Annotated in this window: 55 protein-coding genes, 1 tRNA gene and 1 pseudogene (2 of these 57 only partly in view); 33 read left to right on the plus strand and 24 right to left on the minus strand. The window is 69.4% G+C overall.

The window, feature by feature from the left end; genetic code table 11:
* Positions 1-563: the 3' portion of an NAD-dependent epimerase gene (locus BMZ47_RS12290; protein ID WP_091862463.1), read on the plus strand. The gene continues 454 nt to the left of window position 1, outside the view; 563 of the gene's 1,017 nt are visible here — the last part of the coding sequence; the start codon falls outside the window, past its left edge; its stop codon occupies positions 561-563.
* On the opposite strand, the gene BMZ47_RS12295 is transcribed toward BMZ47_RS12290, so the two are convergent.
* Positions 551-745 (minus strand): hypothetical protein, encoded by a 195-nt coding sequence (locus tag BMZ47_RS12295; RefSeq protein WP_091862465.1) that lies wholly within the window; start codon positions 743-745, stop codon positions 551-553. The genes BMZ47_RS12290 and BMZ47_RS12295 overlap by 13 nt on opposite strands.
* 313 nt (positions 746-1,058) lie before the next feature.
* Between BMZ47_RS12295 and BMZ47_RS12300 the strand changes: the two genes are divergently transcribed.
* Positions 1,059-1,424: a c-type cytochrome gene (locus tag BMZ47_RS12300; RefSeq protein WP_007566702.1), complete on the plus strand. Its 366-nt coding sequence runs from the start codon at positions 1,059-1,061 to the stop codon at positions 1,422-1,424.
* Between the two features lie 89 nt (positions 1,425-1,513).
* On the opposite strand, the gene BMZ47_RS12305 is transcribed toward BMZ47_RS12300, so the two are convergent.
* The 3 genes from BMZ47_RS12305 to BMZ47_RS12315 form a co-directional block, all read right to left on the minus strand.
* The gene (locus BMZ47_RS12305) at positions 1,514-2,032 is read right to left on the minus strand and encodes a MarR family winged helix-turn-helix transcriptional regulator (protein WP_007566704.1); all 519 of its coding nucleotides are present in this window, start codon (positions 2,030-2,032) and stop codon (positions 1,514-1,516) included.
* A 125-nt stretch (positions 2,033-2,157) separates the two neighbouring features.
* Complete coding sequence (locus tag BMZ47_RS12310; RefSeq protein ID WP_091862468.1) at positions 2,158-3,096, minus strand: site-specific tyrosine recombinase XerD; 939 nt, start codon at positions 3,094-3,096, stop codon at positions 2,158-2,160.
* Positions 3,093-3,245, minus strand: a complete 153-nt coding sequence (locus tag BMZ47_RS12315; RefSeq protein WP_007566707.1) for a hypothetical protein — start codon at positions 3,243-3,245, stop codon at positions 3,093-3,095. Before BMZ47_RS12315 ends, BMZ47_RS12310 begins: the two co-directional genes overlap by 4 nt.
* A 255-nt stretch (positions 3,246-3,500) precedes the next feature.
* Between BMZ47_RS12315 and BMZ47_RS12320 the strand changes: the two genes are divergently transcribed.
* The 8 genes and pseudogenes from BMZ47_RS12320 to BMZ47_RS12350 all read left to right on the plus strand — a co-directional run bounded on the left by BMZ47_RS12320 (position 3,501) and on the right by BMZ47_RS12350 (position 10,480).
* The gene (locus BMZ47_RS12320; RefSeq protein WP_039903768.1) at positions 3,501-4,100 is read left to right on the plus strand and encodes a shikimate kinase; all 600 of its coding nucleotides are present in this window, start codon (positions 3,501-3,503) and stop codon (positions 4,098-4,100) included.
* Between the two features lie 22 nt (positions 4,101-4,122).
* The gene (gene aroB / locus BMZ47_RS12325) at positions 4,123-5,268 is read left to right on the plus strand and encodes a 3-dehydroquinate synthase (protein ID WP_091862471.1); all 1,146 of its coding nucleotides are present in this window, start codon (positions 4,123-4,125) and stop codon (positions 5,266-5,268) included.
* A gap of 139 nt (positions 5,269-5,407) precedes the next feature.
* Positions 5,408-5,482: transfer RNA gene (locus BMZ47_RS12330), tRNA-Thr, on the plus strand.
* A gap of 247 nt (positions 5,483-5,729) precedes the next feature.
* Entirely contained in the window at positions 5,730-6,170 is a 441-nt protein-coding gene (locus tag BMZ47_RS27950) for a hypothetical protein (RefSeq protein ID WP_139220973.1), read from the plus strand.
* A complete protein-coding gene (locus BMZ47_RS12335) occupies positions 6,137-6,649 on the plus strand; it encodes a hypothetical protein (RefSeq protein WP_139220974.1) in 513 nt (170 codons plus the stop codon). The genes BMZ47_RS27950 and BMZ47_RS12335 overlap by 34 nt, the downstream gene beginning before the upstream one ends.
* A 191-nt stretch (positions 6,650-6,840) precedes the next feature.
* Positions 6,841-7,409, plus strand: a pseudogene (locus BMZ47_RS12340) (NUDIX domain-containing protein).
* Between the two features lie 114 nt (positions 7,410-7,523).
* Positions 7,524-9,242 carry an IlvD/Edd family dehydratase gene (locus tag BMZ47_RS12345; protein WP_091862477.1) on the plus strand — a complete coding sequence of 573 codons (1,719 nt, stop codon included), beginning with the start codon at positions 7,524-7,526 and terminating at the stop codon, positions 9,240-9,242.
* A 68-nt stretch (positions 9,243-9,310) separates the two neighbouring features.
* A complete protein-coding gene (locus BMZ47_RS12350; protein ID WP_091862480.1) occupies positions 9,311-10,480 on the plus strand; it encodes an acetyl-CoA acetyltransferase in 1,170 nt (389 codons plus the stop codon).
* 45 nt (positions 10,481-10,525) lie between these two features.
* Here BMZ47_RS12350 and BMZ47_RS12355 read toward each other — a convergent pair whose 3' ends face one another.
* The 3 genes from BMZ47_RS12355 to BMZ47_RS12365 all read right to left on the minus strand — a co-directional run bounded on the left by BMZ47_RS12355 (position 10,526) and on the right by BMZ47_RS12365 (position 13,018).
* A complete protein-coding gene (locus BMZ47_RS12355; RefSeq protein WP_091862483.1) occupies positions 10,526-11,818 on the minus strand; it encodes an O-acetylhomoserine aminocarboxypropyltransferase/cysteine synthase family protein in 1,293 nt (430 codons plus the stop codon).
* Positions 11,819-11,876: 58 nt separating this feature from the next.
* Positions 11,877-12,263, minus strand: coding sequence for a response regulator (locus BMZ47_RS12360; protein WP_007566721.1), 387 nt, complete (start codon positions 12,261-12,263; stop codon positions 11,877-11,879).
* A gap of 98 nt (positions 12,264-12,361) precedes the next feature.
* Complete coding sequence (locus BMZ47_RS12365) at positions 12,362-13,018, minus strand: alpha/beta hydrolase (protein ID WP_007566723.1); 657 nt, start codon at positions 13,016-13,018, stop codon at positions 12,362-12,364.
* Positions 13,019-13,292: 274 nt separating this feature from the next.
* Here BMZ47_RS12365 and BMZ47_RS12370 point away from each other — a divergent pair, with 274 nt between their 5' ends.
* The 11 genes from BMZ47_RS12370 (at position 13,293) to BMZ47_RS12420 (ending at position 24,092) form a co-directional block, all read left to right on the plus strand.
* Complete coding sequence (locus tag BMZ47_RS12370; protein ID WP_091862486.1) at positions 13,293-14,462, plus strand: cysteine desulfurase family protein; 1,170 nt, start codon at positions 13,293-13,295, stop codon at positions 14,460-14,462.
* A gap of 69 nt (positions 14,463-14,531) precedes the next feature.
* Positions 14,532-16,001, plus strand: coding sequence for a Fe-S cluster assembly protein SufB (gene sufB / locus BMZ47_RS12375; RefSeq protein WP_007566727.1), 1,470 nt, complete (start codon positions 14,532-14,534; stop codon positions 15,999-16,001).
* A 194-nt stretch (positions 16,002-16,195) separates the two neighbouring features.
* A complete protein-coding gene (gene sufC, locus BMZ47_RS12380; RefSeq protein WP_007566729.1) occupies positions 16,196-16,948 on the plus strand; it encodes a Fe-S cluster assembly ATPase SufC in 753 nt (250 codons plus the stop codon).
* Between the two features lie 4 nt (positions 16,949-16,952).
* Positions 16,953-18,275, plus strand: a complete 1,323-nt coding sequence (locus tag BMZ47_RS12385; RefSeq protein WP_091862488.1) for a SufB/SufD family protein — start codon at positions 16,953-16,955, stop codon at positions 18,273-18,275.
* Between the two features lie 194 nt (positions 18,276-18,469).
* A complete protein-coding gene (locus tag BMZ47_RS12390) occupies positions 18,470-19,714 on the plus strand; it encodes a cysteine desulfurase (protein ID WP_091862491.1) in 1,245 nt (414 codons plus the stop codon).
* A 92-nt stretch (positions 19,715-19,806) separates the two neighbouring features.
* Positions 19,807-20,190 carry an SUF system Fe-S cluster assembly protein gene (locus BMZ47_RS12395; RefSeq protein WP_007566736.1) on the plus strand — a complete coding sequence of 128 codons (384 nt, stop codon included), beginning with the start codon at positions 19,807-19,809 and terminating at the stop codon, positions 20,188-20,190.
* A 416-nt stretch (positions 20,191-20,606) separates the two neighbouring features.
* Positions 20,607-20,945, plus strand: coding sequence for a hypothetical protein (locus BMZ47_RS12400; protein ID WP_091862493.1), 339 nt, complete (start codon positions 20,607-20,609; stop codon positions 20,943-20,945).
* Between the two features lie 313 nt (positions 20,946-21,258).
* Complete coding sequence (locus BMZ47_RS12405) at positions 21,259-21,570, plus strand: hypothetical protein (RefSeq protein WP_091862495.1); 312 nt, start codon at positions 21,259-21,261, stop codon at positions 21,568-21,570.
* A gap of 255 nt (positions 21,571-21,825) precedes the next feature.
* The gene (locus tag BMZ47_RS12410; RefSeq protein ID WP_244536807.1) at positions 21,826-22,167 is read left to right on the plus strand and encodes a hypothetical protein; all 342 of its coding nucleotides are present in this window, start codon (positions 21,826-21,828) and stop codon (positions 22,165-22,167) included.
* Positions 22,168-22,371: 204 nt separating this feature from the next.
* The gene (locus BMZ47_RS12415; protein ID WP_425285062.1) at positions 22,372-23,304 is read left to right on the plus strand and encodes an ABC transporter ATP-binding protein; all 933 of its coding nucleotides are present in this window, start codon (positions 22,372-22,374) and stop codon (positions 23,302-23,304) included.
* A gap of 26 nt (positions 23,305-23,330) precedes the next feature.
* Positions 23,331-24,092 carry an ABC transporter permease gene (locus BMZ47_RS12420; protein ID WP_039903772.1) on the plus strand — a complete coding sequence of 254 codons (762 nt, stop codon included), beginning with the start codon at positions 23,331-23,333 and terminating at the stop codon, positions 24,090-24,092.
* 2 nt (positions 24,093-24,094) lie between these two features.
* Here BMZ47_RS12420 and BMZ47_RS12425 read toward each other — a convergent pair whose 3' ends face one another.
* Positions 24,095-24,859, minus strand: a complete 765-nt coding sequence (locus BMZ47_RS12425) for an alpha/beta fold hydrolase (RefSeq protein WP_091862501.1) — start codon at positions 24,857-24,859, stop codon at positions 24,095-24,097.
* Positions 24,860-24,984: 125 nt separating this feature from the next.
* Here BMZ47_RS12425 and BMZ47_RS12430 point away from each other — a divergent pair, with 125 nt between their 5' ends.
* A complete protein-coding gene (locus tag BMZ47_RS12430) occupies positions 24,985-25,830 on the plus strand; it encodes an FkbM family methyltransferase (RefSeq protein ID WP_091862504.1) in 846 nt (281 codons plus the stop codon).
* Here the strand turns inward: BMZ47_RS12430 and sfsA are convergent.
* Positions 25,817-26,530 (minus strand): DNA/RNA nuclease SfsA, encoded by a 714-nt coding sequence (gene sfsA, locus BMZ47_RS12435; protein WP_091862508.1) that lies wholly within the window; start codon positions 26,528-26,530, stop codon positions 25,817-25,819. The two genes, BMZ47_RS12430 and sfsA, sit on opposite strands and share 14 nt — an antisense overlap.
* 160 nt (positions 26,531-26,690) lie before the next feature.
* Between sfsA and BMZ47_RS12440 the strand changes: the two genes are divergently transcribed.
* Positions 26,691-27,431, plus strand: a complete 741-nt coding sequence (locus BMZ47_RS12440; RefSeq protein ID WP_091862511.1) for a competence/damage-inducible protein A — start codon at positions 26,691-26,693, stop codon at positions 27,429-27,431.
* A gap of 41 nt (positions 27,432-27,472) precedes the next feature.
* Entirely contained in the window at positions 27,473-28,342 is an 870-nt protein-coding gene (locus BMZ47_RS12445; protein WP_007566759.1) for a formate/nitrite transporter family protein, read from the plus strand.
* A 9-nt stretch (positions 28,343-28,351) separates the two neighbouring features.
* Here BMZ47_RS12445 and BMZ47_RS12450 read toward each other — a convergent pair whose 3' ends face one another.
* Positions 28,352-29,632 (minus strand): NAD(P)/FAD-dependent oxidoreductase, encoded by a 1,281-nt coding sequence (locus BMZ47_RS12450; protein ID WP_091862514.1) that lies wholly within the window; start codon positions 29,630-29,632, stop codon positions 28,352-28,354.
* 366 nt (positions 29,633-29,998) lie between these two features.
* On the opposite strand from BMZ47_RS12450, the gene BMZ47_RS12455 reads away from it, so the two are divergent.
* Positions 29,999-31,948 (plus strand): Hint domain-containing protein, encoded by a 1,950-nt coding sequence (locus BMZ47_RS12455; RefSeq protein ID WP_091862517.1) that lies wholly within the window; start codon positions 29,999-30,001, stop codon positions 31,946-31,948.
* 17 nt (positions 31,949-31,965) lie between these two features.
* Positions 31,966-32,295, plus strand: a complete 330-nt coding sequence (locus BMZ47_RS12460; RefSeq protein ID WP_139220975.1) for a hypothetical protein — start codon at positions 31,966-31,968, stop codon at positions 32,293-32,295.
* Positions 32,296-32,386: 91 nt separating this feature from the next.
* On the opposite strand, the gene BMZ47_RS12465 is transcribed toward BMZ47_RS12460, so the two are convergent.
* From BMZ47_RS12465 to BMZ47_RS12495, 7 genes are all read right to left on the minus strand, one after another.
* Entirely contained in the window at positions 32,387-32,872 is a 486-nt protein-coding gene (locus tag BMZ47_RS12465; RefSeq protein ID WP_193375362.1) for a F0F1 ATP synthase subunit B family protein, read from the minus strand.
* Between the two features lie 15 nt (positions 32,873-32,887).
* Positions 32,888-33,466 carry a F0F1 ATP synthase subunit B family protein gene (locus tag BMZ47_RS12470; protein WP_007566768.1) on the minus strand — a complete coding sequence of 193 codons (579 nt, stop codon included), beginning with the start codon at positions 33,464-33,466 and terminating at the stop codon, positions 32,888-32,890.
* A gap of 150 nt (positions 33,467-33,616) precedes the next feature.
* Positions 33,617-33,844, minus strand: coding sequence for a F0F1 ATP synthase subunit C (locus BMZ47_RS12475; RefSeq protein ID WP_007566773.1), 228 nt, complete (start codon positions 33,842-33,844; stop codon positions 33,617-33,619).
* Between the two features lie 107 nt (positions 33,845-33,951).
* A complete protein-coding gene (locus BMZ47_RS12480; protein ID WP_007566775.1) occupies positions 33,952-34,707 on the minus strand; it encodes a F0F1 ATP synthase subunit A in 756 nt (251 codons plus the stop codon).
* Positions 34,708-34,780: 73 nt separating this feature from the next.
* Positions 34,781-35,155 carry an AtpZ/AtpI family protein gene (locus BMZ47_RS12485; protein ID WP_039903734.1) on the minus strand — a complete coding sequence of 125 codons (375 nt, stop codon included), beginning with the start codon at positions 35,153-35,155 and terminating at the stop codon, positions 34,781-34,783.
* A gap of 188 nt (positions 35,156-35,343) precedes the next feature.
* Positions 35,344-35,988 (minus strand): DsbA family protein, encoded by a 645-nt coding sequence (locus BMZ47_RS12490; protein ID WP_007566782.1) that lies wholly within the window; start codon positions 35,986-35,988, stop codon positions 35,344-35,346.
* Positions 35,989-36,102: 114 nt separating this feature from the next.
* Positions 36,103-36,585 carry a DUF721 domain-containing protein gene (locus BMZ47_RS12495; protein WP_091862523.1) on the minus strand — a complete coding sequence of 161 codons (483 nt, stop codon included), beginning with the start codon at positions 36,583-36,585 and terminating at the stop codon, positions 36,103-36,105.
* Between the two features lie 131 nt (positions 36,586-36,716).
* Between BMZ47_RS12495 and mutY the strand changes: the two genes are divergently transcribed.
* Positions 36,717-38,057, plus strand: coding sequence for an A/G-specific adenine glycosylase (mutY, locus tag BMZ47_RS12500; protein WP_007566786.1), 1,341 nt, complete (start codon positions 36,717-36,719; stop codon positions 38,055-38,057).
* 79 nt (positions 38,058-38,136) lie between these two features.
* Here the strand turns inward: mutY and BMZ47_RS12505 are convergent, their stop codons facing one another.
* Positions 38,137-39,327: a site-specific DNA-methyltransferase gene (locus tag BMZ47_RS12505; RefSeq protein WP_280142725.1), complete on the minus strand. Its 1,191-nt coding sequence runs from the start codon at positions 39,325-39,327 to the stop codon at positions 38,137-38,139.
* A 571-nt stretch (positions 39,328-39,898) separates the two neighbouring features.
* Here BMZ47_RS12505 and BMZ47_RS12510 point away from each other — a divergent pair.
* From BMZ47_RS12510 to BMZ47_RS12530, 5 genes are all read left to right on the plus strand, one after another.
* Positions 39,899-40,249, plus strand: coding sequence for a septal ring lytic transglycosylase RlpA family protein (locus BMZ47_RS12510; protein ID WP_007566791.1), 351 nt, complete (start codon positions 39,899-39,901; stop codon positions 40,247-40,249).
* Between the two features lie 174 nt (positions 40,250-40,423).
* Positions 40,424-40,738, plus strand: a complete 315-nt coding sequence (locus BMZ47_RS12515; protein WP_039903737.1) for a polyhydroxyalkanoic acid system family protein — start codon at positions 40,424-40,426, stop codon at positions 40,736-40,738.
* Between the two features lie 79 nt (positions 40,739-40,817).
* Positions 40,818-41,054, plus strand: a complete 237-nt coding sequence (locus BMZ47_RS12520; protein ID WP_007566795.1) for a hypothetical protein — start codon at positions 40,818-40,820, stop codon at positions 41,052-41,054.
* 54 nt (positions 41,055-41,108) lie between these two features.
* Positions 41,109-42,908: an ATP-binding cassette domain-containing protein gene (locus BMZ47_RS12525; RefSeq protein WP_091862529.1), complete on the plus strand. Its 1,800-nt coding sequence runs from the start codon at positions 41,109-41,111 to the stop codon at positions 42,906-42,908.
* Between the two features lie 103 nt (positions 42,909-43,011).
* On the plus strand, positions 43,012-44,502 hold the full coding sequence (locus tag BMZ47_RS12530) for a carboxypeptidase M32 (RefSeq protein ID WP_091862532.1): 1,491 nt from the start codon (positions 43,012-43,014) through the stop codon (positions 44,500-44,502).
* 186 nt (positions 44,503-44,688) lie between these two features.
* On the opposite strand, the gene BMZ47_RS29150 is transcribed toward BMZ47_RS12530, so the two are convergent.
* The 3 genes from BMZ47_RS29150 to BMZ47_RS12545 all read right to left on the minus strand — a co-directional run bounded on the left by BMZ47_RS29150 (position 44,689) and on the right by BMZ47_RS12545 (position 51,688).
* A complete protein-coding gene (locus tag BMZ47_RS29150; RefSeq protein ID WP_091862535.1) occupies positions 44,689-48,165 on the minus strand; it encodes a YhaN family protein in 3,477 nt (1,158 codons plus the stop codon).
* Positions 48,166-48,175: 10 nt separating this feature from the next.
* A complete protein-coding gene (locus BMZ47_RS12540; RefSeq protein WP_091862538.1) occupies positions 48,176-49,414 on the minus strand; it encodes a metallophosphoesterase family protein in 1,239 nt (412 codons plus the stop codon).
* Between the two features lie 234 nt (positions 49,415-49,648).
* Entirely contained in the window at positions 49,649-51,688 is a 2,040-nt protein-coding gene (locus BMZ47_RS12545; protein WP_091862541.1) for a YgiQ family radical SAM protein, read from the minus strand.
* A 354-nt stretch (positions 51,689-52,042) separates the two neighbouring features.
* Here BMZ47_RS12545 and BMZ47_RS12550 point away from each other — a divergent pair, with 354 nt between their 5' ends.
* The gene (locus tag BMZ47_RS12550; RefSeq protein ID WP_205836206.1) at positions 52,043-52,822 is read left to right on the plus strand and encodes an endonuclease/exonuclease/phosphatase family protein; all 780 of its coding nucleotides are present in this window, start codon (positions 52,043-52,045) and stop codon (positions 52,820-52,822) included.
* Here BMZ47_RS12550 and BMZ47_RS12555 read toward each other — a convergent pair.
* The 3 genes from BMZ47_RS12555 to BMZ47_RS12565 form a co-directional block, all read right to left on the minus strand.
* Positions 52,740-54,176, minus strand: coding sequence for a phospholipase D-like domain-containing protein (locus BMZ47_RS12555; RefSeq protein ID WP_091862544.1), 1,437 nt, complete (start codon positions 54,174-54,176; stop codon positions 52,740-52,742). The two genes, BMZ47_RS12550 and BMZ47_RS12555, sit on opposite strands and share 83 nt — an antisense overlap.
* Positions 54,177-54,242: 66 nt before the next feature.
* On the minus strand, positions 54,243-54,557 hold the full coding sequence (locus BMZ47_RS12560) for a hypothetical protein (RefSeq protein WP_091862547.1): 315 nt from the start codon (positions 54,555-54,557) through the stop codon (positions 54,243-54,245).
* Between the two features lie 120 nt (positions 54,558-54,677).
* A protein-coding gene (locus BMZ47_RS12565) for an enoyl-CoA hydratase (RefSeq protein WP_091862549.1) crosses the window boundary here: on the minus strand, positions 54,678-55,448 show its 3' portion. The gene runs 36 nt beyond the window's last position; the window shows 771 of its 807 coding nt (coding positions 37-807); its start codon lies off the right edge, out of view; its stop codon occupies positions 54,678-54,680.

The raw sequence follows: 55,448 nt of genomic DNA on the forward strand, positions 1-55,448 counted from the left end.
TGAGCCTCTACGCGGCGACCAAGAAGGCCAACGAGCTGATGGCCCACAGCTACAGCCACCTCTACGGGCTGCCGACCACGGGCCTGCGCTTCTTCACCGTGTACGGGCCCTGGGGCCGGCCCGACATGGCGATGTATCTGTTCACCCGCGCCATCCTGGCCGGCGAGCCGATCCAGGTCTTCAACGAAGGCCAGATGCGCCGGGACTTCACCTATATCGACGACATCGTCGAAGGGATCGTCGCGCTCTCCGAGAAGCCAGCCACCCCGAACCCGGCCTGGAGCGGCGACACCCCCGATCCCGGCACGAGTGCGGCGCCCTACCGGGTCTACAACATCGGCAACAACGAGCCTGTGGAGCTGATGCGAATGATCGCGCTCCTCGAGGAGGCGCTCGGACGCAAGGCGGAGACGATCCTGCTGCCGATGCAGCCCGGCGACGTGCCGGCCACCTACGCGGATATCGAGGATCTGAGCCGCGCTACCGGCTTTCGTCCGGCGACCCCGCTGAAGCTCGGCATCGAGCGCTTCGTGGCGTGGTACCGGAGCTATCACGGCCTCTGAGCGCGCCGCCGATAGCCGAGCAGGGCCGCGATCCCGACGAAGATCGCCAGAGCCGTCCACATCCCGCCTTCGCCGAGCTTGCCGACGACGACCCACAGGCGGCCCGGCTCCTCGGCGACTGTGAGCACGACCACGCCGAGCGTGCAGAGCGTGACCAGGATCGCCAGGGCGCGAAAACTCATGGCGGCGCTCCGCTGCCGGCGCCGCCGATTGCGCGCGATCCGGCTCGATCAGCTTACGGCGCCACCGATCGCCCGTGCAATCCGATGCGGCTCCGAGCCCGCGCCGGAACGCGCCGCTTTCCAGCTTCCATCCGTCGCAGGCGGTGAAGCGCGCGGCCGGGTGTTGAGGGTCTGGCCGGCCGACTCATCCACCGGGACGACGGCTTCGCACGGCTAGGCCGTTGCACCACGGGTGTGTATTATTTAGAGCTGTTCCAGGCAGGCAAGCTCTGCTCTAAACGCTGCCGCGTCAGCGGCCATAAGGAGGAAATCCATGCGTTCTTTCGTTCTCGGCGCCGTCCTTGCCGCCCTGATCCCTCTCTCGGCGCAGGCCCAGGAGGCCGGTGATGCGGCCGCCGGCGAGAAGGCTTTCGCCCCCTGCAAGGCGTGCCACAATTTCCAGAAGAACGGCGTGGGTCCGGACCTCAAGGGCGTCGTGGGTCGCAAGGCCGGCGTCTACGAGGGCTACAACTTCTCGGCCGCTCTCAAGAACTCGGGCATCACCTGGGACGAGGCCAATCTGCACGAGTGGCTGAAGAACCCGAAGGCGAAGGTGCCCGGCACCAAGATGATCTTCCAGGGCTACCCCGACGACAAGAAGATCAACGACGTGATCGCCTACCTCAAGACCCAGTCCTGATCCGTCGCTCTCGCGCGTGAACTGATTCCGGGGCATCCGCGCGGACGCGCGGGTGCCCTCGTGCATTCAGGGCCGGCGCAGGCCGCAAATTAGTCCGGGATGAGGCCGTTTTGAAGGCCGAGCCGCAGCGTGACGAGATCGTTCAGCAGGTCCTTCCGGCCCTGCATGTCGAGGCCGGTCCGGTCGCCCGCCTCGTCGGGCAGGCAGGCGAGCACGTCGCGCAGCTTCGCGCCGGCCGGCGTGAGGAAGATGCTGACCTGGCGCTCGTCCGCCCGATCCCGGGCGCGCCGCACGCGACCCGACGCCTCCAGGCGCTTGAGCAGCGGGGTCAGGGTCCCGGAATCGAGGAACAGGCGGTTGCCGATCTCCTTGACCGACAGGCCATCCTCCTCCCAGAGCACCAGCAGGACGAGGTATTGCGGGTAGGTCAGCTCATGCTGCCCGAGAAGAGTGCGGTAGGCCCGGCCGAAGGCGTGGGCCGCGGCGTAGACGGCGAAGCACAGTTGGTTGTCGAGGCGCTGCCGGTCCCGCTGCGATAGCTGGTCGACGGTCGCACGACCCGCCTGGTTCGGCTCAGCGCCGCTCTGCGAGGCAGTCGGGCCTGACATCGGTTGAACTCTCTCTGGTAAAGGCGGGCTATCGTACCGGTATGCCGAAGGGCGACTCTTAGTCAGTTCGTGAAACCTGTACAATTCTCGTAGACGGACGACGTGCCATCCATCCTCTGCGGCGTTCAGCCGTCCATGAGGGGGTGCAGGTCTCGTACCATCGCCTTCAGGCGCTCATCGAGAACATGCGTGTAGATCTGCGTGGTCGAGATGTCGGCGTGCCCCAGCAATTCCTGGACGATGCGCAGATCGGCGCCGTTCTGCAGCAGATGGCTGGCGAAGGCATGCCGCAGCACGTGCGGGCTGACGCGGTCGGGGCGTAACCCGGCGGCGACCGCCACGGCCTTCAGGTCCCGGGCGAAGGCCTGCCGGGTGAGATGGCCGCTGTCGCTGTCGGCCGGGAACAGCCACGGGGATTCCTCGGGCACCGCGGCGAGGTGCGCGGTCATCGCGACCCGGGACGCCTCGGTCAGCGGGACGAGCCGCTCGCGGCCGCCCTTGCCCTTGATGAACAGGTAGCGCTCCCGGGTGGTGCCGGCGGCGCGCGGCAGGGCGACGAGCTCGGAGACGCGCAGGCCGGTGGCGTAGAGAAGCTCGAGCAGGCAGACCATCCGGCGGGCGCGCCGCCCCGGCCCCGCCTCCGTGGCGGCCGCGGCCGCATGCGCGGTGGCCAGCAGCCCGTCCACCTCGGCGATCGACAGCACCTTCGGCAGGGTCCGGCCCCGGCGCGGGCCCGAGACCGCGACGCTCGGATCGGCTTCGGCGTAGCCCTCGGCATAGAGAAACTTGTGGAAGCCGCGCACGCAGGACAGGCGGCGCGCCGCCGACGAGGCCATGAGGCCCCGCGTCTCCAGATCCGCCACGAAGGCCCGGAGGCTGTGCGTATCGGCCTCCTCGAGCGGGATGCCTGCGCGACGTAGATAGGCGAGGTAATCGTCGAGATCGCGCCGATAGGCGGCCAGGGTGTTGGCGCCGGCCCCGCGCTCGGCGGCGAGCATGTCGAGATAGGCGGCGACCTCCGGGGAGGGGAGAGGAGCCGGGGCGCCGTCCGGGACCGCGCTCAACGGCTGCCCGGTTGGAGCTTCGAGGCCGGGATGGTCACGGTCATCTCCCGGGGGGTCGGGACCACGAAATTCGCCAGCGCGAACATCGCCGCGAAGACGAGACCGGCCAGGATCGCGATGGTGGCGAAGAAACGAAACAGGGTCGGCACGTCGGTCGAACCTCGGGCAGACGGGCGCAGGCAGCGGGAGGGGAGCGCACGAAAGGCCCTCCCAAGATGTCGCGAGAGATCGGTTTCCACCACGCGATCGCGGCGCTGACAAGGCCTGGAAGGACACAGGGATGCGTTTCGCTGGCCGCTTGAATCGCGCTAAGAGCCTGGCGCAGGATTGAAAGCCCTCCGCGAGGCGCGTGCGGGGCGGCGACAGGGAGCCGGAGACGCCACGACCATGCGATGCTGCCGTCGATGAACGAAGGGGACGTCGGTGAACCGATCGAGGCGCGCCTGCGCCGGGCGCTGGGCCTGCGCTCGATCGTGCTCGTCGGCTTGATGGGGGCGGGCAAGAGCACGGTCGGCCGGCGCTTGGCCAGCCGGCTCGGGCTGATCTTCAAGGATGCCGACAGCGAGATCGAGGCGGCGGCCGGCCTGACCATCCCCGACATCTTCGCGATCTACGGCGAGCCGAGCTTCCGCGACGGCGAGGAGCGGGTGATCTCGCGTCTCCTGCGGGCCGGGCCGCTGGTGCTGGCCACCGGCGGCGGCGCCTACCTGCGCGAGGCGACCCGGGCGCGGATCCGGGAATCCGCCATCTCGGTCTGGCTCAAGGCCGATCTCGACGTGCTGATGCGGCGGGTGCGCAAGCGCGGCAACCGGCCCCTGCTCCACACCGAGGATCCCGAGGCGACGATGCGGGATCTGATGGCGGTCCGCCACCCGGTCTACGCGGCAGCCGACGTTGTGGTGATCTCCCGGGAAGTCTCCCACGACCGCGTCGTCCAGGACGTGCTGGAAGCTTTGGACGCGCACCTGAACGCCGCGGCCCCGAGCCCGATCGCGGCTCAATAACGAAGACCGAGCGAGCCCATCCGTGACCGAGCCCTCGACCCATCCGGTTCCCTTGACGGTCCACGTACCGCTCGATGCCGGGCGCGATTACGACATCCTGATCGGGCGCGGCCTGATCGAGACGGCCGGCGCTCGGGTAGCCGCCCTCGGGGGCCGGCGGGCGGCGATCGTCACGGACGCGAACGTCGCCGCTCTCTACGGTGATCGCCTGCGGACCAGCCTGGAGCGCGCCGGCCTCGGTTCCGGGATCGTCACCGTGGCGCCAGGCGAGGGCTCTAAATCCTACGCCGGCTACGCGCAGGTCTGCGACGGGTTGCTGGCGCTCAAGGTCGAGCGCGGCGATCTCGTCGTGGCGCTCGGCGGCGGCGTGGTCGGCGACCTCGCCGGGTTCGCGGCCGCGACTTTGCGCCGGGGCGTGCGCTTCGTGCAGGTCCCGACCAGCCTGCTCGCCCAGGTCGATAGCTCGGTGGGCGGCAAGACCGGGATCAACGCCCCGCTCGGCAAGAACCTGATCGGCGCCTTCCACCAGCCCCGCCTGGTGCTCGCCGATACGGCGACCCTCGACACCCTGTCCGAGCGCGAGATGCGGGCCGGCTACGCGGAAGTCGCCAAATACGGGCTGATCGCGGATGCCGGGTTCTTCGACTGGTGCGAGGCCAACTGGCGCGGGATCTTCTCCGGCGGCCCGGAGCGCGAGGAGGCGGTTGCCGCCTGCTGCCGTGCCAAGGCCGCGGTGGTCACCCGTGACGAGCGGGAGGACGGCGAGCGCGCGCTGCTCAATCTCGGCCACACCTTCGGCCACGCCCTGGAGCGGATCACCGGTTACGACTCGGCGCGGCTGGTGCACGGGGAGGGGGTCGCGATCGGCACGGCCCTGGCCTTCCGGTTCTCGGCCAGGCTCGGGCTCTGCCCCGGGCAGGATGCCGGCCGCGTCGCCAACCACCTGGCGCTCGCCGGCCTGCCGACCCGCCTCCAAGCGGTGCCGGGCGGCTGCGGCGACGCCGACGCCCTCGTCGAGGCGATGGCCCAGGACAAGAAGGTCCGCGACGGCGCCCTGACCTTCATCCTCGCCCGCGGGATCGGCCAGAGCTTCATCGCTCACGGGATCGACCGGTCCGAGGTGCGGGCGTTCCTGCAGGACGAGTTCGCCGCCGACCTGCGCCCCTGACCCTGCCATCGGCCTTGCCTTGCGCCGGTCGGACCGCTAAGAGCCTGCCACATCCGGGACGGTTCAAGCCGTCGCGAGATTCTGGCTCGGATCATACCCGGGACAGGAGGTCGAGGTCGGTTCGCCGATCTTGCCGGTTGCCGGTGTAGCTCAGTGGTAGAGCAGCGCTTTCGTAAAGCGAAGGTCGGGGGTTCAAATCCCTCCTCCGGCACCATCTTCTGAGCGGCGATGATAACGCCGCAATTGTGTTCCGGGTTTGGAAAGCGGTTCAGCGAACAAGCTCAGTCATCGATAATCTTTTCCCTACCTGCAAAATCCGCTGCCCTCGATACGATCGGGGGCAAATACTCTAAGAGGACCGCGGATTGCCCTGCTGATCGGGCAATTCAGTCCGTCCAGTCACTAAGCGGTTCGACGGCCGCATCGTTGCCCCATGCACCGGCGCATGCCACCTTGCGCCGGTGTTCGACCTGGGTGGACAGCCCGAAACGGCAAGGGACTGGTTCCGGCTTGCGGAGAAGCAGGCCGGAGTAGCGCGCACGTTGCTGGCTGCTCGGCATACGATCGACGCCTGGAGCCACGCAGGCTTTGCTACCGAATGCGCTCTGAAGGCTGCCGTCTGCCGGCACCAGCGGTTCAACCGGTGGCCGTCGCAAGTCGAGCGGCCGGATCTTTACACACACAATCTCACCGATTTGATGGCCCTGGCGGGTATCGACCGTGCACAGCTCAAGCGTGACCCTGTCGGACCGGCCTGGATGACCGTGCTTCTCTGGCGACGGACAGAGACCTATAATCCGGGAGCGATGCCGCTCAAGATGGCCGAAGATATGTGCGCGGCCGCTCTGGGGGCGAATGGGGTGTTGCAGTGGCTGGACTCACGTTACCGTCTGAGCACCTGAGAGCTGGCGCCGAGTATCGGGATACGCTGAAGCGGCTCGGTCTCGACCCGGAAGGTTTGCTTTGGGCCTATGATCGCTCGCTGGATGCGTTCGTCCTCGTCCTCGTGACGACACACCTCGACATCGCTGGTCCGTTGAAGATGTACCGGCTGCTGACGCGAGCCTATAACGCGAGCGTAACGCCTGCCCTGATTGACCCGTTCATCGTGCGCCTGCACAGCCCGAAGCAGGAGATCGCCAGAGCTCTGCGGGATGGTTATGGGCTGGACATCACCATCGGCTCATTCGTTCCCAAAGACCCGACGATTGATCCGAGCAGCGTATCCGTTGAGACGCGTATAACCCTGGATGTCGGCGATCTCTCGTTCGCGCGTGAGTGGGTTTATCAGCTTCGCGATCAGAAAATACCGCCGGCCGAACGCTCGCGGCATTGGCGTCGTTTCGAGAAGAACGTCGAAGCTTTGCAGATTGCCGCTTGAGTCGCGGAAAGCGGCGGCGATCGTCCGGTCTATCAACTGGCAACGGCACGGCCCCGTCATTCCGGATCACCCTCGATCGGACAGGGCGGCACAGTTCCGAAGCGTTCCGAGTCGTCACACGCGGAACCCGACACCCCGTCCCCGTGTAGGGCGATCGGTGCCTTTTCTCGGCGCAGCAGACGGGATACGCCATGAAAGCCGAGATCCTGGGCGTCCGGTTCGTCCACGAGGGCTGGAGCCGGTCGGGATCGCGACGGTGCGTCTCGCCGACGGCGCCGTGGTCGAGCGCGAGATCGAGGATCACGGCAATTCGGTCGGGGTCCTGCCCTATGACCCGGAGCGGAAGGTCGCCACGCTGGTGCGCGAGCTGCGGGTACCGCCCCTCTTCGCCGCCGGTGAGCAGGTGCAGCTGGAAGCGCCGGCCGGCCTGATCGACGACGGCAGCCCGGAGGAGAACGGCCGCCGGGAGGCGCTCGAGGAGGTGGGCCTGCGCCTGCACGACCTCGAATTCGTCGGCGCGACCTATTCCTGCGCCAGCCTGACAACGGAGAAACTGCACCTCTACCTCGCGCCCTACGGCCGGGCGGATCGCGCCGAGGCCGGCGGCGGCGCCGAGGGCGAGCACGAGAACATCCGGATCGTGGAGATGCCGCTCGCCGAACTCGCCGGCATGGCGGACCGGGCCGAACTCACCGACCTTAAGACGTTGACGCTGGTCCTGGCCTTGCGCGCGCGGCATCCGGAGCTTTTCGCGGCGTGAGAATCCGCTATCGCGTATTCGCACAATGGTTGATCACCGGCGCGGTGTTTCTCGCGGTCGCCTGGATCGCGTTCCACCTGCGCTGAGCAGACCCCCGTCTCAGGAAACGAAGCGATGAGCGAAGACGCCGGCACCGCCGAACCGCACGGCCTCGACCGGGGTCTCACCAATTACGGCGACCGCGATTTCGCCCGCTACCTGCGGCGGTCCTTCGCCCGGTCCATGGGCATCTCGCGCACCCTTCTGGACAAGCCGGTGGTCGGCATCGCGATGACCCCGTCGGGGTTCAACAATTGCCACCGGAGCATGCCCGAGCTGGTGGAGGCGGTCTCCCGCGGTGTGCTCGCCGCCGGTGCCCTGCCGCGTCCGTTCCCGACCGTGTCGCTCGGAGAGGTTTTCCTCAATCCGACCAGCATGATGTACCGCAACCTCATGGCCATGGACACGGAGGAGATGATCCAGGCCCAGCCGATGGATGCGGTCGTGCTAATCGGCGGCTGCGACAAGACCGTGCCGGCCCAGCTCATGGGTGCGGCCTCGGCGGGCCTTCCGGCGATCCAGGTGGTGACCGGCCCGATGTCCACCGGCCGCCATCGCGGCCAGCGGCTCGGCGCCTGCACGGATTGCCGGGGCTTCTGGGCCAAGTACCGGGCCGGGACGGTGGATGCGGAGGAGATCGCCGAGGTCGAGGGCCGGCTCTCGGTCACGGCCGGCACCTGTGCGGTGATGGGCACCGCCTCGACCATGGCCTGCATCGCCGAGGCGCTCGGCATGTCACTGCCCGGGACCGCCGCGATCCCGGCGGTGCATTCGGACCGGCTGGTCGCCGCCGAGGAGACCGGCCGCGCCGCCGTGCGGCTGATCCAGACCAAGATCACCCCGGCTGAGGTCGTCACCCGCGAATCCGTGGAGAACGCGATCCGGGTCCTGATGGCGGTGTCCGGCTCCACCAACGCCATCGTGCACCTCACGGCCATCGCCGGGCGCCTCGGCATCCGCATCCCGTCCGAGCGCTTCAACGAAATCTCGGACGAGACGCCGGTGCTGGTCGACCTGAAGCCCGTGGGCGAGGGCTACATGGAGGATTTCCACGCCGCCGGCGGCATGGGTGCGCTGCTGCGCGAACTGCGCCCGCTCCTGCATCTCGGCACCGTGGACGTGGAGGGCCGCACCCTCGCCGAGCGCCTGGACGAGCCGCCCGGCTGGGTCGACCGCTCGGTCATCCGAGCCTTCGACAATCCGGTCTCGCCGGTGGGCGGGCTTGTGGCGCTCAGCGGCAACCTCGCCCCCGACGGGGCGATCTTCAAGCGCGCCGCCGCGACGCCGGAGCTGTTCGAATCCGAGGGGCGGGCGGTGGTCTTCACCGGCCTCGAGGACCTCAGCCGGCGGATCGACGACCCGGATCTCGACGTAGCCCCGGGCGACGTGCTGGTGCTGCAGAATGCCGGGCCGCACGCCGCCGGGATGCCGGAAGCGGGCTACCTGCCCATTCCCAAAAAACTCGCCCGGGCGGGGGTGAAGGACATGGTGCGGATCTCCGACGCGCGGATGTCCGGTACGGCCTTCGGGTCGATCGTGCTGCACATCGCCCCGGAGGCGGCCATCGGGGGCCCGCTCGGCGCCGTCCGCGACGGCGACCGGATCCGCCTGTCGATCCGGGACAAGCGGATCGACCTGCTGGTGGACGAGGCCGAGATCGCCCGCCGGCTCGCCGACCATGAGCCGCCGCCGGCGCCCAAGCGCGGCTACAAGGCGCTCTACCGACGCACCGTCACCCAGGCGCCGGACGGCTGCGACTTCGACTTCCTGATTGGGGAGGGCGAGCCGCGCTGACGCGCGCGGCTTGATCCGCGGCCGCCCCGGGGCCATCGTTCGGCGAAGAATCGGGAGGAGTCGACCATATGACGCGCGCCTGCATCGTGGGCTGGGCCCACAGCCCCTTCGGCAAACTCGAGGAACCGGATGTCGAGGCGCTGGTCGCGCGCGTGTCCGGCGAAGCGCTGGCGCATGCGGGCGTCGAGGATTCTCAGGTCGACGGCATCTATGTCGGCGTCATGAATACCGGCTTCTCGAAGCAGGGTTTCGAGGGGTCGCAGGTCGCCCTGAATCGACCGGGCCTCGCCCATGCGCCGGCGACGCATCTGGAGAATGCCTGTGCCACCGGCTCGGCCGCGCTCTACGCGGCCCTCGACTTCGTCGATAGCGGCCGCGGCCGGATCGCCCTGGTGGTCGGCGCCGAGAAGATGACGGCGAAGTCCGTGGCTGAGACGGGCGACATCCTGCTCGGTGCCTCCTACCGGAAGGAGGAGGCCGACATCGAGGGCGGGTTTGCCGGCGTGTTCGGGCGGATCGCGGCGGGCTACTTCCAGCGCTACGGCGACCGCAGCGAGGAGCTGGCGCGGATCGCCGCCAAGAACCACCGCAACGGCGTCGCCAATCCCTACGCGCAGCTGCGCAAGGATCTGGGCTTCGCGTTCTGCAACACGGTCTCCGACAAGAACCCCTACGTGGCGGCGCCGCTGCGCCGGACCGACTGCTCGCTGATCTCGGACGGGGCCGCCGCCCTCGTGGTCGCGGATGCCGAGACCGCCGAGGGGCTGGCGCGAGCGATCGGCTTCCGCGCCCGGGCGCATGTCAACGACATCCTGCCCCTGTCGCGCCGGGATCCGACCGAATTCAAGGGTGCGCGGCTCGCCTGGGAGAAGGCGCGGGCGCAGGCCGGGATCGACAATGACGACCTGTCCTTCGTCGAGACGCACGATTGCTTCACCATCGCCGAACTCATCGAGTACGAGGCGATGGGTCTGGCCGAGCCGGGCCAGGGCTACCGGGTCGTGCGCGAGGGCCTGACCGAGAAGGGCGGCCGCCTGCCGGTCAATCCCTCCGGCGGCCTGAAGGCCAAGGGCCATCCGGTCGGCGCCACCGGTGTCTCGATGCACGTGATGGCCTGCCTCCAGCTCATGGGCGAGGCCGGCGAGATGCAGGTCCCCGGCGCGAACCTGGCCGGGATCTTCAACATGGGCGGCGCGGCGGTCGCCAATTACGTGTCGATTTTGGAGCGGCGGCGGTAGCGCCACTCCGTATCGGGCCAGCGGAGGAGGGGGGATGATCCCCCCTCAGCCGAGCTTGTCGAGCGCCTGTTTGAGGTCGGCGATCAGGTCGGCCTCGTTCTCCAGACCGATCGACAGCCGCACGGTCTCGGGGCCGACCTGGGCGGCTTCCTTCTCGTGCTCCGGCAATTGCCGGTGCGTGGTCGAGGACGGGTGGATCGCCAGCGACTTGATCTCGCCGATGTTCACGAGGTGCGAGATCAGCTCCAGCCCGGCGATGAAGGCCAGCGCCGCCGGCTCGCCGCCCTTCAGCGCGAAGGTGAAGATCGAGCCCGGCCCCTGCGGGGTGTAGCGCCGCGCCAGCTCCTCCCCGGTCTGGCCGGGCAGGCCGGGATAGCTCACCCAGGCCACCGCCGGATGGTCCTTGAGGAAGGCCGCCACCGCCCGGGCATTGGCGCAGTGGCGCTCCATGCGCAGCGGCAGCGTCTCGATGCCCATCAGGGTGAGGAACGCGTTCATCGGCGACAGGCCGGGGCCGAGGTCGCGCAGGCCGAAGAACCGGCAGGCCGCCGCGAAGGGGGTCTCCGGTAAGCTCTTGGTCAGGACCAGGCCGTCATAGTCCGGCCAGGGCTCGGTGATCAGGTTGTAGCCGCTGGTCCGGGTCCAGTCGAAAGCGCCGGCATCGCAGATCATGCCGCCGATGGTCTGGCCGGAGCCGCCCAGGAACTTCGAGGTCGAGTGCACGACGATGTCGGCCCCGTGCTCGATCGGCCGGATCAGGGCCGGCGAGGCCAGGGTGTTGTCGACGACGAGGGGCAGGCCGTGACGGCGCGCCACCGCGGCGAGGCCGGCGAGATCCATCACCGACGCGCAGGGGTTCACGATCGATTCGCAGATGATCGCCCGGCACTCCGGCGTGATCGCGGCCTCGAAATCCGCGGGGGTCATGCCGCGGGCGAAGCGGGGCTTCAGGTCGTAGCGGCCGTCGAGGCGGCGCATCAGGCCGAGGGAGCCGCCGAACAGGCGCGGCGAGGCCACGTAGGCGTCGCCGCTCTTCATCAGCGTCATCAGCACGAGCAGCATCGCCGATTGCCCGGACGACACCGCGACGCCCGCCTTGGCGCCTTCCAGGTCGGCGACCCGCCGCTCCAGGGCCGCCACTGTCGGGTTCGAGCCCCGCGAATAGGAGAAACCGGACCGGCGGCCGGCGAAGATGTCGGCCGCCTGTTCGGTGGAATCGAACACGAAGCCGTTGGTGAAGTAGATCGGCTGGACCCGGGCGCCTGTGGCGGGGTCTGGCGCCGCGCCGGCATGGATGGCCCGGGTCGCGAAACGGTGCTTGCGGCTCAATTCCGTCATGGCTCTCGGTCGGCTGTTCGGCGCCCGGATCGTCGCTGCACCCGAGCCGGAAGAGGCTTCACGCCGCGCGACGGATGAAGGCCTGCAGGGTTCGGACCAGGGTGGTCGGCTCGTAGGGCTTCGGAATGAACCGGGCGCCCTCCGGCATGTCGTTGGGGCCGGGCGTGCCCATGCCGGACACGACCAGCACGGGAATTGTCGGCCAGCGATGCGCCACGAGGCGGGCGAGGGCGAACCCGTCCATCGAGCCCTGCGGCATGTCGACATCCGTCATCAGGACGCCGACATCGTCGCGGTTTTCCAGGACCTTGAGCGCCTTGTCGGCGTGGCTGGCTTCCAGCACGGTAAATCCGGCATCCGCCAGGGTGTCGGACGCCTCCATGAGCAGGAGGCCGTCATCCTCCACCAGCAGCACGACGGGTTGGTCGGACGGGCTCTCTGTCATCAGACCTGCGGAGGTTCAGTCGCGACGCGCGAAGCCCGCGCCGTATTCCCCGTACCTGCCCCCGTCAAGGCGCGGGGGCCGGGCGTAGGACAGCCGTCTCAGGCCGCCTCCTCGCGCTTGCCCAGGCGCTTGTCGAGATAGGTGTCGACGGTCTGGGTCAGCTCGTCGACCTTGCCGTCGAAGAAGTGGTTGGCACCCTCGACCACCTGGTGCTCGATGATGACGCCCTTCTGGACCTTCACCTTCTCGATCACCGGCATGACCTCGCGGGCCGGCGCGACCCGGTCCTCGGAGCCGTGGACGAACAGGCCGGAAGACGGGCAGGGGGCCAGGAAGGTGAAGTCGAAGCGGTTGGCCATGGCGGCGATCGAAATGAAGCCTTCGATCTCCGGTCGGCGCATGAGCAGCTGCATCCCGATCCACGCGCCGAAGGACACGCCGGCGATCCAGCACGACTTCGCCTCCGGGTTGACCGACTGCACCCAGTCGAGCGCCGCGGCCGCGTCGGACAGCTCGCCCGAGCCGTGGTCGAACGAGCCCTGGCTGCGCCCGACCCCGCGGAAATTGAAGCGCAGGGCTGCAAAGCCGCGATTGGCGAAGGTGTAGAAAAGGTTGTACACAATTTGATTGTTCATCGTGCCCCCGAACTGGGGGTGCGGGTGCAGCACGATGGCGATCGGCGCGCCGCGCTTCTTGGGGGCCTGGTAACGGCCTTCCAGACGTCCGGCCGGGCCGGTGAAGATGACTTCAGGCATCGTTCGACTCTCGTTTCAGCGGTCGCCGGCCGCGCGATCGTGGGCAGTGAAAAGGCAGCCTTGACTCACCGCACGCACACCATACAAACGCTCTTAGAACAGTTCTAGGCGATTAGAACTATTCTAAAGTAGGTGAGCTTGCGGGAAATGCTTGCTCCCTGGACCAGCCGTTCGGTTGGCGAGACCTCATTTGTCGGCGCGCCTTAGCACGGCGGACCGGTGCGCGGGCAAGGAATTGTAACGCGCCGTACCCAGGGGACGACACGGAATCAGCATGAGCCGGGCCCGCGCCTATCTCGATCACAACGCGACTGCCCCGGTCCGCCCGGCCGTGGCGGAGGCGGTGGCGCGCGCGCTGATGCTGCCCGGGAACCCCTCGTCGATCCATCAGGAGGGCCGTGCCGCCCGCGCGGCCCTGGAATCCGCCCGCGGGCAGGTCGCCGCCCTGGTGGGTGCCAGCCCGGCGCAGGTGGTGTTCACCAGCGGCGGGACGGAGGCCGCGAATGCGGTCCTGTCCGGGGCGCTCGGGCGCCGTGGGCAGCCGAAGCCGACGCGCCTGCTGCATTCCGCGACGGAGCACCCTTGCGTGGCCGCCGGCCACCGTTTCCCCGAGGGCGCGGTCCAGCAACTGCCGGTCACCCCCGACGGCGTGATCGACCTCACTCTCCTCGAACGCCGGCTCGCCGCGCTGGCGGGCGAGAGTGTGCTGATCTCGGTCCATGCTGCCAACAACGAGACCGGGGCGGTCCAGCCCCTGGCCGACATCGTCGCCCTGGCGCGCGCGCACGGTTCAGCGCTGGTGCACAGCGATGCCGTGCAGGCTGTGGGCAAGATCGCCCTCGACATGGGCGCCCTCGGGCTCGATGCGCTCACCCTATCGGGCCACAAATTCGCGGCCCCGAAGGGCGTCGGCGCGATGATCCTCGCCGACGACGTGGCCCTGGACGACGCCTTCCTCCGCGGCGGCGGGCAGGAGCGCCGGCAGCGCTGCGGGACCGAGTGCCTGCCGGCCATCGTCGGCATGGGCGAGGCGGCGCGGCTCGCCGGCGAGGCGCTCGACCGGGAGGCCGCACGCCTCTCGGGCCTGCGCGACCGGATCGAGACCGGCCTCCTCGCCCAGGCGCCCGACGCGGTGGTATTCGCCGCCGGCGCCGTGCGCCTCCCCAACACGCTCAGCTTCGCGGTCCCGGGTCTCGATGCCCCCGCGGCGCTGATCGCCCTCGACCTCGCCGGCGTGGCGGTGTCGTCCGGCTCGGCCTGCTCCTCGGGCAAGGTCGCACGCTCGGCGACGCTGACGGCGATGGGCGTCGATCCCAAGCTTGCCGGGGGGGCGCTGCGCGTCAGCCTCGGCTGGAACACGGTGGACGAGGATGCGTCATGCTTTCTCGACGCCTTCGAACGGGTCTTGCAGCCCCTATATAAGCGGCGAGGGTGCGCGGCCTGAGCGGCCGCGTCCCACGCTTTCCGAAAGACGCTTCCCGGTCCTTGAAACCGGGCTTGCCAGGAGACGCTGATGCCTGCCGTGCAGGAAACAATCGACCGGGTCCGCTCGATCGACCTCGACCAGTACAAGTACGGGTTCGAGACCACCATCGAGATGGAGAAGTCCGCCAAGGGCATCTCCGAGGATGTCGTGCGCTTCATCTCGGCCAAGAAGAACGAGCCGGCTTGGCTGCTGGAATGGCGCCTCGACGCCTACCGCCGCTGGCTCACCATGAAGGAGCCGGACTGGGCGCGCGTCTCGTACGACAAGGTCGATTATAACGACATCTACTACTACGCCGCGCCCAAGCGCCCGGCGGCGATGTCGCTCGACGAGATCGATCCCGAGATCCTGAAGACCTACGAGAAGCTCGGCATCCCGCTGCGCGAGGTCGAGGTGCTGGAAGGCATCGCGCCGGAGCGCCGCGTCGCGGTCGACGCCGTGTTCGACTCGGTCTCGGTGGCAACCACCTTCAAGAAGGAGCTCTCGAAGGCCGGCGTGATCTTCATGCCGATCTCCGAGGCGGTTCAGGAATATCCCGAGCTGGTCCAGAAGTACCTGGGCACGGTGGTGCCCTCGACCGACAACTTTTTCGCGACGCTGAACTCGGCCGTCTTCTCCGACGGCTCGTTCGTCTACATCCCGCCGGGCGTGCGCTGCCCGATGGAGCTGTCGACCTATTTCCGCATCAACGAGCGCGACACCGGCCAGTTCGAGCGCACGCTGATCATCGCCGACAAGGGCTCCTACGTCTCGTATCTGGAGGGCTGCACCGCCCCGAAGCGCGACGACAATCAGCTCCATGCCGCGGTGGTCGAGCTGGTCGCCCTGGATGACGCCGAGATCAAGTACTCGACGGTCCAGAACTGGTACCCGGGCGACAACGAGGGCAAGGGCGGGATCTACAACTTCGTGACCAAGCGCGGCGATTGCCGTGGCGCCCGCTCGAAGATCTCCTGGACCCAGGTCGAGACCGGCTCGGCGATCACCTGGAAGTACCCGTCCTGCATCCTGCGCGGCGACGAATCCCGCGGCGAGTTCTACTCGATCGCGGTGTCGAACGGCATGCAGCAGGTCGATTCCGGCACCAAGATGATCCATCTCGGCAAGAACACCACCAGCCGGATCATCTCGAAGGGCATCTCCGCCGGGCGTTCGCAGAACACCTATCGGGGTCTCGTCTCGGCCCACAAGAAGGCCAAGAACGCCCGCAACTTCACCAATTGCGACTCGCTGCTCATCGGCGACCAGTGCGGGGCGCACACCGTGCCCTACATCGAGTCGAAGAACGCCTCGGCGGTGTTCGAGCACGAGGCGACCACCTCGAAGATCTCCGAGGACCAGAAGTTCTATTGCCTGCAGCGCGGCCTCTCCGAGGAGGAGGCGACTGCCCTCATCGTCAACGGCTTCGTCCGCGACGTGCTGCAGCAGCTGCCGATGGAGTTCGCCGTGGAGGCCCAGAAGCTGATCTCGATCAGCCTCGAAGGCTCGGTCGGCTAAGTCCAGAGCGGATCGGATACCCCAGGCGATCGCGGCACCCCCGCGATCGCCATCCGGATCGCGTGACGGCTCTCACGCGCGGCATCCGGAGCTGAAGGCCTTCGAAATGGCCGTCTCGGTGACGGCGATAAGGAACTGACGGCACGTGGTCGGCGCATGAACCCGGCTCGCCGTTCGATAGGACTTGAACTAACATGTTGGAAATCAAGAACCTCGTCGTGCAGATCGAGGACAACCGCATCCTGAACGGCCTGAACCTGACCGTGAACGACGGTGAGGTCGCGGCGATCATGGGGCCGAACGGGTCGGGCAAGTCGACCCTGTCCTACGTCATCGCCGGCAAGGAGGACTACGAGGTCCTCGACGGCGAGATCCTGCTCGACGGGCAGAACGTGCTGGAGATGGCCGCCGACGAGCGCGCCGCGGCCGGCATCTTCCTGGCCTTCCAGTATCCGCTGGAGATCCCCGGCGTCGGCACCATGACCTTCCTGAAGGCGTGCCTGAACGCGCAGCGCAAGGCGCGCGGCGAGGCGGAGATCTCGACCCCGGACTTCATCCGCAAGGTCAACGCCGCGGCGGACAAGCTCGAGATCAACAAGGAGATGCTCAAGCGCGCCCTCAATGTCGGCTTCTCCGGCGGCGAGAAGAAGCGCATGGAGATCCTCCAAATGGCGCTGCTCGAGCCGAAGTTCTGCGTGCTCGACGAGACGGATTCCGGCCTCGATATCGATGCCCTGCGCATCGTCTCCGAGGGCGTGAACGCGTTGCGCGCGCAGGGCCGCTCGTTCCTGGTGATCACCCACTACCAGCGTCTGCTCAACCACATCGTGCCCGACACCGTGCACGTCATGTCGAAGGGCCAGATCGTGAAGACCGGCGGAAAGGACCTGGCGCTCGAGCTCGAAGCGTCGGGCTATGCCGAGTACCGCACCAACGAGGCCGCGTAAGCCCATGGCCGACATCCAGAACCTGCGCACCAGCGCCGAGACCGGGCTGTCGAACCTGTTCGAAGCCGCGCGTAAGGGCTTCGCTTCGGAAGAGGCGATCGCCCGCGAGGAGGCGTTCCGCTTCTTCGAGGCCGCCGGCCTGCCGAGCCGGCGGGTCGAGGCGTTCAAGTACACCGACCTGCGCGCCGCCATGAAGGAGGCGGTCCCGCCGGCCGAGGCGCCGTCGCCCGAAGTCGCTCAGGCCGCCGTCGCGTCGGCCAAGGGGTTTGCCGGCCTCGATGCCGCGCGCCTGACCTTCGTGAACGGTCATCTGATCCGTCCGCTGTCGGACCTCGACGGCTTGCCGGCCGGCCTCACCGTCACGCCGCTCAACGACGCGATGGGCAAGGGCGATGCGCGCCTGCGTCTGCTGGCCCCGGTCGAGCAGGCGCGGGAGAACCCGGTCTTCCAGCTCAATACCGCCTTCCTGGCCGACGGCGTCCTGATCTCGGTCGCCCCCGGCACGAAGATCGAGCGGGCGCTGCATCTGCGCTTCGTCGGCACCGGGTCGGAGGGCTTCTCGACCGCCACCCGCGTGCTGGTCGATCTCGGTGCGGGTGCCGAGCTGACCCTGCTGGAAAGCCACGAGGGGCCGGACAACATCACCTACCAGCCGAACGATGCGCTCGACGTGCGCGTCGGCAAGCAGGCGGTGTTCCGTCACGCCCGGCTCAACCGTGAGGGCAAGGCCGCCATCGCGCTCTCGACGATCAGCGTACGTCTCGACGACGAGGCGCGCCTGGAGACCGTCAACCTGGTCACGGGTGCCGTCCTCTCGCGCCACCAGATCTTCATGCATGTCGCGGGCGAGAACGTGAACGCCGTCGTCAACGGCGCCGCGATGCTGGGCGACGGTCAGCTGGCGGACTCGACCCTGCTGGCCGATCATGCCGCCGTCGGCGGCGTCGGCCGGGAGATGTTCAAGACGGTGATCGACGGGGATGCCACCGGGGTGTTCCAGGGCAAGATCATCGTGCGCCAGGCGGCCCAGCAGACCGACGGCAAGATGAAGTCGGATTGCCTGCTCCTCAGCGACGAGGGGCAGATGATGAACAAGCCGGAGCTGGAGATCTTCGCCGACGACGTCGCCTGCGGCCATGGCGCCACCTGCGGCGCGCCGGACGAGGACCTGCTGTTCTACCTGATGGCCCGCGGCCTGCCCCGTGCGGTGGCCGAGAGCCTGCTGGTTCAGGCCTTCATCGGCGAGGCGGTCGAGTCGGTCTCGCACGAGGGTGCCCGCGCGGCGCTGATCGGCGAGATCGAGGCCTGGCTCGCCGCGCGCGCCTGACCCATCGGCCGATCTCGTCCCGAGGTCGGCCGGGAATGCGAACCCGAACCCCCTGAAGCCGGCAAGGCCGTCGCGTTGGGCGGTTTGTGGGTCGCCAAGAACTTCGGAGGCCTCTGCCGAGACCTCCGCTTCTCTCCGGCCCCTCGGATCGAGGTGGCCCATGGGACGGACTTAGGTCTCAGAAGGTCGCGACAATGAACGCACCCGTCCTCACCAAAGGCTACGACGTCGCGGCGGTCCGCAAGGACTTCCCGATCCTGTCGCAGACGGTCTACGGCAAGCCGCTGGTCTATCTCGATAACGCCGCCTCGGCGCAGAAGCCCCGGCAGGTGATCGACGCCATGGTCTCCTGCATGGAGACCGGCTACGCCAACGTCCATCGGGGCCTACACTTCATGGCGAACGCCGCCACGGAAGGGTTCGAGGGTGCCCGCGAGACCACGCGCCAGTTCCTCAACGCGGCCTCCACGGACGAGATCATCTTCACCCGCAACGCCACCGAGGCCTACAACCTCGTGGCCTCCAGCATGGGCTGGGCCGGGCTGATCGGCGAGGGTGACGAGATCATCCTGTCGATCATGGAGCATCACTCCAACATCGTGCCGTGGCACTTCCTGCGCGAGCGGCGCGGGGCTGTGATCAAGTGGGCGCCGGTCGACGAGGACGGCAACTTCCTGATCGACGAATACGAGAAGCTGTTCACGCCCCGCACCAAGATGGTGGCGATCACGCATATGTCGAACGTGCTGGGCACGGTGACGCCGGCCGAGGAGATCGTCCGCATCGCCCACGCCCACGGCGTGCCGGTTCTGCTCGACGGCGCACAGAGCGCCGTCCACCAGCCGGTCGACGTGCGCGCGCTGGACTGCGATTTCTTCATCTTCACCGGCCACAAGGTCTACGGCCCGACCGGCATCGGCGTCCTCTACGGCAAGAAGGAATGGCTGGAGCGGCTGCCCCCCTATCAGGGCGGCGGCGAGATGATCCGGACCGTCAGCCAGGATACGGTGACCTACAACGACCCGCCGCACCGGTTCGAGGCCGGGACCCCGGCGATCGTCGAGGCGGTGGGGCTCGGGGCGGCGCTCGAATACATGCTGGGATTGGGCCGGGAGAACATCGCCGCGCACGAGGCGATGCTGACTCGCTACGCCCACGAGCGGCTCGGTGCGATGAACGCTCTGCGGATCATCGGCACCGCCAAGGGCAAGGGCGGCGTCGTCAGCTTCGAGATGAAGGGGGCGCACGCCCACGACATCGCCACGGTGATCGACCGCCAGGGCGTGGCGGTGCGTGCCGGGACCCATTGCGCCATGCCGCTGCTCACGCGCTTCGGCGTGACATCCACCTGCCGGGCTTCGTTCGGCCTCTACACGACCACCGCCGAGATCGATGCCCTTGCCGAGGCGCTCGGCAAAGCCGAGATGATGTTCGCCTGATCGGCGCAATGTCCCGACCCTGATCGTGCGGGCGATGCGCGAGCTGCGATGAAACCGGTTCCGTCTGCGCGGGTCCGGGGGAGAAGGAAACCATGAGCACCGACGCCACAATCACCGGCGGCGCCAACGCCCCCGCGGTCGAAGCCGCCTCGGCGATCCCGCCGGCCGAGCTGGACCGGCTGACCGACGACATCGTCGCCGCCCTGAAATCCGTCTACGATCCGGAGATCCCGGCCGACATCTACGAGCTCGGCCTGATCTACAAGGTCGATATCGGCGACGACCGGAAGGTCGCGATCGACATGACGCTGACGGCACCGGGCTGTCCCGTCGCCGGCGAGATGCCGGGCTGGGTCGAGAACGCGGTCAGCGCCGTGCCGGGCGTGCAATCCTGCGCGGTGACCATGGTGTTCGATCCGCCGTGGGATCAGAGCCGGATGTCGGACGAGGCCCGCGTCGCCCTCGACATGTGGTAGGGCGCGTCAGGCTGCTTCACGCCATGGGCGCGAAGCAGTCGATCGCAGACCGCAGACACCCGTCGCACGGGCCTGCCAAGGCACGGTGGCCCATGCGTCGGCTAAACCGTCGGGATTTTGGGACGATACCGGCAAAACGCGACCGGTCCGGACGGACATGATTGCTATTCCCGTGATCGGACCCGCAGGGACTTCGGACGAGCGCGCTTCAAACACGCAGCATCCAGCGCTCCGGATGAAACGATAGATAAATCCATTACATCTCAGCTTGCTTCAAATCGGACATTCAGCGCCACCGCGCCGCCTTCGTGTATCAATCCAGGCGGGTTTTTAAGCGTTCGCTAACCACGATTGCCCACAGCAGCTCTCCGGCGGCCGGTATGCGCGGCGTCGCTTGATGCGAATGGTGGGGACGGATGGGTCCGGGTTACGTGGTCGCGGCACTCCTTGAAGGGGCCGGCCTCAGCGGTCTGGTGGTTGCCGCGTTCGTGTTGCGTACGGAGCGGATGGCACGCGTGGCCGAGTTGCGCACGGTGCTGCGAACCGGTCAGTCGGCGACCGCTGTCGTGAAGCCTGCCGTGCCACGGCGTTGGCGCATGGGCGCGCCGCGCATCGTCAGCGTACCGGTCGTCGTGCAGCCCCGCGGCGCCACGCGGCCGAGGGAATCCGCCGCCCGCTCGGCCCTGGGTCGCGCCTTCGTGCAGGCCGCACCTCTGCCCGCTTGCGGCATGGCCGCCTCGATCAGCGCAGGATGACGTCGAGGCCGCTGCCGAGCAGCGTGACGGCGCTGAGCAGCAGCATGAACTTCAGGTCTTCGAAACGGGCGCTCATGATCGATCCTGACCTCTAAGGGCGTGGGTTGCTGTCCGGGTGCTGAATTATCGTCCGATGAACGGCTTTTTCGCGAGTCGTTTCAGGAACTGTTAGGCATTGGTCCGCGCTTTCCATTCGGTAACGTTGATGACCGGTTAAGATCGCTGCGTCGTGCTGGATCCGTCTTAACTTCGGCTCGGCAGGGTCGCGGTGCGGGGCCGCACGGTCATGCAGCAACAGGAAGGGCGCAGGCCTATGACGCAGCCATCGGCCAGCCCCGTCCTGCGGGCGCGCGACTGGCTTTTCCGGGATCGGCGGACGGGCGCCATCACCGTGGCGCAGTGGCCCAACCTGCCGCTCTGGCTGTTTTTCGGCCTCATGCTCGCCGCCTGGCTCGCCCGCGGCGCCGAGCCCGCCGCCACGTGGCTGAGCCTTGCCGCCGACGTCGCGCTCGGCTGGTGGGCGATCGATGAGCTTGTCCGCGGCGTCAATCCGTGGCGGCGGCTGCTCGGTCTCGCCACGCTGATCGGTCTCGCGACCCTGATCGCCCTGCGGGGCGGCGGCTGACGCGGCTCTCGGCTGACCCGACCAGCCACCCGAGCGTGTTCCGCCTGACTGCTTCTCAGGGAGGGCTGGACCAATTGAGGCGACGAGCGATTATAGCTGCGTCGATCAACCATGCTTCAAAGACCAGTCTCTGGGTCAAAGAAATCAGATCTCACACGGCGATATAGGATGAGATTTGAAATTCAGAATGCGTTTCGTCCTCAGTAAACTACTGAGAAGCGTAACGGTGGATTGCAGCGGCGCCAAAAGTCATGAATGGTCGCGCCGGATTTCGACCCGAGTCGTGCCGGCCCCGTGGGTGCATGCTCCCACGCTCGGCTTCTTTGGGGGCTGGAAGGCAGGATGAGCGACGCAGTACGCTTCGGATCGGCCGATGCCGCACCTCGTTTCGAAGAGGAAGAGCGGCTTCTCGGCCGGATTGCCGGCATGCTCAACCTGCCCGTCGCGGTCTTTCGGCGCGGCCACGCCGCCTCTTCGCCGGACAAGGGTCCGACCGCGTCCGAATGCGCGACGATGCTGGCGGCCTTCACGCGCATCCGCGACCCGGATGCCCGCCGGGAATGCCTGGCGATGGTCGAGGGCCGCGCGGACGCGTAGCCGGGCGGGCCCTCCCGCTGTGCGCCGGCACACATCGGCCCGCTGAGAGCCGCGCCCGTCGCGTGCTATAGGGGCGCCCGCTTCCGAGAGCGGCCCGCCGATCGGCGGGTTGTGTGGACCGTCGCGATGTCCTCGGCAGCGGCATCCCTCAAGCCGGGACGATCGTCCCCGGCACACGATGCCCCGCGTTCGATTCAGGCCCTGATGCCGATTATCTCCATCTCGAAGCTGTCGAAGACCTACAAGTCGGGCTTCACCGCGCTGAGCAACATCGACCTCGCGATCGAGCGCGGCGAGATCTTCGCGTTGCTAGGCCCGAACGGGGCCGGCAAGTCGACGTTGATCAATATCGTCTGCGGTATCGTCACACCGAGTTCCGGGACGGTGATGGTTGATGGCCACGACATCGCCGCGGATTACCGCGCCGCGCGTCGGGCCATCGGCCTGGTGCCCCAGGAGCTGACCACCGACGCCTTCGAGACGGTGCTGAACACGGTGAGCTTCTCGCGCGGCCTGTTCGGGCTGCAGCCGGATCCGGGCCATATCGAGACGATTCTGCGAGCCCTGTCCCTCTGGGACAAGCGCGACAGCCGCCTCATGACCCTGTCCGGGGGGATGAAGCGCCGGGTGCTGATCGCCAAGGCGCTGTCGCACGAGCCTCGGGTGCTGTTCCTCGACGAGCCCACGGCCGGCGTCGACGTGGAGCTGCGCCAGGACATGTGGGGGCTGGTGCGCGATCTGCGCCAGCAGGGCGTCACGGTGATCCTGACGACCCATTACATCGAGGAAGCCGAGGAGATGGCCGACCGCATCGGCGTGATCCGGCGAGGCCAGATCATCCTGGTGGAGGAGAAGGCGGCGCTGATGCGCAAGCTCGGGCGCAAGCAGCTGACGCTTCAGCTCCAGGCACCGATCACCGAGGTTCCGCCGGAGCTGTCCGATTACGGGCTGGTGCTGGCCGGCGACGGCCGCGAGCTGGTCTACACCTACGACACGCGCGCCGAGCGGACCGGCATCACCGGGTTGCTCACCGGCCTGGCAGCCGCCGGCATCCGGTTCAACGACCTCCATACGGAACAGTCCTCCCTCGAGGACATCTTCGTCGGCCTCGTGCGCGAGGGCGAGGCGAGGGCATGACAACCGGCACGAGCGCGACGATGAACATGAACTGGCCGGCCGTCCGGGCGATCTACCGGTTCGAGATGGGCCGCTTCTGGCGTACCGCCGGGCAGAGCATCCTCGCCCCGGTGATCTCGACCACCCTGTATTTCGTGGTGTTCGGGGCCGCGATCGGCTCGCGGGTCTCGGCGGTGGACGACGTGCCCTACGGGCTGTTCATCGTGCCCGGGCTGATCATGCTCTCGTTGCTGACGCAGAGCATCTCGAACGCCTCGTTCGGCATCTACTTCCCGCGCTTCGCCGGCACGATCTACGAGATCCTGTCAGCCCCGATCTCACCCCTGGAGGTGGTGCTGGGATTCGTCGGCGCGGCGGCCTCGAAGTCGATCCTGATCGGCCTGATCATTCTGGCGACCTCGGCGCTGTTCGTGCCGTTGCGGATCGATCACCCGATCTGGATGATCGGCATCCTGCTGCTGACTGCGGTCACGTTCAGCCTGTTCGGCTTCGTCATCGGGCTCTGGGCGGACGGGTTCGAGAAGCTCCAGCTGGTGCCGCTCCTCGTCGTGACGCCGCTGACCTTCCTGGGCGGCAGCTTCTACGCGATCAACATGCTGCCGCCGTTCTGGCACGCGGTGAGCCTGGTCAACCCGGTCGTCTACCTGATCAGCGCCTTCCGCTGGGCGTTCTTCGGCAAGGCCGATGTCAGCATCGCGATCAGCCTCGGGATGACCGCGCTGTTCCTGGTGATCTGCCTCGGCCTCGTCACCTACATCTTCCGGACCGGCTACCGCCTGAAGAGCTGACGTCAGGGCTGCGCGGCGAGGAACGCCATGACGCCGTCCCGGTGCGGCTTGGCGCCGACCGCGGTGGAATGGTCCTTGCCCTCGATCTCCAGGGCGCGCGCGTCCGGGATCAGGGCAGCCAGCGCCGGGCCGGAGCCCGCGACCGTGTCGAGGGTGCCCACCGAGACCAGCACCGGCACCTCGATCTGCGCCAGTTCCGCCCGGCTCAGGGTCTGGCGCGAGCCGCGCATGCAGGCGGCGAGCGCCCGCAGGTCGCTGCGCGTTTGCTCGGCAAAAGTCCGGAACGCCGCGGCGGTCGGGTTCGGGGCGGGTGTGCCGGCGGGCGCTTCGAGGGCCTCGGCGATCCCGGACGGCAGGCCCTTACCCTCGACCAGATGCATGCCGAGGCCGCCGATCAGGGCGGAACGGACCCGGTCGGCATGGTCCAGGGCGACATGCGCGGTGATCCGGGCACCCATCGAGTAGCCCATCACGTGGGCGCGCTGGATCCCGAGATGGTCGAGCAGGCGCACCGCGTCCCCGGCCATGGCCTCGGAGCTGTAGGCCGCCGGATCGTACAGCTTCTCGCTCTCCCCGTGGCCGCGATTGTCCAACGCGATCGCCCGATAGCCGGCCTGGGTCAGCGCCCGCACCCACTGGGTATTGACCCAGTTGACCGCGTGGTTCGAGGCGAAACCGTGGATCAGCAGGACCGGCGTACCGGCCCCTTCCGCCGGAGGGACGTCGATATAGGCGATCCGCACGCCGTCCGAATCGAAGGAATCCATGCCGCGCAACCCGTGCCGTGTCGGTGCCTTGACGAGACCCGACGCTTAGACCACCCGGCCGCGCGGGGGCAACGCGGATCGGTCCGCTTGCGGGGGAGGGCGCCGGCTGGCACACCGCCCCGGTTATGACCGATACCAAGCCCTACGGCACCTACGAACCGGCCGGCCTCGTCGCGGCGATCACCCGGCGGACGAACCGGATCCCGGCCGAATCCTGGTACGGGCGGCGCCTCGCGCTGTTCCTGCGCCGGATCGCGATCTCCCGGCTGGGCGGAAAACCCCTCGACGTGACCCGATACGGGGCCCGGATGCGGCTGCACCCCTACAACAACAACTGCGAGAAGAAGGTGCTGTTCACGCCGCAATTCTTCGACCCGCAGGAGCGGGCCATGCTGCAGGCGCGCCTGCCGCAGGATTGCGTGTTCCTCGATATCGGCGCCAATATCGGCGCCTATGCCCTGTGCGTGGCGGCGTTCTCGGGACCGGCCGCCCGGATCGTCGCGGTCGAGCCGCAGCCCGACGTGTTCGCCCGCCTGACCTACAACATCGCCCAGAACCCGTTCCACACCGTCAAGGCGGTGGCCTGCGCGGTGGCCGACAAATCCGGCGAGTTGACCCTGTTCATCGACCCCCGCAACCGTGGGGAATCGAGCCTGCGGATCGTGGGCACCAACGAGGGCGCACGGATCACGGTGCCGGCCGTGACACTCATTGGATTGCTGCGGGCCGAGGGCCTGACCCGCGTCGACGCCATCAAGCTCGACGTGGAAGGCGCCGAGGACCTGATCCTCGAGCCGTTCCTCCGCGAGGCGCCGGAAGCGCTGCTCCCGCGCATCCTTCTGATCGAGAACGGCACCGGCCAGTGGCAGCTCGACCTGCCCCGGCACCTGGAAGGGTTCGGCTACCGCGAGATCTCGCGCTCCCGCCTGAACCTGATGTTCGAGCGCCGGGCGCCGGTCAGGGCGGGGTGATCACCGGGATCTCGTCGGTCAGGGCGACGCCCGCCGGGCTGACGGCGCAGCGATAGACGCGCACTTCCACGCCCGCCGCGCGTGCCTCCCGGAACGCCCGGTCGAAGGCCGGGTCGATGTCCCGGGCGACGTCGAACGCCTCCGCGTGCATCTGCACCACGATGACGACCAGGGCCCGGCCGCCGTCTGCGACCACCTGGGCGAGGTCGCGCATGTGCCGGGCGCTGCGGGCGGCGACGCAGTCCGGGAATTCCGCGAGGCCGGGGCGACGCATCATGTGGCAGTTCTTCACCTCGACGTGGCACGGCCCGGCCGCCGCGCCGCTCGCGAGGAAATCGACCCGGCTGGCCTGCGCGTAGCGGACCTCCGGCCGGAAGACGTCGTGGCCGGCGAGCGCACCGATCACGCCGGCGCGAAACGCCTCGGCCACGAGCGCGTTCGGGCGCAGGGTGTTGATGCCGACCCATTGCGGACCGCCTGGCAGGTCGGCTTCCACCAGCTCCCAGGTCAGAGGCAGCTTGCGGGTCGGGTTGGTCGAGCGCGACAGCAGCACCGGCCGGCCCGGCAGGTTGAGGCCGAGCATGGCGCCGGGATTGGGGCAATGGGCCGTGACGAGGCCGTCATCGGTCTCGATATCGGCCAGGAAGCGCTTGTAGCGCTGCACGAGCCGTCCCGGGATGAGCGGCGCGGCGAAGAGCATCGGATATCTCCGGGTTCGTGTGGTCCGGGCCGGCGGCCGCGCTATCTGCTGACCATCCGCCGTCGCCGGTGTCACCGCTGGAGCGGCGAGACCGATGCGCGCAGGATCGATTGGCCGGATCGCGATCCGGCCCCGACCTTCCCTCCGACCATAGAGTCCCATGGACCAGCCTTCCGATCCGATCACCGCCGCGATCCTCGTCATCGGCGACGAGATCCTGTCGGGGCGCACCAAGGACAAGAATATCGGCACCATCGCCGACTTCCTCACCGCCGCCGGGATCGACCTGCGCGAGGTGCGGGTCGTGCCGGACGAGGCCGCCATGATCATCGAGGCGGTGAACGCCCTGCGGGCGCGCTACACCTACCTGTTCACCACCGGCGGGATCGGCCCGACCCATGACGACATCACCGCCGATTGCGTGGCCGAGGCCTTCGGGGTCGGCATCGACATCGACGAGCGCGCGCGGGCGATGCTGCTGGAGCGCCACAAGCCCGAAGACCTGAACGCGGCCCGCCTGCGCATGGCGCGGATCCCGTTCGGGGCCGACCTAATCCCCAACGCGGTCTCGAAAGCGCCGGGCTTCCGCATCGGCAACGTCCATGTCATGGCCGGGGTGCCGAGCGTGATGCAGGCCATGCTGGACGCCATCGCGCCGACCCTGAAGGGCGGCGCCGCGATGATGTCCGAGACCGTCGAGGCGGGCGGGCTGCCCGAGGGGCACTACGCCAGCGATCTCGGCGAGATCGCCAAGGCCCGGCCGGCCGTGTCGATCGGCTCCTATCCGGCGATGACGCCGGACGGGTTTCGCAACCGGATCGTCGTGCGCAGCCGGGATGCGCAGGCCCTCGCGGAGGCGCGCCAGGCCGTCGAGGCGTTGTTGGCAAAGCTGGCGGCCTGAGATCTCGGCATCCGGTTGGGTTGCGTCGCGGAGCTGAGCGGATGATTCGGGACCAGAACGAACGGGCCGACAAGGAGGCCCGGCGCGACGAGCTGCTCAAGGAAGTCTCCGAGATCGGACGGCCGGACGCCTACGTCCTGCACGAGGTGATCCGGCTCGAAGGCGACGAGGAGCTGCGGCGCCACGGCCTCGCGCTGTTCCTGTCGGCCTTCGCGGCGGGCCTCAGCATCGCCCTGTCGCTGATCGTCCCCGGGGTGCTGAAGAGCCACCTGCCCGAGGCCGACTGGGTGAAGGTCGTCACCACGATGGGCTACTCGATCGGCTTCCTGGTGGTCGTCCTGGGACGCCAGCAGCTGTTCACCGAGAACACGATCACGCCGATCCTGCCGCTGCTGCACGACCGCTCGATCAAGACAGCGTTCCGCGTGGTGCGGCTCTGGCTGATCGTCCTGTGCGGCAACATCCTGGGAACGCTCGCCATCGCCACGGTGCTGGCCCATGCCGGCGCGTTCGAGCCGCCGGTGCTCAAGGCCTTCGCCGAGATCAGCCACGACGCCATCGCGCACGGATTCTGGTCCACCTTCGTGAAAGGGGTGTTCGCCGGCTGGATGATCGCCCTGATGGTCTGGTTCCTGCCCGCGACCGGCAGCGCCGCCCCCTTCGTGATCCTGCTGATGACCTGGCTGGTCTCGCTCTGCGGCCTCGCCCATATCGTCGCCGGATCGGTGGAGGCCTTCTTCCTGCTGATCACCGGCGCCGCATCGCTCGAGGATTACGGGATGCGGTTCTTCCTGCCGACGCTGCTCGGCAACACGATCGGCGGCGTCACCCTGGTGGCGGTCCTGAATTACGGCCAGGTCGCGCCCCAGGTCGAGGAGACCAAAGAGGTCGAGGGTGAGCGCACCGATTGACGGGCCGCGCTAGTCGAGGCTCACCGGCGGACTGATCAGGTGATCGAGGTCGTCGAGGATCCAGGTCATCGTCCCGCGCAAAGGACCGTACAGGCCGATCTGGTGCTGCCGGTAAAGCAGATCGTGCGTGAGCCGCGCCGAGAGACCGTTCAGGCGGCCGCCTCCGAACGTGTAGCGCCCCAGCGTGCCCCAGCCGTTGAAATCGGCCAGGGAGACGATGGCGCCCTTCTCGACGTAGTGGAACGGCGGCAGTTCCGACGCCACCGTGTCCCCCCGGGCCAGCGCCCGCCCGAGATGAGACGCGAGGTGCTGCGCCTGCTGCCGGGCCGCCTGGGCCGTGGCGGGGACCGGCTTGCCCGTCTTGGGATCGGTCTGGCTGGCACAATCCCCGAGGGCGACGATCGCGGGATCCCGGGTTGTGCGCAGGTCGGGACCGACCACGAGTTGCCCGGTCCGCGAGCGCTCCAGGCCCTCGACCGCGCCGAGCACGTCCGGCGCTTTCACGCCGGCCGCCCAGACCTTGAGCCTGGCGGCGATGCGGCTGCCGTCCTGCAACGTGAAGCCGGACGCATCCGCGCCGGTGACCATGGCGCCGGTCCGGACCTCGACGGCGAGATCCGACAAGGTCCGGGCGGCCGCCCGGGATACCCGCTCCGGGAAGGCCGGCAGGAGGCGCGGCCCGCTCTCGATCAGGGTCAGGCGCAGCCTGCGCGGCAGGTCCGGTGAGCCGTAATCCGAAGCCAGGTTGATGGCGTGCTTCAGTTCCGCCGCCAGCTCGACGCCGGTGGCGCCCCCGCCCACGATGGCGATCTCGAGCATCTCGGGGCTATCGAGCCGGGCCAGCAGATGGCGCCGCAGCTGGCGGTGGAACGACTCGGCCTCGGTGAGGTCGTCGATGGTCAGGCAATGCTCGGCCACCCCGGGGGTCCCGAAATCGTTGGCCCGGCTGCCGATGGCGAGGACCAGGAGATCGTAGGCGAGATCCGCCTCCGGCCGCCCCTGCGCCGCCTCGACCGCGAGGCGGACATGACGGGCCGGGCGGTCGATCCCGATCAGGGTTCCCGGCTGAAACCGGAAGCCGTTGCGCCGCGCCTGCGCGAAGAAGTCGACCTTCTGCCGGTCGGGCCGGGCGGTTCCCGCCGCGAAGGTGTGCAGCATCGGCTTCCAGACATGGGACAGGCTGCGATCGGCCAGAACCACCTCGGCCTTGCCGCCTCGCCCGAGGCTGGTGGCGACCTCGATGCCCGCGACGCCGCCGCCGATGATCACGATCCGTGCTTTGTCCGCCATGCCGTCTCCTGGAATTTCGTTTCCGGTGAACGCGGTGCAGGCGTCGATGTTCGGACGTGGCCCCCAGTCCCTCAGGCGGCCCGTGGCGACCGGGCGGGTAAAGGAGGTCCCAAGCCGCTTGAACGCGCATGGACGGGTCGTCGTCCGATCGCTCAGGGACATCGCGCGGCGCCCCCGTGCGAAGGCCGATCCAAACCGTCCTCGCGCCCGCCGATGGCGTCCTCCGTGACCAGCGCCTGCGTCGCGAGCCTCAAGCCGGTGCCCTTCGTAACGATCCATTAACCATTTGATCGTTGATGAAAACTGATGTTAAACGCGGCTTTCAGCCATAATTAGCGGAATATCTGCCTAGAAGGGGCGGCTTGAATGGTCGATCTCACCGGTTATCGCCTGACCTTCGACGACGAATTCAATACGCGAAGCATCTCGTCGACCGGTGCCGGAACCACGTATGCCGATACCCGTGCCGAGTGGCGGAGCGCCGACGGGACGGCCGATACCGGCTTCGGGCGGTCCTCCTTCGTGGATCCCGCCTCGGGCTACGATCCGTTCAGCGTCCGGAACGGCATATTGTCGATCACCGCCGTGCCGGACCGGACCCCGTCGGGTGTTCCCGGCAGCTGGGAATCCGGCCTGATCACCACGCAGGGGAATTTTTCGCAGACATACGGCTACTTCGAGATCCGCGCGGATTTCTCGAACGATCCGAATGCCTGGGACGCCTTTTGGCTGCTGCCGAACCAGCAGAGCGCGCAATCGAGCAGCACGAACGGCCACCAGGAGCTGGATGTCGTCGAGCATTACGGCAACGGCGACAGGAGCGTGTACAGCACGATCCACACAACCGATCCACAGAACGGCATCCGCTGGCAGGACAATCGCCAGGTCGTCACCGAGCTGAACGATCCGTCCGGGTATCACACCTACGGAATGAACTGGCAGCCGGACAAGATCAGCTTCTACGTCGACGGCCAGCTCACCGGCTCGCAGACCACACCGTCGGACCTGCACAGCCCGATGTATCTGCTGGCCAACCTCGCGGTCCGCAGCGAGGGGACCGCAACCGGAAGCCCGATCACGTCGAACATCGACTACATCCGGGTCTATTCCAACAGCGCGAACGCGGTCGCCGTGCCGCGGGGCCGGGTTTCCTCGCCGGATGGGTACGATCCGGGCCTCTACGGGGCGGTGGCCGCCCGGTCGACCTTGACCGTCGGGGCTGTTTCATCGCCCGTCCCGGGAGGGGCGGCCGCGCCATCATCCGTGTCGGGTCCCGCTGCCTCGTCGCCGGCCACCGGGGCCGCCGCGTCATCGCCAGCGACCGGTCCGGCAACAGCGTCGCCCGCAACGGGTGCCGCCGCGGCGCCGTCGGGAACGGCGGTCGCCCCCGGATCGTCGCCCTCCGCCAACCCGGCCCCGTGCTACTGCACCGGCACCCGGATCCTCACCGAACACGGCGAGATCGCGGTCGAGGATCTTCGGGTCGGCCAGAGGGTCGTGACCGCTTCGGGACAGCGGCGCCCCATCCGGTGGATCGGGACGCGCCGCTATCTGGGGCTCACCGCGCCTCCGGCGGACAGGCCGGTTCGGATCAGGGCCGGCGCCCTGGCCGACGGCGCGCCCGCCCGCGATCTCCGGGTGTCACCGGACCACGCGCTCCTGCTGGATGGCCTGCTCGTCGCCGCGGGCCATCTGGTCAACGGCCGAACCATCACCCGCGGCGAAGCGGTGATCGACCTGACCTACTGGCATGTCGAGCTCGACACCCACGACATGCTGCTGGCCGAGGCCATTCCCGCGGAGAGCTTTCTCGCAGCCGCCGGCCTGCGCGCGCAGTTCGACGGTGCGGACGCGCGGCCGGACACGGGTTCGGCGCCGAAACCCTATGCCGAGCGTGTCGCGCATGGCCCCGCGCTGACGGCCCTCAACCGCCGCCTGAACCTGCGGGCCGGCCTGTCGGTGGACGCGCCGGGCTTCGGGGCGCTTCGCGGCAACCTAGACCTGTGTGAAATCCGGGACGGCGACCTGCGCGTTGCCGGTTGGGCGCAGGATACGGCGCATCCGGCCGGACCGGTCTGCCTCGACATCGTGGTGGACGGGATCGTGGTCGCGATGACACTCGCCGAGATCGACCGGCCCGATCTCGGCGCGGCCGCGATCGGGGAGGGGCGGCACGGATTCGACCTCGGCCTGGAGAGCGGCCTGATGCCGGCAGTGCCCCACAGGGTGTCGGTGCGTCGCTCGATGGATGGCGCGATGATCGGCGCGATGGTGTTCGATGCCGCGGGCGGATGGCGCCCGGCACAGGTCGCCTGATCCCGGAAAGGGCCGCCGTGACGCTGCGGGGCAGTATCGACGTGCTCAGCCACCGCCGCATCGTCGGCTGGGCCTGGGAGATGAACGCGCCGGACGTTCCGGTGACCGTCCTGGTCGCGATCGAGCGGCGCGTCCTCGGACGGTGCCGGGCCGACCTGTTCCGCGAGGATCTCGCGATCGAGGGCATCGGGACGGGACGGTGCGGCTTCGCGTTGGACCTTCCGCCCGGCCTGCTGTCCCCCCGCCAGGATTACGCGATCAGCGTGCGGCGGGAGGGCGACGGGGTGCATGTGCCCGGATCGCCCTACGTGCTGGCCGCGACGTTCCGGATCGTCCCCGCGCCCTAGCCCGCGTCGCCGTCCCACTCGTCGGCTGGGCGCACCCATGAAAAAAGCCGCCCGAAGGCGGCTTCTGGTCGGCGGATTCGGTCCCGGACGATCAGGACCGCAGGCGGGTCCGGACCTCGCCGAGGCTGGCGCGGATCAGGCCCTGGGCCGCATCGCCTTGCAGCCGCTCGCGCAGGATCGTCTCGGAGACCTTCACGGCGGCGTCGGCAGCAGCCGCGCGAACCTGGGCCTCGGCCTGGACCTCGGCCTGGGCGATCTTGGTCTCGGCGGCCTTGGTACGGCGGGCCAGGAAGTCGTCGAGCTTGCGGTGGCCCTCCTCGGCGGCGCGCTTGGCCTCCTCGCGGGCGCTGGCGATGATCGCCTCCGCTTCCTTCTCGGCCTCGGCGCGACGGCGCTTGTAGTCGGCCAGCACGGTGGCGGCCTCCTCGCGCAGACGCTTGGCCTCGTCGAGTTCGTGACGGACGCGGTTGGCGCGGCCGTCGAGGCCCTTGGTCATCGCCGAGAAGGCACCGGCCTTCCAGGCGATACCCATGAAGATGAAGAACGCGACGGCGACCCAGAATTCGGCTTCGAGCAGCATCGTGGGTTCCCGTTAATGTGCGGTGGCGTCAAGGGCGCGGTCGAGCGTCGCCGAATCGGGCGCCTGGCCCGTCAGGCGCTCGACGATGGCCGACGCGGCCTCGCCGGCGATGCTGCGGACGTTGCCCATCGCGGCCTCGGTCCGGGCGCGGATCGTCGCCTCGGCGGTGGCGAGCTTCGCGTTCAGCTCCGTCTCGAGCGCCTTGCGCTTGGCGTCGGCCTCGGCGGCCAGCTCGTTCCGGGTGGTCTGGGCGATGTCGCGGGCCTTGCCCTGGGCATCGCGCAAGGCGGTCTCGTAGGCGATTCCGGCGGCGTCGGCCTCGGCCTTCATCGCCTGGGCCTGGTCGAGATCGGCGCGCAGGCGCTCGGCGCGGGCATGCAGGATCGCCTGGATCCGCGGCAGCGCGACCTTGTCCATCAGGTAGTAGAGGAGACCGAAGGCCAGCGCGAGCCAGATCAGCTGCGACAGGAATCCGGAGGTCTCGAAGGGCGGGAAGGCGCCGCTATGCGCTTCGGCATGCTCGACATGGCCGGGCACGAGCTGCGTGTCGGCGCCCGGGGGCGGCGTGGTGAGGGGATTCGGCTGCGCCATGAGACCGCTACACTGACACCGTTCGCTTGGGTCACCGCCGACGCGGTGACGGAAGAAGGCGGACGCCTCGTTCGCGAAGCGCCCACCTGGTGGTCGGGCGGTGAGAGCCCGGTGGAGGCCGCGTCGCCCGCGGCCCCCGGAGCGCGTCGATCAGACGGCGAAGAGCAGCAGCAGCGCGATGAGCAGCGAGAAGATGCCCAGCGCCTCGGTCAGGGCGAAGCCCAGGAGCAGGGTGGCGCGCTGGCCGTCGGCCGCGGAGGGGTTGCGAAGGGCGCCGGCGAGGAACTGACCGAACAGGTTGCCGAGGCCGATGCCCGCACCCGCCATGCCGAGGCAGGCGAGGCCGGCGCCGATGTACTTCGCAGCGACGGGATCCATGATAACTCCTGAGGTCTCTTCAGATCGAAACGTGCGGTGACGTTCGCGGCGGGTGGAGCCGGCCAAACGGGGAGGCCGGGGTGAAGCTGAGCGGCCGGGGCGTGAGCCTAGTGGCCGGGGTGGAGCGCGTCGTTGAGGTAGATCGCCGTCAGCGTCGCGAAGACGTAGGCCTGAAGCGCCGCAACGAGGAACTCGAGAGCGGTGAGCGCGATCGTCAGGAACAGCGGAAGCGGCGATAGCACGCTCCAGGCACCTGCGAGAAGAAGCTGGACCACGAAGAACGCGAAGATCTTCATCGCGATGTGGCCGGCGAGCACGTTGGCGAACAGACGCACCGACAGGCTGATCGGCCGGGAGATGAACGAGATGATCTCGATCGGCACCAGGATCGCCAGAAGCGGCTTCGGCACGCCCGACGGCACGAACAGGCCGAAGAAGTGGGTGCCGTGCTTCATCACGCCGTAGATCACCACGACCGAGATCACCAGGGCGGCCAGGCCGAAGGTGATGATCAGGTGGCTGGTCACCGCGAAGGCGTAGGGGATCATGCCGAACAGGTTCAGGATCAGCACGAACATGAACAGCGAGAAGACCAGCGGCATGAACCGCTTGCCGCCGTCGCCGGTGGCCTGGTGCAGCGTATCCGCGATGAATTCGTAGAAGATCTCGGCCAGAGACTGCATCCGCCCCGGCACAACCGAGCGCGAGGCCGTCGCCACCACGGTGATCAGCGCGATCACCCCGACGGCGGCGAACATGTACAGAGCGGATTGTGTGAAGGCGAGTTGCTGATGGCCGATATGGCCCAGCGATACGAGCGGCTTCAGCTCGAACTGATGGATCGGGTCGATCGTGACCGCCATTCCCGCTTCCGCCCCTCTTGATCCGGCGCATCGACAGCGTCGATCGCCTCAAACCTCTATCGACCGGCGTGCCTTATGGCTCTTGCCCGTCGCCTCGTCCGGGACGCGTGCCGGCAAAACCTGACACCCGCATCACGTTGTAGATCCCTGCCACGAACCCCAGCATCAGGAGGACGATCAGGCCCCAGGGTTTCGTCCCGAAGACATGATCGACGATCCAGCCGAGTATGCCCCCCGCGATCACGCCCGCGACGAACTCCGTGGAGATCGTCATGGCCTGGCCAAGCGAGGAGGGCCCGGTACCCCGAGGCCGCAAGGAAGGATCGGGAGCGGCTTGCGGACGCTTCCGTTCGATCTGCGTCTCGAGACGTCTGAGCCTCGCGGAGAGTTCGCTGTCCGTCGGCGTTCCCTCGGTCCCGTTCCCGTCCCTGGAATCGTCGCCGTTCACGGCTGAAACTCACAGGGCGGGAGGATCTGAAACCGGCTGGACGCCCCCATCAAGCGGGCGCACCATAGTTTCGCCTATCTTGGGTGTCAAGGCGACGCCGATACAGAGCAAGTCGTTGATTTCGATCTGGTTTTCCGGTTTTTGGGCCGGCGTGGCGGCGGTGCTTCGCGCAACGTGCCACAGACACATCAGGCGCCCAGGATCGGCTTGATCACCTTCTCCATGCCGTCGATCGTCATCTCGCCGGTGTAGCGCTCGCCGTTGATGAAGAAGGTCGGCGTCGAATCCACCTTGAGAACGTCGAGCCCGCGCTGCTTCACGGCGTTGACCGCGCCGTAGACCTTCTGGTCCTTCAGGCAGGCCTCGAACGTGTCCTTGGTGTAGCCGGCCTGCCGGAGCATCTGCTCCAGGGCATCGACCGGCTTCGGCGTGAAGGCCCAGGCCGGCTGCTGGTCGAACAGCAGATCGGTGATCGGGTAATACTTGGCATCGCCCTGGCACCGCGCCAGCATGAAGGCGGCGGTAGCCAGCGGGTCGAGCGGGAACTCGCGCAGGGTGAAGCGCACCTTGCCGGTATCGATGTAGCGCTCCTTGAGCACCGGCCAGGTGGTCCGGTGGAAGGCGGCGCAGTGCGAGCAGGTCATCGAGGCGTATTCGATGATCGTGCACTTCGCGTCCGCCGGACCGAGCCAGACATCCCCGAGCGGACCGGGCTGCATCAAGGCCGCCAGGTCGGCGTTCTGGGCCCAGGCCGAGCGCGCCAGGTAGGGGAGGGCGAGGCCGGCGCCGAGCGCGAGGCCGGTGAACTTGAGAGCGTCGCGTCGCGTGGTCATGGGCAGGCTCCGCCGAATTCGTCGGTCTTGGCGTCTTAGGCTTGGCGTCTCGGTTCGGGTACTCGGGCGCGGCTGTCCTGGCAAGGCGACGCAATCGCCACCGAAACCTGATGCTTAGCGCTCCGGCCGAGTCGCCACGGCCGCGATCCCGAGCCGGTCCAGGGCGGCACGCAGGCCGTCATCCTCGATCGCCGCCACCGCGCGCTTGACCTCGACGGCCCGGGACGGATCGATGCCGGTGCGCGGCGCCGGCCGGCCGCCGCGGCCGACCCGGTCCTGCTGCAGCACGATGCGCGAGACGCAGGCCCAACCGTAATGCGCGTTGATGCGCTGGATCACCACCGGCGCCAGATGCTGGAGCTCGATGGCGAAAACGCCCTCGACCCGGACCACCAGCGTCCCGGATTCCGGTGCGTCGGAATCCTTGCGGCGACGCTTGGGCCATTCGAGTTTCGAGGGCCGGCAGTAGCGGGCCAGCCGCTCGCCCACGATCTCCGGCCAGGCGGCCAGGATGTCGGTCGACGCGAAGCCCTGCGCCGCGAAGGCCGGCCCGATGCAGCTCTCGATCAGCTCGGCCAACGGTTTGACGCGCGCCATGGTGCTTCGGGCCTCGCCATCCTTCACGTGAGTCGCACGAGGTTAGCGCAGCTTCGTTGACGAAGGGAGCACGAGCCCGGCGTTTCGCGGCCCTATGATCGTCCGGCCCCGCCTTGTATGCAGCCTCGCCCATGCCGCCCTGCCCAGCCCCGGATCCCGGGTCCGCCCCCGGACCCCGCGCCGACGACCTGCTCGCCTGGTACGACCGGCACCGGCGGGTCCTGCCCTGGCGCGCGCTCGCCGGCGAAACGCCCGATCCCTATCGGGTCTGGCTCTCGGAGGTGATGCTGCAGCAGACCACGATCGCGGCGGTGCGCCCGTATTTCGAGCGTTTCCTGACCCGGTTCCCGGACGTCACCGCGCTGGCCGAGGCCCCCGAAGAGGCGGTGATGTCGGCCTGGGCCGGGCTCGGCTACTATTCCCGGGCGCGCAACCTCCATGCCTGCGCGAAGGCGGTGGCGGCTGCAGGCCGCTTTCCTGACACGGCCGAGGGCCTGCGCAAGCTTCCGGGCATCGGCGCCTACACGGCCGGGGCGATCGCCGCGATCGCGTTCGAGCGGGCGGAGGCCGCGGTCGACGGCAATGTCGAGCGGGTTCTGAGCCGAGTCTTCGCCGTGGAGGCGCCGCTGCCCGGCAGCCGCCCGGAGATCCGCCGGCTGACCCAGGCCCTGGTGCCGCATGACCGGCCGGGCGACTTCGCGCAGGCGCTCATGGATCTCGGCGCAACGATCTGCACGCCCAAACGCCCCGCCTGCGCCCTCTGCCCCTGGATGCTGCCCTGCCAGGCGCGGGCGCGCGGCACGCAGGACACGTTCCCGCGCAAGATCAAGGTCGCCAAGGGGGCGCTGCGCCGCGGGGCGGCCTTCGTGGCGATCCGCAGCGGCGACGAGGCGGTCCTCCTGCGGACCCGCCCGCCGGAGGGGCTGCTGGGGAACATGGCGGAACCGCCGGGCAGCGCCTGGGAGCCGGATTACGACGTCGCGGCGGCCCTGCTGGATGCGCCGATCGACGCCCGCTGGAAGCGCCTGCCGGGGCTCGTCCGCCACGGCTTCACGCATTTCCCGCTGGAGCTGACCGTGTTCTCGGCGCGGGTCGCGCTCTCGACCCCGACGCCGCCCGGCATGCGCTTCACCCCGCGCACCGCTTTGGACGAGGAGCCGCTGCCCGGCCTGATGCGCAAGGTGCTGGCCCACGCCTTCGATCCGAAGCCGGAGCCCGAGAAGAAGCCGCGCGGTCGCCCGAAGAAGGAGCCGCCGGCGATGCCGCTGCTCGCGGCCATGGAGGCGCCGATCTCGATGGAAGATCCGGAGCCGCGCCCGAGCGTGCGCGCGGTGCCAAAGCCCCGACCCAAGCCGGCACCCGAGCCGCCGCCGGAGATGGACGATTTTCCGGACGCCGAGCCGGAGGCGCTTATCGCGCCGCCGCGCGCCCGGCCGACGCCGCGCCGACCGGGCGCCGCGCGCCGTCGCTAGCTCCGCCTTGAGAACGGGTTTCCAAAGGGCTCAGCCCTTTGGTGGGGTTCGGGGCAAAGCCCCGAGATCTTTGCAGGGCTCAGCCGTTCGCCATCGCCTGGCGCAGTCCGGCCCGGTAGCTGTCGATGACAACCGGCTTGCCGGAGCGCTCGACGTGCCAGAAGGTCCAGCCGTTGCAGGCCGGGAGCCCCTGGACCAGGGCACCGATCTTGTGAATCGAGCCGATGACCAGGCCGTTGTCGAGCTGGCCGTCCGGACGCACCGTGGCGCGGAACCGGCGACGCTCGTCGGTGACGATCTCGCCGGGACGGATATGCCCGGCCTCGATCACCGAGAGGAACGGCACCCGCGGCTCGGCCCGCTTGGTCGGCGCCACCATGAGGGCGGCCTTCGACAGCGGCTGGACGGCGGCGATCCGCTCCATCGCGGCCTTCGCGTAGGTGGCCTCGCGCTCGATGCCGATGAACCGCCGGCCGAGGCGCTTGGCGACCGCGCCGGTGGTGCCGGTGCCGAAGAACGGATCGAGCACCACGTCGCCAGGATTGGTCGCCGCCATCAGGGTGCGGGCGAGCAGGGCCTCGGGCTTCTGGGTCGGGTGGACCTTGTGGCCCTCCGCATCCTTCAGCCGCTCCTCGCCGGTGCAGAGCGGGATGAACCAGTCCGACCGCATCTGGAGGTCTTCGTTGCCTCCCTTCAGCGCGTCGTAATGGAAGGTGTAGCCCTTCGACTCCGCCGAGCGCGAGGCCCAGATCAGGGTCTCGTGGGCGTTGGTGAAGCGCTTGCCGCGGAAGTTCGGCATCGGGTTGGCCTTGCGCCACACGATGTCGTTGAGGATCCAGTAACCGAGATCCTGCAACGCGCTCCCGACCCGGAAGATGTTGTGGTACGACCCGATCACCCAGAGGGTCGCGTTCGGCTTCATGACGCGCCGGCAGGCGGCGAGCCAGTCCCGCGTGAAGGCGTCGTAGGCCTCGAAGGTCGCGAACTTGTCCCAGTCGTCGTCGACCGCGTCGACACGGCTCTGGTCCGGGCGCAGCAGGCCGGCTTCGCCGAGCTGCAGGTTGTAGGGCGGATCGGCGAAGACGCAGTCGACGCTGGAAGCCGGCAGCGCGTTCATGGCCGAGATGCAATCCCCGACCAGCACTTGGTCGAGGGGGAGGGTACGCTGGGTGGGTACGAGACCCATCCGTGGCGCCGACGCGGGCCGCCCGGCACGCGAGACCTGTTTCCGGGCGACGGCGTCGGCAGCCACGGTACGCGGGGAAGCCATGGCAAACACCGGTTACGCGACTGACCGGCAGACCATGCGTCGGATACGGTAAAGGTCGCGTTGTCGAAATTGCCCGGCCGCCGTCCCGTTCTGGGGCTGCAGTTTTTGCCGAGCGCGTCCCGCCCAGTCCTTCCACAGATCAAGCGCCTATTGTGCGGCGCATTGAGCCCGCCCGTCTTCTGCCGCGGCGCGGCTGATCAGACCGCGCGCCGTCCGAGAGCCGCCATTCCTGTGGTCCGTGCCGGCACGACTGATTTCGGGTTTCGTCGGCGCCGGCATCCAGCTCAGTGGGACGCAGGGTCACACTCAGCGCAGGGCTTAGGAATTTAGGCAGATCCAAGGATCGCTACACATGACAGTTGTGTGACGCAGCGATTACCTAAGGGGACTGTCGGTCTTACAAATCGTAACAAAGTCAGAAATAAACTGAAATAGAACGCACTGTAATCCACATGACCAGGCAGAACCCGGCTAAAATGTGACGTCAACCGATCCGAAAACCCCGCCATATTCCGGCCCGTTTCTCGAACGACTGGCGCCGCCCCGGAAACAACAAGGGAATGCGGGAAGAATGACATCTGGTTTCGGTAAGTTCGTGGCCACCGTTGGAATGCTCTCAGCCTTCGTCGGAACGACCCTCCCGGCTGCCGCCCAGAGCGGCGCGGCCTCCTGGTACGGGAGCGGCTCTCGCACCGCGAACGGCGAGCGTTTCAACCCCAACGGACTGACCGCTGCCCATCGCAGCCTGCCGTTCGGAACCCGGGTCCGCGTCGAGAACCGCCGGACCGGTCGCTCGGTGGTGGTGCGGATCAACGACCGCGGCCCCTTCGTGCGTGGCCGCATCATCGATCTCTCGAGGGGCTCGGCCCGCGCGCTCGGCATGGGCGGCACGAGCTACGTCTCGCTTCAAGTCCTGAACTGAGGATCCGGCGCCACCTGCGCCCGATCGCCGATGGCGGATCGGCATCCGATCCGGCTGCGCGCGCCCTGACGGCGCCCGGATCGGACCGATCCTGAAGCCGAGCGGCCTCCCGACGTTGCCTGCGGCGTCGGGAGGCCCCATGTGCTGTGGGAGCAGCCCGGATCCAGCCGCCCCATGCCCAAGCCCCTGATCGTCGATATCCCGCATGACCTCGGCCGCGACGAGGCCAAGCGGCGCCTCGAACACGGCACCGACCAAGCGCGGGCCTTCCTGGCCAAGAGCGGCGTCACCATCGACCAGCTCGCCTGGACCGGCGACCGGCTCGATTTCGGCGTCTCGGCCATGACCCAGAAGATCGGCGGCACGATCGATGTCGGCCCCGAGAGCGTGCGCCTCGAAGTGAAGCTGCCGTTCCTGCTCGCCCTGTTCGCCGAGAAGATCCAGAAGGTGGCGAGCAAGGAAGGCAATCTCCTGCTCACCAAGAAGTAGCGCGCCGGAACCCCAGCCGCAGGCCTTCGTTGCCGCCCGAACGGTGCGGGACAGCACCGCGGGCCCTCTGGAGGACAAGATGCCGGACTTCACCCTCGCCGATCCGAGCCAAGTGCCGGAAGTTCCGCCCCAGCCCACGCCGGCGCCCGAGACCCCGTACGATCCGCCGCAGGCGCCGACGCAGCCGCCCGGTCCCGAGATCCCCGGCAACACCCCGGCCGAGACGCCGGGCATCCAGCCGCCGGAAATCCCGGTCAACGATCCCGGCCCGCCGGAGATCAGCCCGCCCACCGGGCCGGCCAACCCGATCGCCTGAGCGCCGGGAGCGGCCCGGTTTGAACCGGAGGCCCGGCACTGCCATAAGCCCGGCATGGCCGCTCCCCCTCTACTGACCCTCCAGGACGTCGCGCTCACCTTCGGCGGCACGCCGCTGATCAACCGCGCCGACCTGACCATCTCCCCCGGCGAGCGGACCTGCCTCGTCGGGCGGAACGGCTCGGGCAAGTCGACCCTGATGAAGATCGCCGCCGGCCTGGTCGAGCCGGACAAGGGGCGGCTGTTCGTCCAGCCCGGCACCACGATCCGTTACCTGGCGCAGGAGCCGGACTTTTCGGGGTTCTCAACCACCCTCGATTTCGTCGAGGCCGGATTGCCGCCGGGCGACTCCGCCCATCGCGCCCGATACCTGCTCGAGAGCCTCGGCATGACCGGGGCGGAGGATCCGAAACAGCTCTCCGGCGGCGAGGGGCGGCGGGCGGCGCTCGCCCAAGCGCTGGCCCCCGAGCCCGACGTGCTGCTCCTCGACGAGCCGACCAACCATCTCGACCTTCCGGCGATCGAGTGGCTCGAAGCGGAGTTGCGCGGAACCCGCGCCGCGATGGTTCTGATCAGCCACGATCGGCGGTTTCTCTCGGCGTTATCGCGGGCCACGATCTGGCTGGACCGCGGCGAAACGCGACGGATTGAACAGGGATTCGCGAACTTCGAGGCCTGGCGCGATGCCTTCTTCGAAGAGGAGGAGCGCGACCAGCACAAGCTCGACCGCAAGATCGCCGCCGAGGAGCACTGGCTGCGCTACGGCGTCACCGCTCGCCGCAAGCGAAACGTCCGCCGCCTCGGCAACTTGCACGAGCTGCGCCAGAATCGCCGCGACGTCCGCCGCCCGGTGGGCAGCGTCAGCATGAACGCCTCCGAGGCCGAATCCTCCGGGAGCCTCGTGGTCGAGGCCCGGGACATCTCCAAGGCCTACGGCGACCGGACCATCGTCGACGGCCTGTCCCTGCGGGTGATGCGCGGCGACCGGCTGGGCATCGTCGGAGCCAACGGCGCCGGCAAGTCGACCCTGATCAACCTGCTGATGGGCCGGCTCGCACCCGATTCCGGCCAGGTGGTGCTCGGCACCAACCTGATGCCGGTTGTGCTCGACCAGGCCCGGGCGACGCTGGAGCCCGGCATGACCGTCACCGAGGTGCTCACCGGCGGCCGGGGCGACAGCGTCACGGTGAACGGCCAGAGCCGCCACGTCATCGGCTATCTCAAGGACTTCCTGTTCACCCCCGAGCAGGCCCGGACCCCGGTCTCGGTGCTGTCCGGCGGCGAGCGCAACCGCCTGCTGATCGCCCGCGCGCTGGCGCAACCGGCCAACCTGCTGGTGCTCGACGAGCCGACCAACGATCTCGATCTCGAGACCCTCGACCTGCTCCAGGAGATGCTCGGCGACTACCAGGGCACCCTGATCCTGGTGAGCCACGACCGCGACTTCCTCGACCGTGTGGCCGGCAGCGTGCTGGTCTCGGAAGGGTCGGGCCGCTGGGTCGAGTATGCCGGCGGCTACAGCGACATGCTGGTCCAGCGCGGGCAGGGGGTCGAGGCGCGCACGGTCGCGCCGACGAAGAAGGAACCGCGCGAGCGCACGGCCCCGTCCACCCAGCCGGCCGGTAAGCCGAAGCTCGGCTTCAAGGACCAGCACGAGCTGAAGACGCTCCCGGCCCGCATCGCCAAGCTGGAGGCGGCGATCGCCCAGCTGAAGGCGATCCTGGCGGATGCCGACCTCTACGCCCGCGACCCGGCCCGGTTCGACAAGGCCACCGCCATGCTGGCCCAGGCCGAGACCGAGCTGTCGCAGGCGGAGGACCGGTGGCTGGAGCTGGAGATGCTGCAGGCGGGGTGATACCGACCCGCGGCTCAAACCAGGGATACTGTCTTATCGAGCCTCGGCGGGCACGATCCCGCGGGGCCGCAACGATCGCGAACCGACCGGAACGGAAGATCGCATGACCGCCTACCAGACCCTCGAACAGCGCTTCTCCCGGCTCGCGGCCCTGGAAGGCGCGGCCGGGATCCTCGGTTGGGACGCGCAGACGCTGATGCCGGACGGGGCCGCGGAGGCGCGGGGCGACCAGCTGGCGATCCTGCGCGGGCTGGCCCACGAGATCCTGACCGCGCCCGAGACGCGGGACGAGCTCGCTGCCGCCGAGCAGCAGGGCGGCCTGGATGCCTGGAATGCGGCCAACCTCCGGGAGATGCGCCGGGCCCAGGCCCATGCCGGCGCCGTGCCCCGGGACCTCGTGGAGGCAAGCTCCCGGGCCGTGTCCCGGTCCGAGATGGTCTGGCGCGAGGCGCGGCGGGATTCCGATTTCGCCCGGCTGGCGCCGTATCTCGCCGAGGTGCTGCGGCTCCAGCGGGAGATCGGGCAGGCCAAGGGCGCGGCGCTCGGGCTCGACCCCTACGATGCCCTGCTCGACAGCTACGATCCGGGCATGCGCCGGGCGGTGATCGACCCGCTGTTTACCGACCTCACGAGCTGGCTGCCGGACCTGATCGCCCGCGCCCAGGAGATCCAGGCCTCGCGCCCGGCGCCGCTGCCCCTGGAGGGGCCGTTTGACACGGGCACGCAGCGCGCGCTCGGCCTCAAGCTGATGACCGCGCTCGGCTTCGATTTCGCCCGCGGCCGGCTCGATATCAGCCTGCACCCGTTCTGCGGCGGCGCCACCGACGACGTGCGCATCACCACCCGCTACGACGAGGCCGATTTCGGCCGCGCCCTGATGGGCGTGCTGCACGAGACCGGCCATGCCCTCTACGAGCAGGGCCGCCCCGCCGCCTGGCGGCACCAGCCTGTGGGCGCCGCCCGGGGCATGAGCCTGCACGAGAGCCAGTCGCTCATCGTCGAGATGCAGGCCTGCCGCAGCCGGGAGTTCTTCACCTACCTGGCGCCGCTGCTGCGCGAGGCGTTCGACCGCTCCGGGCCGGAATGGTCGCCGGAGAACCTGCACGCCCTGAACATGCAGGTCCGGCCGGGCTTCATCCGGGTCGATGCCGACGAGGCGACCTACCCGGCCCATATCCTGCTGCGCTACCGGCTGGAGACCGCGATGATCGCGGGCGACCTCGCGGTCGCCGACCTGCCCGGCGCCTTCAACGACGGGTTGCGCGACCTCCTCGGCCTCACGGTGCCGGAGGACCGCCTCGGCTGCCTGCAGGACATCCACTGGCCGAGCGGCGCCTTCGGCTACTTCCCGACCTACACGCTGGGTGCGCTCGCCGCGGCCCAGCTGTTCCGTGCGGCCCGCGCCGCCGAGCCGGCCCTGCCGGGCTGCCTCGCCGCGGGCGATTTCGCCCCGCTGCGCACATGGCTGCGCGCCAACGTCCACCAAGTCGGCAGCCTGCTCGGGACGGACGACCTGCTGGCGCGGGCGACGGGCGCGCCCCTCGGGACGGCGGCGTTCCGGGCGCATCTGGAGGGGCGGTATCTGGGGGGCTGAAGACCGGACGAGGCTCCGGTCCCTATTCCCCCGCCGTGAACGATCGTCCCGCTTCGGCCTGTCCAAGGCGCGACGTGCCCCCTCTCCCGCACGGGAGAGGGGACCCGGCCTCATGCGGTCATCGATCAGGGAATGCGTCAGTCGGCACGACCACGGGCGTTCGTCCGCGCCCGCGCAAACCGCCCGCTACAACTCCAGCACATCCACCGCATCGCCCAACCGATCCCGCGCGATCTCGGCGACGTGGCGGTGGTGGGTGAACAGGATCGGCTGGACGCTGGCACCGATCTCCGCGAGCGCGTCGAGGCCGTAGCCGGTGCGGGCCTCGTCGAAGGTCGAGAAGAGATCGTCGCCGATGAACGGCGCCGGCTCGGCGCGGCCGGCGTAATCCTCCAGATAGGCCAGGCGCAGGGCGAGGTAGAGCTGGTCGCGGGTGCCCTCGCTGAGCGCCTCGATCCCGACCAGCCCCCCGCCCGCGCGCTGGCCGGCAAGCTTGGGCGTGTCGGCCTCGTCGTAGGTCTGGGCGAGCCCGGTGAAGGCGCCGCCGGTGAGGGCCCGGAACAGGGCGCCGGCCCGGGCCACCAGGGGGTCCTGCTGGCCGGCCCGGTGCCGGGCCACCGCCTGGCCGAGCATCAGGCCGGCGAGCCGCAGCACCGCCCAGGAGCGGGACGCCGCCTGGAGGTCGGCTTCCGCCGCCTTGCGCTCGGCGGCGGCCAGTTCGGCGCCGCTGCCGCCTTCGAGCTCCGCCCGGCGCCTCTCGGCCCGGTCGCGGTCGGCGAAGATGACCTGGCCGCGCTCGGCCTGCTCCTCGGCCTCCATGGCGAGCCGGGCCAGTTCCGCCTCCACGGCCTCCGGAGGCAGTGCGTCGAGACCGACGCGGATCTCGGATTCGGGTAGGCCGTCGGCGGCGCCTGCGAGGCTGCCGCGCAGCCGCAGGCGCTCGGCCCGGAGCATCTCCCGGGCGTTGAGCCGGCCGAACACCTCCGCGATGGCAGGGGTCGGAGCCTCGGCCAGATCCGGCATGGTCTCGGCGACCTGACGGGTCAGGTCCGATCGGGCGGCGGCGCGCAGGCCGACGGCGTGGCGCAGGGCCGTGTCCGCTTCCTCGAAGCGCCGGTCCAGCTCGGCGCGGCGGGCCTCCCGGGCCTGGGCGGCGACCAGGCGAGCGTGAAGGGTGCGGATCGCGCCGGTGGGCGGCGTGTCGGCGAGGTCCGGCGCCAGGGCCTCGACCAGGGCAGCCGCTTTGGTCTGAAAGGCTTCCATGTCGCGCCGGAGCCCCGCCGCCCGGCGCTGCAGGGCGGCGCGCTCGGCGAGCCGGTCCGGCACCGTGCGCCAGGCTTCCAGCGCGCCCTCAGCCTCCTCGGGGCGGGCGGTGGCGGGCAGGCCGAGGGGCCTCAGCGCCTCCGCCCAGTCCCACTGCCAGGCGGCGCGGCGCGCCCCGGTCTCGGCCAGAGCGGCTTCCAGCTTTCCCGCCGTCGCGGCGGCGGCGCGGAGCCGGCCGCCGGTCTCGAGATTGGCTTCCCAGCGGCTCGCGAGCGTCGCGACCCGGGCCTCGAGCCGTTCGAGGGCTTGGCCGATATCGCCCTCCGGGGCCGGATCGAGCCCGGCGCGGGTAAACAAGTCGGAAAGCGGCGCCCGGGCGGATTCGATCCGGGTCTGCAGATGGTCCCGCTCGATCCGCTGCTCGGCCAGACGCTGCTCGGCCTCGATCAGGTTCTCGGTCTCGGCGAGCCAGGCCGCCATCTCGGCCGGGGGGCCGGGGACGAGGCCGGCGGGCTGCCAGGCCTCGCGCCAGGCGGCTTCGCCCTCGGCGATCTCGTCCGCGATCCCGGCGAGCACGTTGTCGGCCGACGCCAGCGCCGCATCCTCGGCGGCGAGGCGGTCGAGATCGGCCGCGTGGGCCGCGACCCGCGCGGCGTCGGCGGCACGCTCGTCGGCGAGGCGGTCCGCCTCGAACAGGGCGCGCTCGTAGGCGGCCAGCGTCCCGGGCTCGGTGGTCCGGCCGGCCGCGAGCGCTTCGCGCAGGGGCGCGAAGGCGGCGTCGCGGGCGGCCCGCACGGCGTCGAGCCGCTCCTGGGTGGCGATCGGCCGGCCGGCCTCGCGCTCGCGCAGGCGGGTGCGGGTGGCGTCGGCCTGGGCTCGCGCCGCGTCCCGGCGGTCGGCGGCGCGCTCCTGCTCGCGCCGCTTGCCGTCGAGCAGGGTGCGGTAGCGCGTGATCGTGTCGGCGCTGGGCAGGGGCATGCGGGCCAGCGCGGCGGTGTCGGCCACCGGCGGCGACAGACGCGCCGCCTGGTTGCGCAGCAGCGCCGTCTCCCGCCGGATCGCGGTGTCCAGCGCCTCGTGGGCGGCGAGGCGCTCGTGCAGCTTGGCGAGCGGCTTCAAGGCCTCGCGCAACGGCGTCGGATCGTGGGTGGCGCCGGCCGCCTCGACCTCCCGGGCCAAGCGGTCGCGCTCGGCCGTGGCGGCCGCAGCGTCGCGCGCCAGCTGGTCCTCCGCGGCGGCGAGCGTCCTGCCGTCGCGGATCAGCCGCTCGACGCGAGCGCGAGCGGCGTCGGTGGGCTGGTTGGCTTCCAGGGACGCGAGATCCGGGGCTCCGATCCGGGCGCGCAGGCGCTCCAGGTCGAGCCCGACCTTGTGGGCGTCGCCCTCGATTCGGGGCAGGTCGGTGCCGCCCTTCTCGAACTCCTTGGTGCCGCTGAATGCCGCCAGGATCTCCTCGGCCCGCAGGATCAGCGCCGGCTCCACCGGCACCGACTCGGCCTCGCCCCGCGCCCGGGCGCGGGCAGCGTCGGCGCGCGCCGCCTCGGCCTCGGCCTCACGGCAGCGTTCGAGGGCGGCGCCCAGGCGCTCGATCCAGGCGGAATCCGCCTCGGCGAGGCCGGCATCCGCGGCGATCCGGTGGTCCAGCGCGTCGATCTCGGCGACGATCGGCCGGGCGCGCTTCAGGCGCTCCAGCCGGGCGCGCTCGGTGGCCACGCGCTCGCGCTCGGCCCGCAGCGCGTCGAGCTGTTGGGCGGCCGCCGCGATCTCGTCGTTCAGCGCGCGCCAGTCGCCGGCGCGCAGGCCCTTCTCGCGGATCGCCTTGCGGGCGGTCTCGTGCCGCTCCAGCGCCTGGTAGAAGGTCCGGTGCTTGGCCTGGCGGGGGGCGAAGATGCCTTCGGCCTCCGCGTCGAGGGCGGCTTGCAGCTCGGTGAGGCCGCGCAAGCCCGATCCCGCCGCGAACAGGCTGGCGCCGACCTCGCCCTCGACATCGACCATCTCCCGCCCGCCGGCCCGCAGGCTGCCGGCATCGAGGCCGAAGGCGCGGCAGAACACGGTGCGGGAGATGCCGCCGAGGAACGGCGCCAGGGCGTCGTCGGGGAGCGGCGCCTCGGCGGCGTCGATCAGCGTCCGGGTGTTGCCCTTGCGGCGGCGGAAAGCCAGGCGGCGCCCGTCGGCGGCCTCGACCTCGGCGCCGAGGCGCAGGAGCGGCATGTCGTGCAGGAAGGCGTAGCGGGTGGTCTTCTCGAAGCCGAACAGCAGGTCGGTGACCGCCGCGAGCGCCGTGCTCTTGCCGGCCTCGTTGGCGCCCAGCACCACGTGCAGGCGGGCATCGGGCCGGAAGGTCACGGTCCGTTCGGTGAAGGCGCCATAGCGCTCCAAAACGAGGCGGATCAGCCGCATTGTGCGCGCCTCAGCAATGCCGACCGCCGAGGCGGCCCAGGATCAGCGCCTCGGCCTCGGCACAGAGCGCGTCGAACTCGGCCTCCAGGTCGGCCTCCGCGGCGGCGGATGCCGGCATGCGGGCGCCGATCTCGGCGAGCGCCGCCTTGGCCCGGCTGCGGAAATCCGGGTCGCGGTCGAGATCGGCGAGCAGGGCCGCCGGGTCGATCGCCGCCCCGGACGCCTCGACCGGAGCGCGGGGCCTCCGGGTCTCGATCTTCAGGCGCTCCAGCCAGATATCCTCGTGCAGCCGGTGGGCGGCGGCCTGGATCTCGGCGGTGACGTTGTCTCTGTCGGCCGAGAGCGCATCATGGGCCGGGGTCGTACCGGCCAGATGCACCCGCACCAGGACGAGGCGCTGGGCCGCCACCTCCGCCAGGGGCCGCAGGGCGGCCTCCACATCCTCGAGGGCGGCGCTTGTGTCGGCGGCCTCGCTCAGGTCGACGATGACCTGCTCGAAGCGGGCCCGGTCGAGGGGGAAGCGGCTGACCCCGGTCACCCGCCCGTCGGCGACCTCCACCAGGACCGCGCCCTTCGCGCCGCATTCGCGCACGCTCCGGCCCTGGATGTTGCCGGGGAACACGATCCAGGGATCCCGGGACAGTTCGGCGTATTCGTGGATATGGCCGAGCGCCCAGTAATCGTAGCCCCGCGCGGTGAGGTCGGCGACCGAGCAGGGGGCGTAGGTCTCATGCGCCGCGTGGCCCGTGCAGGAGGTGTGCAGCACGCCGAGGTTGAACCAGCCGGGCAGGGCGGCCGGGTAGGTCAGCGACAGGTTCTCCTCCACGGCCCGGGCCTGGAAGCTCCGGCCGTGCACGGCGACCCGCAGGGATTCGAGGCGCAGCGTCTCGGCGCGGCTCGCAGAGAAAACATGCACCGAGGGCGGCAGGGTGATCGAGCGGGTGATCACGCTCTCGGCGTCGTGGTTGCCGCGCACCAGGATCGTCGGGATGCCGGCCCGGTCGAGACGCGCCACCTGGCGGGCGAAAAACAGCCCGATCGTGTTGTCGGCCCAGTCGCCGTCATAGATGTCCCCCGCCACGACCACGAAGGCGACCCGCCGCTCGATCGCCTGGGTGACGAGATCCTCGAAGGCCTGCCGCCCCGCGGTGGCGAGCCGGCGGGCGAGTTCCGCGTCACGCGTCGCGAGGCCCGAGAGCGGGCTGCCGAGATGCAGATCCGCCGCGTGGATGAAGCTGAAGCCCGACATCGGCCCCCGGTGAGCAATCGGTGAGCCGGGGTCTTAGGCCGCCGGGGCGTGCGGCCTCAAGCGGCGACGGCGCATCGTTGCACAGGCGCAGGGCGCTCGTGACGGCCTCAGGACCGGAACTCGATCAGCATGGCCCTGGCGGCGGCCGAGAAGGTGGCCTTCTGCTGGTCCGCGTCGAGGCATGGAGCCCCGAAGCCCGCCCTTCGCACGTCCGGTTGCGAGGGGGCGCGACCGTCACTTGCGCAGCGGCACGCCCTTCGTGGTGAAACGCGGCGCGCCCGGATGGCGCATGGGGCGCGACTGGCTCCCGGCCTTGCCCGCACCGGCACCGGTTCCCGGCGGCTGCGAGAGCGGAACGAGCTGGTCCGGCCTCGGCCCGATGAGATCCGCGCGGCCCATCGCCCGCAGCGCCTCGCGCAACAGGGGCCAGTTCTCGGGATCGTGGTAGCGCAGGAACGCCTTGTGCAGCCGGCGCTGCCGCATCCCCTTGATCGCGTCGACCGGCTCGCTGCCGCCGCGCCGCACGCCCTGCAACGGGTTGATCTCGGTGTGATACATGGTCGTGGCGGTCGCCATGGGCGAGGGCAGGAACGTCTGGACCTGGTCGGCGCGATAGTCGTTCTTCTTGAGCCACAGGGCGAGGTTCATCATGTCCTCGTCGGTCGTGCCCGGATGCGCCGCGATGAAATACGGGATCAGGTAGTATTTCTTGCCGGCCTGCTTGGCGGCGGCGTCGAACATCTCCTTGAAGCGGTCATACGTGCCGATTCCCGGCTTCATCATCAGGTCGAGGGGCCCGCGCTCGGTGTGCTCGGGCGCGATCTTGAGACGGCCGCCGACGTGATGGGTCACGAGCTCCTTGACGTATTCGGGGCTCCGGACCGCGAGGTCGTAGCGCACGCCGGAGGCGACCATCACCTTCTTGACGCCCTTCACCTCTCGGACCTTGCGATAGAGCCGGATCAGGTCGTCGTGCGAGGTGTTCAGGTTCGGGCAGATATCCGGGAAGACGCAGGACGGCAGCCGGCACGCCGCCTCGATCTTCGGGTCCTTGCAGGCCATCCGGTACATGTTCGCCGTCGGCCCGCCGACATCGGAGATCACGCCCGTGAAGCCCGGGGTCTTGTCGCGGATCTTCTCGATCTCGCGCAGGATCGAGTCCTCCGAGCGGTTCTGGATGACACGGCCCTCATGCTCGGTGATGGAGCAGAAGGTGCAGCCGCCGAAGCAGCCGCGCATGATCGTCACCGAGAACTTGATCATGTCCCAGGCGGGGATCTTCGCGTCGCCGTAGGACGGATGGGGGGCGCGGGCGTAGGGCAGGTCGTAGACCGCATCCATTTCCTCGCTGGAGAGCGGGATCGGCGGCGGGTTCAGCCACAGGTCGCGGTCGCCGTGGCGCTGGACGAGGGGGCGGGCGTTGCCTGGATTGGCCTCCCGGTGCAGCACCCGCGAGGCGCGGGCATAGGCCTCCTTGTCGTCCTTGACCTGCTCGTAGGCGGGGAGCCGGATCACGGTCTCGCCGGGGCGACGGGAAGCGGCCTCGTCGGTCGAATCGAGATCGTCGGCGGGCAGCTCGGTGTAATGCGCGGGCACGCGGCGGAACAGGGCGACGCCTCGGACGGAGTCGAGATCGTGCGGGGCCTCGCCCGCCGCGAGGCGGTTCGCCACCTCGACGACGGCGCGTTCGGCATTGCCGTAGATGAGCAGATCGGCCTTCGCGTCCGCCAGGATCGAGCGGCGCACCTTGTCGGACCAGTAATCGTAGTGGGCGATGCGGCGCAGCGAGGCCTCGATGCCGCCGAGGATGATCGGCACGTCCTTGTAGGCCTCGCGGCAGCGCTGTGTGTAGACGATGGTCGAGCGGTCCGGGCGCCGGCCGCCTTCGCCGCCCGCCGTGTAGGCGTCGTCGTGACGGAGGCGACGGTCCGCCGTGTAGCGGTTCACCATCGAATCGAGATTGCCGCCGGTGACGCCGAAGAACAGCGTCGGCCTGCCCAAGGCCTTGAACGGCTCCGCCGATTGCCAGTCGGGCTGCGCGATGATGCCGACCCGGAATCCCTGCGCTTCGAGCAGTCGGCCGATGATGGCCATGCCGAAGCTCGGATGATCGACATAGGCGTCGCCGGTCACCAGGACGACGTCGCAGGCGTCCCACCCGAGCGCGTCCATCTCGGCGCGGCTCATGGGCAGGAATGGGGCCGCCTTCCTGGCAAGCGGCGCCTTGCAGGCGAGAGTCGCCAGGGATCGGCTCGCGGAGGCTTGGAGGTCCATGGGGTGGGTGCATAGACCGCCGAGGCCGATAGCTCAACGAAGCGCGAGGGGGTTGGGCGCTGCAACCTCCTCAAAGCTCCAGAGACCAGCGTTCAATCTGCGCTCGAAATGGCATGCGGGTGCGAGCCGGGAAGCAGGTCGTACTCTGCCAGCGAGCTTTTGTCTCACCCCGGCGTCTGCTCAACGTCCGTTCCTGGACATCGGGACGGACGCTCGAACGGCCAGGCTGGGACCAAAGCGGCCACCCTCCGCAAAAGCAGATCGGGCTCGCCCCCAAGCGAACGCCCGAGCTTCCGGCGCGTTGAAGCGCGGCGGTGGCGCCAGAACCACCCGGTGAGGTACGAGTCCGGCCCGATGAACAGCTTCGCCCATCCGGACCGCTCCGGCCTCGCCACGGCGCTTCCGATCCGGCCGGCGGAGCGCGCGCACGCGCCGTTCAAGATCGTGAGCTGGAACCTGCTGCGACGCACCGGCGCGGCGGTGGACGACGTCGTCGCCCTGGTCGCGCAGGAGAAGCCGGACCTTCTGCTCATGCAGGAGGCGACCCGGGCGATCGGCTTCCTGCAGGACCGGATCGGCGGCCATTACGCCTGGGCGCCGTTGCCCGGGCGGATCCACGGCCTGGCGATGTGGAGCCCGAAACCGTTTCCGAATGCGCCGCGGGTGATCACGCTCCCCTCGGGCGCCCTGGTGCACCGGGTCTGCCAGGTGCTCGATCTGGGCGAGTTCGGCGTCGCGAACGTCCACCTGTCGCACGGGCAGATGCTGAACCGGCGCCAGCTGCGCCGCATCGTCGGCGAGCTGCCGCCGCGAGCCGCGGTGCTGGGCGATTACAACATCGTCGGCCCGGCGCTGATCCCCGGCTTCCGCGATGTCGGCCCCCGGAGGCCGACCCACGCGATGGTCGACGTGCTGCCGCTGCGGCTCGACCGGTGCCTCGCCCGCGGCATGATCTGCCACGAGCATGCCGTGCTGCCGCGCGGGCCCTCCGACCACCGGCCGATCGTCGTGCATCTCGGGCCGGCGCCGGAAGCGCACGCGCCCGCGCGCTTCAAAGGTATGGCAGCAGCAGTCGCACGGCTGCGTCGCGCAGACGGATCGGCAAAGCGCGCGCGGCGAGATCCTCACGGCTGAGGCGCGATTCCATCTTGCCTTGCATGAAGGCGTCGAGCTGGGCCGCGAGGTCGGCGTCGATGATCTCGACGTTCAACTCGAAATTGAGCCGGAAGCTGCGCATGTCCCAGTTGGCGCTGCCGACGAAGCACCAGACGTCGTCGACCACCATGGCCTTCGAATGGTCGAAGGGCGGCTCGTCGAGCCAGACCCGCACCCCGGCGCGGAGCAGCGGGTCGAGATGCGCCCGGGTCGCCCAGTCGATGAACGGATGGTCGCTCACCCGCGGGATGATCACGTCCACGATGATGCCCCGGGTCGCGGCCTGCGCGAGAGCGCCGGTCACCAATTCGTCGGGCAGGAAATAGGGGGTGACGAACCGGACCGTCCGGCGGGCGCAGGCGAGCGCCTGGAGGATGACCTGCTCGATCTTCTCGACATCCGCGTCCGGCCCCGAGGTGACCACCCGGGCGACGCTCTTGCCCACCGGCTGCAGGTCGGCGAGCCACGGCTCGGAATCGAGGATCTCGCCGTCCACGAAGGCCCAGTCGGCGGCGAAGGCCACCGCGAGCTGCTCGACGACAGGCCCGCGGAGACGGAAATGGGTGTCGCGGATCGGATGCTCGGGCTTCAGGGAGACCCGGTTCGGCTGCGAGATGTTGAGACCGCCGGTGAAGGCGACGCACCCGTCGACGATCAGCAGCTTCTTGTGTGAGCGCAGATTCAGGAACGGCATCCGCCAGGGCAGCGCCGAGTGCATGAACAGGGCCGCCGGGATGCCGAGGCTGGTGAGCCGGTGATAGACCGGCGCGCGAAAATAGCCGCCGCCGATCCCGTCGATGATCACGCGGACCTTGACGCCCCGGTCCTTCGCCTCGGCCAGGGCATCGCAGAACGCGCGGCCGGTGGGATCGTCGCGGAAGATGTAGCTTGAGAGCCCGATGCTGGCCTTGGCGTCACGGATCGCCGCCAGCATGACCGGATAGGCGGCGTCGCCGTTGCGGAACATCTGCACGTCGTTGCCCGTGAAGGCCGGGAGCCCGGTGATGCGTCGGATCGCCCGGTCCAGGGGCCAGAGCGTCTCGGGCACCACGGCATCGTCGGTATCGGGCAACTGGGTCGCGTCGGAGGGCTTCGTGCGCAGCTTGCGCGCCCGGCGCGAGACGCGGTTGATGCCGAAGGTCAGGTAGAGCGCGGTCCCGAAGATCGGCGAAAGCCAAGCCAGCCCGATCCACCCGACCGCGACGCTGACCCGGCGCTTGCGCAGCAGGGCGTGCAGGGTGACGCCGATCGCCAGGGCGAAGCCGATGAGCGCCGCAACATCCGCACGCAACAGGGCGGTGGATTGCAGCCATCGATACAGCGCGTCTTCCAAGGTCTCGGCATCCGGTTCGCGTCAGACGGCGCCGGATATAGCTGAAGGAAACGCCGAGGCGCGGATTTAATACGGCCGGAGGGGCGGCTGTGCGCCGGTATCGGGGGTTCCGAGGGGCCGGGCGCAGCGATACGGCCCGCTGCCGTCGAGCGCCGCGTACAGGATCCGGCCGCCATCCGCGATGCAGCGCGCCTTGGCCTCGGCATAGGGCCTGTGGAAGCTCCAGATCGTGATCATCGGGCCGACCGTGCCGAGGCAGACGCCGCCGAACAGCAGGGCGGCGGCCCAGGTCGCGCGGTCCGGACGCGGACGCGGCGGCCGGGGCGGCGGCATGGTGCCGACGAAGGCCAGGGTCAGTCCGAACAGGTCGATCGCGCTCATCAGCCGTTCCGCATGGAGGTGCCGAGCCCGGCAGGACAGGATATGCCGTCATCCTAGGGCAGGGCGCCCCCGGAACCTACGCATCCCGACGCGGGGGACCTGCGTCGTATCGCGCGGGGCTCACGGCTCCCAGCGCGGCGATCGCTTGGTGAGGAACGCGTCGATGCCCTCCTGGGCGTCGGCCATCATCATGTTCCGGGTCATGATTTCGGCCGTGTAGCCATAGGCCTCCTCCAGGCCCATCTCGATCTGCCGGCCGAACGCCTCCTTGCCGATCGCCAGGACCCGCCGCGCCTTCCCGGCGATGGTTTGGGCCATGGCGTTCACCGCCCCGTCCAGTTCGGCTGACGCCACCACGCGGTTGACCAGGCCGATCCGCAAAGCCTCCTGCGCGCCGACCGGCTCGCCGACCAGCAGCATCTCCAGGGCGGCCTTGCGCGACACGGCCCGCGACAGGGCGACCATCGGGGTCGAGCAGAACAGGCCGATCTGCACCCCCGGCGTGGCGAAGCGGGCCTCCTCGGCGCAGAGGGCAAGGTCGCAGGTGGCGACGAGCTGGCAGCCCGCCGCGGTGGCGATGCCGTGCACCTGGGCGATCACCGGCTGCGGCAGGCGCGTCAGGCTCAGCATCAGGCGGGCGCAGGTGCGGAACACCGCCTCGGTCGCCGTCCGGGAGGGATCGACGCGCATCTCCTTGAGGTCGTGCCCGGCGCAGAAGGCCGGCCCGGCCCCGCGCAGGATCACCACCCGGACCGCAGGATCCTCCCGGATCGCGTCGAGCGCGTCCTGCAGCGCATTCATGAGCGCCATCGACAGGGCGTTGCGCGCCTGCGGACGGTTCAGCGTCAGGGTCGCGACGCCGTCGGCATCGTGGCGCAGCAGGACGGGCGC

Source organism: Methylobacterium brachiatum (genome assembly GCF_900113845.1).
Lineage (GTDB): Bacteria > Pseudomonadota > Alphaproteobacteria > Rhizobiales > Beijerinckiaceae > Methylobacterium > Methylobacterium brachiatum.

Coding starts and splice junctions, on each gene's coding strand:
- BMZ47_RS12295 (WP_091862465.1), bottom strand. CDS start 745: ATGAGTTTTCGCGCCCTGGCGATCCTGGTCACGCTCTGCACGCTCGGC.
- BMZ47_RS12300 (WP_007566702.1), top strand. CDS start 1,059: ATGCGTTCTTTCGTTCTCGGCGCCGTCCTTGCCGCCCTGATCCCTCTC.
- BMZ47_RS12305 (WP_007566704.1), bottom strand. CDS start 2,032: ATGTCAGGCCCGACTGCCTCGCAGAGCGGCGCTGAGCCGAACCAGGCG.
- BMZ47_RS12320 (WP_039903768.1), top strand. CDS start 3,501: ATGAACGAAGGGGACGTCGGTGAACCGATCGAGGCGCGCCTGCGCCGG.
- BMZ47_RS12345 (WP_091862477.1), top strand. CDS start 7,524: ATGAGCGAAGACGCCGGCACCGCCGAACCGCACGGCCTCGACCGGGGT.
- BMZ47_RS12350 (WP_091862480.1), top strand. CDS start 9,311: ATGACGCGCGCCTGCATCGTGGGCTGGGCCCACAGCCCCTTCGGCAAA.
- BMZ47_RS12355 (WP_091862483.1), bottom strand. CDS start 11,818: ATGACGGAATTGAGCCGCAAGCACCGTTTCGCGACCCGGGCCATCCAT.
- BMZ47_RS12360 (WP_007566721.1), bottom strand. CDS start 12,263: ATGACAGAGAGCCCGTCCGACCAACCCGTCGTGCTGCTGGTGGAGGAT.
- BMZ47_RS12365 (WP_007566723.1), bottom strand. CDS start 13,018: ATGCCTGAAGTCATCTTCACCGGCCCGGCCGGACGTCTGGAAGGCCGT.
- BMZ47_RS12370 (WP_091862486.1), top strand. CDS start 13,293: ATGAGCCGGGCCCGCGCCTATCTCGATCACAACGCGACTGCCCCGGTC.
- sufB (WP_007566727.1), top strand. CDS start 14,532: ATGCCTGCCGTGCAGGAAACAATCGACCGGGTCCGCTCGATCGACCTC.
- sufC (WP_007566729.1), top strand. CDS start 16,196: ATGTTGGAAATCAAGAACCTCGTCGTGCAGATCGAGGACAACCGCATC.
- BMZ47_RS12385 (WP_091862488.1), top strand. CDS start 16,953: ATGGCCGACATCCAGAACCTGCGCACCAGCGCCGAGACCGGGCTGTCG.
- BMZ47_RS12390 (WP_091862491.1), top strand. CDS start 18,470: ATGAACGCACCCGTCCTCACCAAAGGCTACGACGTCGCGGCGGTCCGC.
- BMZ47_RS12395 (WP_007566736.1), top strand. CDS start 19,807: ATGAGCACCGACGCCACAATCACCGGCGGCGCCAACGCCCCCGCGGTC.
- BMZ47_RS12400 (WP_091862493.1), top strand. CDS start 20,607: ATGGGTCCGGGTTACGTGGTCGCGGCACTCCTTGAAGGGGCCGGCCTC.
- BMZ47_RS12405 (WP_091862495.1), top strand. CDS start 21,259: ATGACGCAGCCATCGGCCAGCCCCGTCCTGCGGGCGCGCGACTGGCTT.
- BMZ47_RS12410 (WP_244536807.1), top strand. CDS start 21,826: ATGGTCGCGCCGGATTTCGACCCGAGTCGTGCCGGCCCCGTGGGTGCA.
- BMZ47_RS12415 (WP_425285062.1), top strand. CDS start 22,372: ATGCCGATTATCTCCATCTCGAAGCTGTCGAAGACCTACAAGTCGGGC.
- BMZ47_RS12420 (WP_039903772.1), top strand. CDS start 23,331: ATGAACTGGCCGGCCGTCCGGGCGATCTACCGGTTCGAGATGGGCCGC.
- BMZ47_RS12425 (WP_091862501.1), bottom strand. CDS start 24,859: ATGGATTCCTTCGATTCGGACGGCGTGCGGATCGCCTATATCGACGTC.
- BMZ47_RS12430 (WP_091862504.1), top strand. CDS start 24,985: ATGACCGATACCAAGCCCTACGGCACCTACGAACCGGCCGGCCTCGTC.
- sfsA (WP_091862508.1), bottom strand. CDS start 26,530: ATGCTCTTCGCCGCGCCGCTCATCCCGGGACGGCTCGTGCAGCGCTAC.
- BMZ47_RS12440 (WP_091862511.1), top strand. CDS start 26,691: ATGGACCAGCCTTCCGATCCGATCACCGCCGCGATCCTCGTCATCGGC.
- BMZ47_RS12445 (WP_007566759.1), top strand. CDS start 27,473: ATGATTCGGGACCAGAACGAACGGGCCGACAAGGAGGCCCGGCGCGAC.
- BMZ47_RS12450 (WP_091862514.1), bottom strand. CDS start 29,632: ATGGCGGACAAAGCACGGATCGTGATCATCGGCGGCGGCGTCGCGGGC.
- BMZ47_RS12455 (WP_091862517.1), top strand. CDS start 29,999: ATGGTCGATCTCACCGGTTATCGCCTGACCTTCGACGACGAATTCAAT.
- BMZ47_RS12470 (WP_007566768.1), bottom strand. CDS start 33,466: ATGGCGCAGCCGAATCCCCTCACCACGCCGCCCCCGGGCGCCGACACG.
- BMZ47_RS12475 (WP_007566773.1), bottom strand. CDS start 33,844: ATGGATCCCGTCGCTGCGAAGTACATCGGCGCCGGCCTCGCCTGCCTC.
- BMZ47_RS12480 (WP_007566775.1), bottom strand. CDS start 34,707: ATGGCGGTCACGATCGACCCGATCCATCAGTTCGAGCTGAAGCCGCTC.
- BMZ47_RS12490 (WP_007566782.1), bottom strand. CDS start 35,988: ATGACCACGCGACGCGACGCTCTCAAGTTCACCGGCCTCGCGCTCGGC.
- BMZ47_RS12495 (WP_091862523.1), bottom strand. CDS start 36,585: ATGGCGCGCGTCAAACCGTTGGCCGAGCTGATCGAGAGCTGCATCGGG.
- mutY (WP_007566786.1), top strand. CDS start 36,717: ATGCCGCCCTGCCCAGCCCCGGATCCCGGGTCCGCCCCCGGACCCCGC.
- BMZ47_RS12505 (WP_280142725.1), bottom strand. CDS start 39,327: ATGGCTTCCCCGCGTACCGTGGCTGCCGACGCCGTCGCCCGGAAACAG.
- BMZ47_RS12510 (WP_007566791.1), top strand. CDS start 39,899: ATGACATCTGGTTTCGGTAAGTTCGTGGCCACCGTTGGAATGCTCTCA.
- BMZ47_RS12515 (WP_039903737.1), top strand. CDS start 40,424: ATGCCCAAGCCCCTGATCGTCGATATCCCGCATGACCTCGGCCGCGAC.
- BMZ47_RS12520 (WP_007566795.1), top strand. CDS start 40,818: ATGCCGGACTTCACCCTCGCCGATCCGAGCCAAGTGCCGGAAGTTCCG.
- BMZ47_RS12525 (WP_091862529.1), top strand. CDS start 41,109: ATGGCCGCTCCCCCTCTACTGACCCTCCAGGACGTCGCGCTCACCTTC.
- BMZ47_RS12530 (WP_091862532.1), top strand. CDS start 43,012: ATGACCGCCTACCAGACCCTCGAACAGCGCTTCTCCCGGCTCGCGGCC.
- BMZ47_RS29150 (WP_091862535.1), bottom strand. CDS start 48,165: ATGCGGCTGATCCGCCTCGTTTTGGAGCGCTATGGCGCCTTCACCGAA.
- BMZ47_RS12540 (WP_091862538.1), bottom strand. CDS start 49,414: ATGTCGGGCTTCAGCTTCATCCACGCGGCGGATCTGCATCTCGGCAGC.
- BMZ47_RS12545 (WP_091862541.1), bottom strand. CDS start 51,688: ATGGACCTCCAAGCCTCCGCGAGCCGATCCCTGGCGACTCTCGCCTGC.
- BMZ47_RS12550 (WP_205836206.1), top strand. CDS start 52,043: ATGAACAGCTTCGCCCATCCGGACCGCTCCGGCCTCGCCACGGCGCTT.
- BMZ47_RS12560 (WP_091862547.1), bottom strand. CDS start 54,557: ATGAGCGCGATCGACCTGTTCGGACTGACCCTGGCCTTCGTCGGCACC.